The following is a 57,671-nucleotide window of genomic DNA, read 5'->3' on the forward strand; positions in this document are numbered from 1 at the left end:
GCCCGGCTCTCGTGATGACGACGATTATCATGGTGGCGACCTTTGCGGGCTTTACCACCTCGGCCGCAACGCAGATGTTCAACTTCGGTTTCGTGGTGTTCGTGGGACTTGTCTCGGCACTGCTCGCAGACCTCTTCGTGACACCGCTTTTAATCAAGAAATTCAAGATTTTTGGAAAATAGGAGAAAAATATGAATATGAAATTCGCAAAAAAAGCTGCGACAATTATTGTCGCCTTGAGCGCCATGGTAAGCGCAGAAACTTTGACCGGCCGCGACATCGTGCAAAAAGTGCATGACCGCCCCGATGGCAACACCCGCAGTTCCGAACTCTCGATGACACTCATCAACAAGAGCGGGGCCAAGCGCGAACGCAAGATTACCTCGTTTGCGATGGACGTGGGCAAAGACACCAAGCAGATTATGTTCTTCCGCTACCCCAACGACGTGAAGGGCACGGGATTCCTAACCGTCGATTACGACGACATCAACAAAGATGACGACAAGTGGCTTTATCTGCCCGCCATGAAAAAGACGCGCCGCATTAGCGGAAAGAGCTCCAAGACGGATTACTTCATGGGTTCCGACTTCACTTACGACGACGTGGGCCAGCGCAACATCGACGAAGACACCCACAAGCTCCTCCGCGAAGAAAAGGTGGACGGAATCGATTGCTGGGTTATTGAATCCGTGCCGAAAAAGGGCGACGAAATTTTCTCGAAGAAAATCTCCTGGATTCGCAAGGACTGCCTGATTGCCGCCAAGGTGGAATACTACGACAAGCTCGGCAAACTGCACCGCTCGCTGAAAGTTGAAAACGTGGTTCAGGTAGACGGATTCTGGTCTATCGCCAAGATGAGCATGGAAAACGTGCAAACCAACCACAAGACGCTCCTTGAATTCGGCGACATCAAGTTCAACATTCCGCTTGACGCAAAGACATTCACCGTGCCGCGCTTGGAACGAGGATTATAAGGAACTATCCCCACTTTTGTCATGCCCGCGAAGGCGGGCATCTCCCCTTTACAAAACATTTTTTTAGTAGAAAAGGAGATTCCCGACCAAGTCGGGAATGACAAATTAAGGAGAAATAAAGTGACGAAGCAATCTCTAGCAGCATTGTTATTGGCGGCGACGACCGCTGTTGCCCAAGAAAGCCCGTTTCAATTCAACGGCTTCGTGGACACGTATCACGCCGTCCAGACGCAGCATCCGCACGATTTTACCACGTCGCGGACGCGCCTGCGCGCAGAACTTCGCGTAGATTACGAGAACGCCTATTTGTTCACCAGCCTGAATGGCGTACAAAACAGCATTCTCGAAGACCGCACCGGAGTGCAGTTGCAAGAGGCGTATTTCAACTACCAGAATGACTTTCTTGAAATACGCGCGGGCCGCCAGATTGTGGTATGGGGCGTTGCCGACGGGCTTCGTGTTACCGACCTGATTTCGCCTGTAGATTACACCGAATTCATGTCGAGCGACTACGACGACATGCGCATGGCTGTCGACGGTTTCCGCATCAAGTACCCCGGCGAACGCGTGAATGCTGAAATCGTTTACGTGCCCGTGCCGCGATACTTCCAGATGCCCATGCAAGAAGATAACCCCTGGCGTCCTGAATTGCCCGAAAAAGCGAGCATCGATTTCCCGGAAGGTCCCGATGCCAAATTCAAGAACGGAGATTTCGGAACGCGAGTTTCGTTCTTCCTCTCGAATCTGGATTTCTCCATTTCGGCGCTTCATACGCACAACCAGTCGCCCGTTACGGTCGCAGGCTACGACCCCGTCAAGGATTCCATTGTCATCCACGGCATACACGAAACCATGACCATGATCGGTGGCGACATGTCGATGCCTATCGGCGAATTTGTGCTCCGTGGCGAAATCGCAGAATACTTCGGTGAAGCGCTCGGTTATGCCAACAGCCTTGATTATGCCCGCAAGAACACGTTCAATGCGCTCGGTGGAATCGACTGGTACGCCGGCGACAACTGGACTTTCATGGTGCAGTATTTACACAAGTACATCGCTGATTATTCGGACAAATTAGCCGCCGAAAAGAATTCCTCAGAAATGACTTTCCGCATTTCGAAGGAGCTCCTGAACAACACGCTCAAGCTTTCGCTCTACGGCATGTTCGACATTGACAACCTCGCTTATTACGCACGCGTTTCGGGCGATTACTCCGTCACCGACCAGGTAATGATTTCGCTTGGTTACGACCACTTTGGCGGCAAGCGCGGACAACTCGCAGGCTACGACAAGAACCGCGAAATCTGGGCGAAAGCGAAGTACTACTTCTAATAAAATCTAATGAACTTTGAAATTGAACCGACATCGCGCACGCGCAATCCCTATTCTGCATTCACGATGCGGCACGTGTTTTGCGTCGGCATTATCGTCGCAGTCTTGATGCACGCAGGCTTTTACGCCTGGGGATTCCTGAAGCGGACGCAGGTGGTTACCACCCGCGAAGATGCCGAGGTGATTCATGTGGAGCGCTTGCTCTTGCAACCGCCTCCGCCTCCACCCGAAGTCAAGAAAATCGTGAAGAAGGTGGTTCGCGCGAAAATTATCCCGAACATCGTGCAAGATACGGTGCCGGAACCTGAACCCGAACCAGAGCCGGAACCGATTGTGGTTACGGATGCCGAACCCGTTGTCGAAGCGCCTCCTGAACCTGTGGCACCACCGCCACCACCTCCACCGCCGCCACCTCCACCGAAACCTTCGAAGGATTCGCTGATGAAAGTGACTCGCGCTTATCTGATGGGGCTGAGCAAGGCTTTCGAAAAACAGAAGGACTACCCGGCAACAGCCCGCCGCCTAAAGCAAGAAGGCACCGTGCGCGTACAGTTCACGGTTGCAAAAGACGGAAGCATCAGCGGTGCGGTTGTGGCAAAGCCCTGTCCGTATTCTTCACTGAACGAAAGCGCGCTTGCCGCCGTGCAAGCCGTGCCAAAGTTCGACCCGATTCCAGCGGTGCTCGGCAAGGACACCTGGAAAATGGAGATTCCAATCAAGTATAACCTGCATTAGTAGAAAGGAGATGCCCGCCTTCGCGGGCATGACAAAAAGAAAAAAAACATTTTCCGCTTATGCGGATATAATAACAAGGTACAAAAAATGAACTACATCTTAGACTTTATTCAACAGGGCGGCGTTATCGCCTACGTACTCGTGGCGATGAATTTCGTCGGTTATTCCATCATCGTATGGAAAATCATCTCGCTGATTCTCTTCAACAGGAGCATCCGCAAGCGCCTCCCCTCCAAAATTCTGCACCGCGTGGTGAGCCACAACACCGATCACCACATCATCATGGAAAGCATCCGCACCGAAATCGCACTCGCTTTCTCGCCGTTGCAAAAGGGAATGACCACCATCGAAAACATCGCGAGCATTTCTCCGCTGCTGGGCCTTTTGGGCACCGTGTTCGGCATATTCAACGCCTTCAGTGTCATCGCCGTTTCGGGCCTTTCTGACGCGGGCGCATTCGCCACGGGCATCAAGCTCGCCCTCATTACGACAGTGATTGGCCTCGTGGTCGCTATTCCGCATGTCATCGCATTCAACTACTTGAACGCCAGCATGGAATCGGAGCAAGACAACGTAGAAAACGATGTGCTTTTGCAGCTGGGTCGCATTTTGAAGGAGAAAGATCACCTTCGTTCCCAAAACGAGGATGCATAGATGGCCAAGCGCACACGCCGAATTCGCCCCGACATGACGCCGCTCATTGACTGCGTTTTTTTGCTACTGGTGTTCTTTCTGGTGACATCGGTGTTCAAACAAGACGAATCGGTGCTCAAGCTGATTCTGCCCGAAACACAGACCGAAACCAAGCGCGACACGCCCGAAGGCCTGTACATTGAACTTTCCGAAACGGAACTCGCCTTTAACGGTCAGCGTGGCACGCCCGACGAACTCCGCGAAAAGGCCGCAACAGTGCAAAACAAGAAATCCCCTGTCGCCATCAAAATCGACAAGGGCACGACTTACGAGCGCATCGCCGTGATCCTCGATATTTTACAGGTGCAAAAGCTGTACAACATCCAGCTGATTAACGAGATGGAAAGTGCGGAATAAGGCCGCTTGCGGCGTCGCTACACCCTTCCCGCGAACTGGTTCGTAAACAGCAGCAGTCCCGAAATAAAGATTATAACACCGCCTGTGAGAGTCGCGACGGTGTATATTTTTGTCGCGATACGGGTATGGGCACTTCCCTTATCGATTCCCTTGCGGAATGCCACGGCCGCAATACCGAAGGCCACATTCGTAATCGTCATGCCGATGCAAATGACAAGCGCTCCCAAGAGCGAAAGCGCCACCATCGAATTCAGCAGGCAGAACAGAACAATCAACGCCACAGCCGGGCAAGGCACAATTCCCGTAACGGCGGCAACTCCGATAATTTCACGCCAGCGGGCAACCGGCGGGAGCGCACTTCCCAAGCCAGATTCCGCGCACGCACCATCTTGCGCAGCCCCTTCCGCGGCATCAAGCCGAGCGGCACATCCACAGCCCTTACGCGACTTAATCACATCGCGAATTGCAAGCACCACAAGCAACACACCCGTGAGCATAATGAGCGCATAACTCGCGCGCTCGATTCCGACGCGGCCTGTTTCAAACGCAGCAAATACCGTCGCCTTGAAAATCGCATACAGAATCAGCAACAAGAGAACAGCACTCATCGTGTGCGTTACGGTAATGCCCGCACCAAGCGCCACACCCTGCCGCCAGCGACCACGACGCGCAATAAAATATCCGACCACAATCGACTTTCCATGTCCGGGGCCAAGCGCGTGCAACATACCGTACACAAGGCAAATCGCGAGGAACTTCCAAATGGCATCCCAGTCGCCACTTTTCATCGCCGAAATCGCCGCCGTCAACGCTACTGCTTTCTTACCGCGAAATCGGAAAGACCATGGGCATGACCACATTCATCCTTTGCGCGATGTTCTTCGTGTTCATCTTCAGCCCCATGGGCGCCCTCCACAACGTGGGTCTGCTCTCCATCGTGGGCCTCGGTGCCGCACTCCTTGCCGACTACACGCTCACCACCGCACTTGTTTACCTGTGCAAGCCATATGGGAAAGGTTAACGGCTAATTCAGAGAACGAAAACAGCGTTCTCGTGACGAGTCCGACTAAATGAAAATATCGGCCTCTAGTGTCGGCCGAAACACCCCAAAAAAGGCCTCCGCAAGAATGCGGAGACCTTTTGTGTGTAGAGATGAAACTTTACCGTACCGGCTAGCGGTGCGCTATTTGACAGCGCGAATGACGTAGCGGGACTGCAATGCGGAGCCGCGCTGCATCAGGTTGCGGGCCTTGACATGAGCCTCGGCGAGCGATGTGGCAGAAACCTTCCCGAGCAGGCGGCCATTCAGGGAGAATATGCCGTAAGTCTGCACCATGCCGAAATTCACGTGGTAGTTTTGCACGAGAGTCGTCGAATCGCCCGTTCCCGAAGGCTCCGTGACGGTCGTATCGCCAGCACTGCACTTTTCGCCGGTGCAGAACTCGAGGTAGTCCACGTTCACGTAGTTGCCCACGATTTCAAGCTTGAGCACGTGCTTGCCGGCAGAAAGGTTCACCTTGCCCGCATCGAACGCGGTGTAGGTTTCCCAGTCGGCGCCCTGCGCGAATATTATGTTATCCGTAACAGCAACATCATCGACATAGAGTTTGATGCCCGCATTTTCCGAGGATGTCGCGTAGCTTGCCGTGAGGGCGTATTCACCTGCCGCCGCTACATCCACAGTGTATTCAAGCCATTCGCCTTCCTGCGTGTACCCGATGGCGTAACCCGTACCACCCTTCACGATATCGACGGCATCTTCGCGGTATTCACCGCCCTTGTTGTCATCGTCCTTATCCAGGAAGGCCTTTCCGGAGCCACCCACATCGTAGTTTTCAACTTCAATCTTGCCCGGGATGGCGGCGGCGGAACCCTTGTACGGTTCCTGCGGGATAATCGGAGTCACGTACACGCGGTAACCGTACTTCACGTTCGTGATGTTCACCGGCACCGTAATCTTGCCTCCGTTCACGTCATATTCCTTGCTCGAAACCGGAGTGGTAGAAGGCACGGCCTTGTCCTTGTTTTCCCACACGACGTATTCCACGTCGACATTCACCTTCTTGCCGAACGCCTCCGGAATGCCCGAAATGTTCACGCTGATTTCGCCCTTGGTGTTTCCGCCGAGCACGATGCTCGCAAAACCCTTCTTCTTGTCGAGGGCGGCAAAGCCGTCCACGCCATCACTCTTGTCGTTAGGGGGCGTAACCTTAGCCATGTAGCCGCTCATGTCGCCATACCACTTGTACAGCCACCAGCCGCCACCGCGCTCGTTATTGGAGGTAAGGAGACTGCCGAGACGCCCCGGAAGCGGTACGAACCACCAGGAAATCATCGCGCTCTCGACGCCATAGCGTTCGAACTTGGCGATAAACGGCACCGATACGCCCGGGCAGCCTTCCTCGGAATGTTCCTCGGAGGAATACTCGTTGATACTGAAGGGGCGCGGAGACACGCCGTACTTCTTCTCGATACTGCGGTAGCTTTCGACAGTGTTCACGAAGTTCGCGCTACCCCACTGGTGCCAGCTGATTACGTCGGGCATGCAGTTGTTCTGCGAGCAGTACTTCACGAAGGCGTCCATGCGCGAGGAATTGTAGTACGAATACGAGGGGCCGATAATCTTTGCGGTCGGGTCCAGTTGGCGGATCAAGTCGTAAGTCTGTTTCCAGAGCACTGAATTGAAGTCGCCGTTCTCGTTTTTCCAGGTACCGTCCGGTTCGTTCCAGATTTCGTAGCCGTCAAAGTTCTTGTTGTTCGATTTGAGTTTGTCGTTGATGACCGAGGTAACCTCGTTTTTCCAGTGGTTCATGTTCTGGAACCTGTAGGGCCAGCCGGGCAACACGTCGGCAAGGCGTATCTGGATTTTGGCGCCGATGCTTTCGACACGCGGGGCCACGAGGAAGGCACCGCCTATACCCTGCTGACGGCCGTTACCGCTACGCGCAGGAGAAAGGAAAACATTCGGCTTGAGCGGGGCGACATCTTTCGTGATATCGCTCGGGAGCGTTTCCGTAAGGCCGTAGAGCGAGCCCGTGGCCACATGGGTCACCGGCTTGATACTATCGCCAAGACTAACGTTGAGGTTGACAGCAGCCAGAGCGCTTGCAGGCAGGGTGAAAGCCAACAGCGCAACTGCAGGAATTTTCTTGAACATATAACCATCCCTTGTGCGTTTGCACAAATACACACATATAAATGTATGTAAAAGGGCGCCTTCCAAGAAGGCGCCCAAATCAAATACTTTTGACAAAATTACAATGGGGTTTTAGGCTATCTCACGACGATGCGGAAGGCGTTGCCGCCCCGTTCCGGGCGAACCAGGTACGAGCCCGCACGGCCAATCGCACGCTTGGTTGCAACATGCAGGTCTTCGACACCGCGGGTCATGAACCTTGCCACCTGGCGCCCCTGCATATCGAACACCCTGTAGTAGCGCATACCTTCGGGTACCAGCACGGAGGGCGTACGCAGTTTGTCCGTCGTTTCGACAGTGCCGACGTTTGCCGTCTCAGTAACATCCTTTTCCGGCTGGTTCTTGTAAATACCGGCGACTTCATCCGGGCCATACGCTGCAGGCGGGAGGTCGTTCCAACCAAAGTTCTTGAAGCCGAGCAGTGAGTATTCGGTCGGGTCGTTCAACTGCTGGCGAATCGGAGCGATGCGGAACTTATGCGAGTATTCGCGGTTCGCGTTCAGACGATATGCGTTGAGCGGTTCCGCACCCCAGCTGTTGATGCCGCCGAGCCCCATCTGGTGCAGGTCCACACGCATCGTGATATCCTTGTTGCGCTTGAGTTCCCACGGGAGCTTGGTATCGGAAAGCTGTTCCGGAGTGTAGTGCTGCGCGTTGAATTCCATACGCGGATTGCCCACGATCATCAAGCCCTTGCCGGTCTTGTCGCTGGTGAGCGTCGCCCACTTCACGTCGGTGCGCTGGCCCGTTTCGCCAATTTCCATATACATGACCGTCATGGAATCTACGAGAGTCGAGTAAATGCCCATGAAGGTGCCGCGGTTACGGCCCATGTAGTTCTCGTCGGGGCCGCGACCGAAGTAGCGCACCTTTTCGTAGCCGCCCGGCACCGTGAAGAGGGTACCCACGTTCGGGATATAGCTCTTGGAGCCATCCGGGTTGAACGTGTATTCCACAACGATATCGCCACTGCCGTACACGTAGTAAGTCATCTTCATCTTGGAACTGCCCACGTCCGGGAAGCTGAAGTTGAAGGTCACACGTGTTTCTTGCGGAGAAACCTCATTGACTTCGGAGGTCACATTGCGGCTCTTGCTCGCCTTGCGCCATTCGCCGTGGCCCCTTTCCATGTTGAAGCCCTTGTCGTTATCGGTCGGGGCACGCCAGAAGTTCGGGATACCGCCGTTCTTGATAATGGTATCGCCACCGAGAACGTAGCTGGCAAGCGTACCCGCCTTCTCGTCGAAAGTAATCTTGAAATCGGTACCTTCGATGGTGAGGCCGCTGACACGGGAAACCTTCTGGGCGCTCAGAGTACTGATATCCACTTCGGTAGACCAGGGCTGGTCATAGTTGACGCCGAACTGTTCATGAGCGACACTGTGACCCGCCTTTGCCCAGAGTTCATCCTTCTTGAGGCGGAAATCGATATCCAGATGGTATTCCGCACCGATTGTCGTCTCGATGTCCGGCAACTCGATGGTAATTTCCTTCTTCTGGAGGGGCCCGATGTTCAACTGCGAGCCGCTCAGCTTGCCGTCCTTGATAATCTTGCCGTTTTCCCTGAGCTGCCAGATACCTTCGAGGAAGTCGCCGAGGTTCTTGAACAGGTAGCGGTTCTCGATTTCAATTTTGCCCTTCGCGGCGTCGACGTTCTTCACGCGCAGCTGGCTATACTGATACTTGACTTCCCACATTTCCGGCTGAATCGCACGGTCGGGGAACACGAGGCCGTTCGCGCAGAAGTTGTCATCGTTCTGCCAGTCGCCCCACATGCCACCGAATTCCCAGTACGGAGTGCCCTTGTGGTGCAGGCCCTGGTCAATGAAATCCCAGATAAAGCCACCGAAGGCGCGCGGGTTGCTATAGAAGGCATCCATGTATTCCTTCAAATCGCCCACGGAGTTGCCCATGGCGTGTTCGTATTCGCAGAGCATCACCGGCTTGTTCGCATCCTTGTAACCGGCGATATAGTCGTAGCCCCAGTACATCTGGCTCGTCACGTCGGCATTGTTGTTATCGCCTTCGTAGTGCACGTAGCGGGTGGAGTCGATCTCGTGCGCGCGCTGGCGTTCAGAGGCAAACACGTTGCCGTTGCCGGCTTCGTTACCGAGCGACCACAGGATGATACTCGGGTGGTTCTTGTCGCGCTGCACCATGCTGTTCAGGCGGTCCACCACCGGAGCGCGCCAGTCATCGCTGCTCTTGGGCAGGTCACCGTTCGCACCGTGGCTTTCCACGTTCGCCTCGTCAATCACGTAAATACCGTACTTGTCGCAAAGATCGTACATTACCGGGTTGTTCGGGTAGTGCGACATGCGGAGAGCGTTGATATTGAACTGCTTCATCAGGATGATATCCTGTTCCATGCGGTCGTAAGTCACTGCGCGGCCATTATCCGGGTCGAGCTCGTGGCGGTTCACGCCGTGGAACTTCACCGGCATGCCATTCACCAGCAGGCGCGGGGCTCCGTTGTCCTTCTTGATTTCGACCGTGCGGAAACCAATCTTGTTGCTTTCGACCTGGATGATCTTGCCCGCGTTATCCTTGATGGTGAGCACCGCCGTGTAGAGGTACGGCGTTTCTGCAGACCAGCGATTCGGCTTGGCATACGGGATTTCGAAATGCACGCTCTTTTCGCCACCGTTCGCGCCGATACCCGAAACCTTCTGCGCCGTCGGGGCAATCACTTCGCTGCCCGCATCGTTGTAGAGCGAAAGTTCCACCGTGTATTCGCCCGAAGAGGAGCCCGTGGAGTTGTAAATCCATGCGGTTGTCTTCAGCAAACCGTCGGTATAGTTGTTCGTGAGGGTAGCGTCAATCTGGAAGTCCTGAATATGGACCTCGGGAACGGCGTAGATGTACACATCGCGCATGATGCCCGAAAGACGGATGAAGTCCTGGTCTTCGAGCCAGGAGCCGTCGCACCAGCGGAACACCTGCACCGAGATGTTGTTCTCGCCCTTACGCAAGTACTTGTTGATGTCGAACTCGTGACCCGTGAAGGAGTCTTCGGAATAGCCCACGTAGTTGCCGTTCACCCACACGTAGTAGGCGGATTCCACGCCCTCGAAATGCAGGCGGATGCGCTTGCCGGCCCACTTGTCGGGTACGGTGAAGGTGCGGCGGTAGTGGCCCACCGGGTTAAAATCGGTCGGGGCGCCCGGAGCGGACACGCGGTTGTTCTGCGCCCACGGGTAAACCACGTTGGTGTAAATCGGGTGGTCGTAGCCGAGAATCTGCCACGAGGAAGGCACCGGAATTTCATCCCACTTGGAAACGTCGTAGTTGTCCTTGTAGAAGTCGTTGTTGCGCTGGCTCGGCTTGTCCACATGGAAGAATTTCCACTTGCCGGAAAGCGTCTGGTACCATTCGGATGCATGGCGGTCGCCCTTAACAGCCTCTTCCACCGTAGTGTAGGGCATCGAGGTCACGTGCGGGTTAAGCCGGTTCACGCCGAAAACGCGCGGCTTGCCGTTCCATTCGTCGTTCGGGCCGCTCTGTGCAAAAGCGGTGCCCGTAAGTGCGGCGAAAATGGCCGCACACGATACTACCTTAGCTATCTGGAGATTCTTCATAACATCCTCGTTGTTTTACACCATAAAGAAAAATACCCCTTTTTGAGGGGTATTGAAATGGTTCTAGAAGAGGTTTCGTGGATAAGTTGTCAATGGTTCGGCTTAGGTCACTGAGCTTGCCGAAGTGCACCAACCTGGTTCGGCAGGCTTACCTCACCTGCACGCGCTGGATTTGGGCACGGTTCGTGACGCTGCGGACGATGTACATGCCGCTCGCGTAACCGGCACGCTTGAGCGATGCCGCCATATCTTGCGTGGAGGTCGCTGCGCCCAGGTCAATGCGCCCGATGTACTTACCCGTCGCACCGAACACGTTGAATTCGCCTTCGGTCATCGGGGCAAAGCGAACCTGCTTGAGAGCCGTAATTTCCGCATTCGGGTCAACGAAGTTGATCCAGTCCACGTTCAGGTAGGCGCCCGTAATCAGGAGCTTGAGCACGTGTTCGCCCTTCTTGAGCTCCACGGAACCGATTTCCACTTCCTTGTACGTAGTCCATACGCTGTCAACCTTCGGGAGCACCACAGATTCGGTAATTTCCTTGTCGTCAATGAACAACTGCATTGCAGAGGTCTCGAACGCGGTAGCCACATTCGCAACGATATTGTACTTGCCGTCGGCAGTCACGTTGATGGTGTATTCCATCCATTCGCCATCGTTCGTGTAACCGATGGCGTAGCCCGTGCAGGCGGCTTCCCCGCACTTGGAATCGCTGATATCCACCACGTCGACCTCGTCTTCGCGGTAGGCCTTGCCCTGGTTTTCACGGTCGTTGTCGTAGAAGGCCTTGTTGTGGCCGCCTTCGTCGTAGTTTTCAGCCTCGATCTTGCCCGGAACCGCAGCGGCAGTGCCCTTGTAAGGCGTCTGCGGAACAGCAGTCTTTTCGCTTTCCATGTACCAGTAGTCGAAATCGAACCCGCCCTGCTTTACCACAAAGAACAGGTCGTCGACGCCGGCAGCATCGGTCACATCGAAGGTATGTTCTTCCCAAGCAGAACTTGAAGGGATATTCATGGATGCAAGGAGAGCGCCATTTTCGGAACCGGCATGAAGTTCCAGCTTACCGCCGTTACCCCTGGTGCAAACGATAATGCGGTCGGCACCGTCGCCCATGTCAACAGAGCGCACCTTGGTGTAGAACCCGCTGTTCATCTTGGTAAGGAAAACATTGCCATATTCGGCACCGACATGCTCGATGATGGTATAGCCACCCGCCGTATTGACTGTCATGCCACCCACCCAAGACTTGGTCTCGGCTTCCACGCGCACGAACGGGTCAAGGTTCTTGATGGGCTTTACGACGCCATTGTTGGTAGCGCGGATAGTGGGAATGGTACCGTCGGCATTCCAGGTGAATTCTTCGATGGCGGTAGAACGGCTGTAGCCGCCACCCTTCACGTTCTTCTGGTTGTGATAGAAGAAGAAGCTGCGGCCCTTAAAGTCGACAATGCCGGAGTGAACGGTGAACGCGGCACCCGGTTCGCTTTTCGGCATAATGACGCCCTTGTAGGTCCAGGGACCCGTCGGGGAATCACTCCAGGAATAGTCAATGGATTCGGGAATGCCACCGGCGGCGTAAATCATGTAATACTTCTTGCCGCGCTTGTGGATCCACGGGCCTTCGGTATACTTGCCGTTAAAGGTGCTCATGTCGGAGACCTTGATTTCGCTTGCGCATTCAATCATGTTCTCCTTGAGGGGGCAATAATAGAGCTTCGGGTTACCCCAGTAGAGCCATGCCTGGCCATCGTCGTCAATAAACACGGTGGGGTCGATGTAGTCCCAGTTGGGGCCCGCCAGGTGCTTGCCGTTCAGGGCATCCTTGAAGGGGCCTTCCTTCTTGTCGGACACGGCCACGTTGACGGCGCGGCCGCCGCGGGTGGATTCCACGGTCACGTAATAATAGTACTTGTCGTTGCGGCGAATGCATTGAGATGCCCAGTCGCCGTTCTTCTTGGCTGAGCCGTTAAAGTCACCCGCTTCCAGAATGAGGGTGTTCATGTCGGTCCAGTTCACCATATCCGTAGTGCACGATACGCGCCAGCCGTGCATCGTGAAGAAGCTACCGCCCTCGTCGTTGCCGGAATAGGTGCAAAGCGTATCGCCGAACACGACAGGCGCCGGGTCGGGAGAATAATAAGTCTGGATAAGCGGGTTTTCGGCCATGGCCTGCGTGCAGAGCCCAAACCCAATCACGGCTACGGTTATTTTTGCTGTTTTGGCAAAACTCATAGAACATCCCTTTCGCCTAAAAGGCGACTTTTTTAACTCACCAATCTAAAATTATCCATAAAAAAGGCGAAAAATCCATGTGAAAGCCATGTTCGCGTGGATAAGTTGTCAATGGTTCGGCAAGAAGATCCCCGCCTTCGCGGGGATGACGTCGGGCATATGTGTGCGGTAAAGGCTTCTACGCGATGATCCCCGCCTGCGGGGATGACGATGTGCGGGGTTTTGCTCAAAGATCCCCGCCTTCGCGGGGAAGACGATGTGCGGGGTTTTGCTCAAAGATCCCCGCCTTCGCGGGGATGACAATATGGTTAAAAAGCGCGGATTTTGAGCGTTTTTTGCAGGTTTCCGCTGGTAACGACCGCAATGTAGTTCCCGCGGGCAAGGCTACCGTCTTCACCGAATTCCACGAGCGAACTGCCGAAACCTTCATGCGTGCCAACCAGCATTCCCTGCACCGTATACAGGCTGACCTTGAAGCCGGCATTGGAACGTATCATGAGCGAAACAGAGCCCTTCGAGAGCGATACGGGGCGCACATCGAGCATTGTTACCGCCTTGCGCGCCTCGGGTACGGCATCCGTGCCCTTCGCGATGCTGAACCAGTCAAAGTTCATCAGGAAGTTGCTCTCGCCGGAATACTCGAAGCGGAGTTTTTGCTCGCCCGCGGCAAGCGCGATATCCGCCGTAGTCTCGTACCAGTCGTTCCAGCCGTTCGTCTTTTCGGGGTCGACCGTGAGGGTGCCCAGCACCTTGCCGGTAGAATCGACCACCGTGATGGTAGATTTCGCTTCGGCGGCAGATGCCACACGGGCCGTAACTGCGTAGGTGCCCGCAGTCGGGACCTTCACCAGGTATTCGCTGAAATCGCCGTCGTTAATCCACCCCAGGTTCGGCTCTCCCTCAGTATCATCTTCAATCTGCACGCCATCCATCGCGATGTAGCTTTCGGCCTGAATCTTGCCCGGGACCGTTACCGGCTCAAACGGCTGGTTCGTGAGTTTGAGGTTGCCGTCAAATTCATAAATCTTGCCGGGGACCGTCGTCGTGGTGAATTTGTTGGTGCCATTCACCAAGTTGAGTGTCTGGCCGACATCGGACTTGATGGCGACATACGTGAGCTTGCCGCCCTTCCAGGCCATGGAATCAATCTCGAAGCCACCGCGGGCACGGATACCCTTGATAGAGCCGTCCTTCCACTGCGAGGGGAGTGCGGGCAGCAGGTTAATCCTGTTGTTGTGGCTCTGCATGAGCATCTCGTTCACGCCCGAAACCGCACCGAAGTTGCCATCTATCTGGAACGGCGGGTGCGCATCGAACAGGTTGTTGTACGTCTTGTTCGGGGTAAGGAGCATGCGGATCATCGTGTAGGCATGGTCGCCATCGTGCATGCGGGCCCAGAAGTTGATTTTCCATGCGAGAGACCAACCGGTCGCATCGTCACCGCGCTGTTTCAGCGTAACGCCTGCGCCCTTGATCAGGTCGGGAGTTTCTTCGGGCGTAATTTGCGCGCTCGGGAAAAGGCCGTACAGGTGCGAAATGTGGCGGTTCTTGTTGTTCGGGTCATCCCAGTCCTGCAACCATTCCGTAATCTGGCCGTACTTGCCCGTCTTTGTGGGCGGGAGCCTCTTGACGGTCGCCTCCATCTTGGCACGAACATCCTCGTCGACGCCCAGAATCTTGGAAGCCTCGATCGTGTAATTCAACACGTCGCGAATAATCTGATTATCCATCGTGGGGCCAAAGCAGACGTTGTAACCGCCGTGGTCGTTTTCCGGGGAATCGCTCGGGGCAGTCACCAGGTACTTGTGGCCGGTTTCAGGTTCTTCCACAAGGCTGTTCACGAAGAAGAGCGCCGCCCCCTTCATGGTGGAGTAAACGTCCTGGAGGTAAGCCTTGTCCGTCGGGTTGAACAGGAAATGTTCCCAGAGGTGCGTGCTGAGCCAGCCTGCGCCCGAGGGCCACAGGCCCCATGCGCCATCAATCGGGGCGGTACGGTTCCAGAGGTCGGTATTGTGGTGTTCCACCCAGCCCTCGTCTACGCCCCAATGCACCTTCGCGGTCTTTTCGCCCTGCGGGACCATGCTCTTGATCTTGTCGATGAGCGGCCACACGCATTCGCCGAGGTTCGCCGTCTCTACCGGCCAGTAGTTCATTTCGAGGTTGATGTTGGTCGTGTACTTGCTGCCCCAAACCGGGTTCGTGTCCTTGTTCCAGATGCCCTGCAGGTTTGCAGGCTGGCCACCCTTGCGCGAGCTCGCAATCAGCAGGTAACGACCATACTGGTAATGCAGTTCTACGAGCGAGGGGTCGTTCGTGGAATTAAAATTCTTCACGCGGGTGCTGGTAATGTCGCCCGCACTCTTGTCGGCAGCGCCCAGGTCGATACTCACGCGGTTGAAAATCGTCTGGTAGTCCTTCAGGTGCGCCGCAAGCAGGTCGTCGTAAGACTTGCCCTTCACCTTGCTCATGATATCGGCCGCAATGGCGCCCGGGTCGCCGCTCACGTCATTATACGATTTGAAGTTTGTCGCAATCGTGAGCACGAGCATTGCGGAATTCGCGCCCTGCACATTGATGTTCCCGTTCGAGACAGAGACCGTACCGCCATCGGCCACCACGTTCAGGCGGTTCTGGAACTTGATGGAATTGACGGTCACGTCGTAGATAAGCGTGTTCCCGCTATTCGACATCTTGTTGTTGCGATGTGGGGTTGTCATGGTGGCCCCGAAACTCACCGAGCCGCTTTTATCGGCGGAGAGGCGCACCACAATCACGTGGTCCGGGTAGCTCGCAAAATATTCGCGGGTGTACTTGACTCCCCCGCTCGTATAGGTCGTTTTCGCGATGGCCGTCTTGAGGTCCAGTTCGCGGCGGTAATTGGAGGAACCGTTGTGCGACGTGGTAATCACGAGGTCGCCCACCGGCTGGAAACTCGCGGGGCCAGGGCCAATCATGTAGTTGGAGACGATGGATTCCGCCGTGCGGTAGTCCCCGCGGAACATGGCGTCGCGAGCATCCTTCAGGTGGCTCGCCGCGCCCTGCTTGTTGTTGTCGCCCGGGCCGCCCGACCAGACAGTGCTCTCGTTCAGGCCGATAATATCCTTCGTGACGCCACCGTAAATGATGCCGCCCATGTAGCCGTTGCCGATGGGGAGGGCGTTCGTGAATTCGCCCGCCGCATCGCTGTTGTACCAGAGGGTAAGCGGGTTGTCCGTCGACGCGAAAGACAAGGTCGCCGCGCAAAAGGCTGCCGCGATTTTTACGCCAAACATCAGACCAAGTTTCATACGTTCTCCTGGTTTTACATACACTCAAATCCAAAGATATATGCCGAAAACGCCAAAATTACGAACCGCAACCCAGTTTGCATTGATTTTTTATCAAGAAACGCCCATTTTGCATAAAAAAACCGGCCCGCCTATCCAGCGGAACCGGTAATCACTAGAGAGAGATGTCTAAAAAAATAACCGAGCGGCAATTAGGCACGCTTGGCATACTTCTTGTAGCTCTTGACCAGGAGGGCGGCGAGAATGCAGTACATATTGACTTTTTATCCTTTATTTTTGCGTTTTATCGTCGTTTTTATGTGATTTTCGTAACGACGGGCCAAAATTAACAAAAATTTACTAACGCGTCAAGGGAAAAAATTATATAAGAAAAACTTTTTTCTCCGATTTCCGGCAAAAAACGGCTCGCCTGCCCCTATACCCCGCATCCGGCACCCTCATTTTGGTTTTCTACCCGAAAAATTGGTATTTTTGGCGGTATGAAACGAATTATACTCATATGCCTTGCCCTCGCCCTCGGAGCGACCGCGCGGCCTTCCCTGCAACTCGACAGGGAGCGCGTAGAAGCGGGCAAGACCTTTGGACTGCAGCTTGTATACCCGTTAAGCGATTTGCCCGAAAACAGGAGCGGTTTTTCCATCGACACGCAGAACGGATTCACGTTCCTGGGCATGGACAGTACAGACCAGGTAATTCGCCCCAGCATGGAAGAAATGTTCAATTCCTTTTTCGGGGGCGGTAGCCGCGGCGGCTACAAGGCACGCGTCTATACCTTCAAGCTAAGGGCTCCCAAGAAGACTGGGCGCCTGAACATCGGCAAGGTCCTAATCGAATTTGAAGGGCAAAAACAACCCATCTCGGGCGAAATCCCCGTCAACATCCAGCGCGCCTATACCGACGATGCACTCGGCGTATCGCTTACCGCAAGCAAGAAGACCATCTATGAAGGCGAACAGTTCTACGTAACGCTCGGGCTCCACACCTACGAGCATTTCGAGGGCAACCTGCAGGCGACAGACATGAATACGGGCAACGACTTCATCGTGCACCGCAGCGACCTCTCGAACCTAAAATTTGAACCCGTGGAAGGCAGCCGCCGCGAAATGCAGGCAAGCGCCAAGTTTGCATGGCTTAGCCCCACCAAGAGTGGCAACCTGCAGATTCCGCCGTTCAAGTTCAAGTACACCAAACGCGGCGAGCCGAAGATTGTCGAAGAGAACAAGCAGATGGGCGGCATGTCGTTCCATTCGCAGAGCATCAGGCAGGAATCCGTCGAGGCCGAGGCCCAGTCCCCCACGATTAACATCATGGTGAAACCTCTCCCCACCGAAGGCAAGCCCGCGGACTTCAGCGGCATGGTGGGCAACTACAGCTTCAGCGCCAACTTCGACCGCACCGACGTAAAGGTGGGCGAAGCGCTCACGCTCTCCGTAGACATCAAGGGCGACGGAACTCCCGGCACCATTACCGACCCGAAATTCCCCGACTTCAGCGATTTCCGCTCCGTACCTCCCGAAAACAACATCAACAAGAAGGTCGTAGGCAGCAAGGTCATTACCAGCAAGAGCATCAAGGTGTTCCTCTACCCCAAAAAGAAGGGCGACTTTACCATACCCGAGATTACCTACAGCTGGTTCAACCCCGCAAAGAAAAAGTACGAGACGGCAAAGGCCGGCCCGTGGAATATCCACGTGGAGAAGGGTGAAAACGCTCCCGAGGCTGTTTTCCAGAACCCCGTCACCGCAAGCGGCCCCGCAGCCGTGCAGAAGCAGGAGATCGAATCGCTCGGAAACGACATACGGTTCATCCATGCTATCGGCAAGAGCGCAGGTTCATCGCACCCGCACAGGAACGCCATTTTCTGGACCATATTCTTCGCGGCAATCCCGTTCTACGTACTCGTGACATTTGCAATCCGCAGGCGCCGCAAGCACAACAGCGATGCAGCCCTCGTGCGCAAGGGCAAGGCAAACAAGATGCTCAAGGCCCGGTTCGCAAATGCACGCGCAGCCCTCCAGAAGGGAGACGCGAAGGCTCTCTATGCGGCGCTCGAAAACGGGCTTATCGACTACCTGAGCGACAAGACGAACCTGGAATTCAAGGGCATGACCCGCCCGCAGATGAAGGAAGAACTCGCAAAGCTCGGCTTGAACGCAGAGACGATTGCGGCAATTGACAGCTGGCTCGAAAAATGCGCGTTTGCACGGTTCGCCCCGGTGAACCCCTCCGCCGAAGAGCAGAAGCAGATGCTCGACGACGTCGAAAAACTTTGCGAAGAACTGAAAGTTTAACTGATGATTGATAATGGATGATGGATTTATGAAAAAAGTTTTGTTTATCTTATTTGCAATCGCAGTGGCTTTCGGCCCGGCTCTTGCCGCCGAAAAATGCGCGGGCATCGAAGCCGGCGCCAAGGCGTACAACGAGAGCGATTTCGAACGTGCCATCGACGAATGGCGCACCTGCGTCGATAACGGCATGGAAGACGCCGACCTCTTCTACAACCTGGGCAACGCCTACTTCCGGAGCGGTAAACTCGGGTTCTCGATTTACTACTACAAGATGGCGCTCCGGCTCCGCGCCACCGATGACGACATAATGCACAACCTCAAGTTCGCGCAGGCCATGACCCGCGACAAGGTGGAAGAAGACGAGGAAGAAAATCCCATCCTCACCGGGCTATTCAAGGCGCACCACGCTCTTTCCCTCAAGGCGCAACTTTTCACGCTGCTCGCCCTCTTCTGGATTATCACGCTTGTGCTTATCGCCCGCAAGCTCGTTATCGGAGAGACCCGCAAGAACATCTGCACGGGAATCGTATTCGCGCTCACGACAGTCTTCTGCGTCATCGGGGCGAGTGCCGCCTACAAGGTAATTGTCCTCGAGACAGAAATTACCGGCGTGGTGACTGCCGCCGATGCCGACGTGACAAGCGCCCCGAGCGACAAGTCGCAGACGCTCAACACGCTCTCCGAAGGGACATCTTTCGAGGTTATTTCTGTGCAGGGCAACTTTGCCGAAATTCGCCTCGGCGAAAAGATCAAGGGCTTCGTAAAGCTCAGCGAAGTGGGGATTATAAAGTAAGTCCTTCAGCTAACTGCGTTAGCCTCGCGCATACGCTCAGCGTATGCAATTTAGATGCAGGGAGTTAAAAGCAAATCCTTCGGCTAACTGTTCAAGTTAATTGAATCTCAGGAGGAGTGCGATTTCGAACTGCAGGATCTGGCGCAGGTGCGGGGTCTCGTCGTCGAGTTTCTCGTGAATCTGCCTGTACTCGATGTAGCTGCTCATCGACGCCATCTTGTTGAACTGGTAGCTTGCACTCGGGCGAATGAACCACTCGTGCGTACGTGAAGGCACCGTGCGGTCAGTCAGTTTCAGTTCGGGGTTATATGCGGTCGGGTTGTCCGTCATGTTGTACGCCGAGAGGTCTTCAGAATCAAACTTCCATTCCCTAAACACGCCGTCCGTACCGCTCTCCTTGTTCCACATGTTGTAATCCTTGTTTGCAGGCGTGTATTCCTTACGGATGGTCTTGTTGTAGTCGTAGCCCGCAGTGAGTTTCAGGTCCACGTTGTTGTCGAGCTTGAAGTACCATTTCCACAGCTGGAACCCGCGCTTTAGCTTGAGCGGGTACGAAATCGTGAAGTCATCGCCGATATTGAACGCAAAGTCGTTGTAAAGCGCCGTGTATATCCAGGGCGTATTCCAGAAGTAGTCCGTAGTGTCGGCGATGTTGCCAAGCGAGTCGGGCCAGCACGGGAGCCCGATAACCTCTTCCTTCGGGCGCCTATCCGTAGTCTCTATCTTCATGCGCACGCTGTTCTCAATCTTCAGGTTGTTCTGCAACAGGAACGTAGCACGCACCAACGGGTTGAAGTTAATCTGGTACGACCAGGAATCTTCCGCGCTCTGGAAGGGCTTCACGCTCGTTGTCTTCGTGAAATCGAACCTGTGGATTGTGCTCACGCTCTTGAAAGTATTCAGGAACGATACGCGCTGGGCAAAGTTCGGGATTGTCACACCCACGCCAATCTTGGGCCACACCGTTGTGGTGTCGATATACAGCGGGTATTCACGGGACTGCGCGAAATCTTCCTTCCACTGCAGGTCACCCGTAAGGCCAATATCCCAGATGGGGAGCGTGATGCCCGTACCTATCTGGAAACTGCGCGATACCGCATGGCGGAAGTTGCCCTGGTAAACAAGCGTATCGACATCCCTGTTGCGGTACTGCCCGAACTTCTCGAAATCTCCGCGGGATGTTAGCCCCATATCGCCCGAGACGATGTTCCAGAGCCCGCGATTGCGGTAGCCGTTGCCGATACCGAGACCGTAGAGGTAGTACTGGAAGGGAGTCACGCCCTGCTGCTCGTACAGTTGCGCCAGCGTGAAGTTTTCGCCCAGCGTGTTGGTACTCGCAGTCCAGTTGAACCGTATTTCACGCCACTTGATTTTTTCCACCGCGCTCACGGCCTTCGATTCCTTGCCGAAGAGTTTCAGGAAGTCGACAATCTTGAAGGTCGGGCTGAACTCGAAGCGGTTCGTCTGCGATATGGTCCAGTAGTTCTTCTCGAGATTGTTCTGGTCCATAAAGTCAAAGTTGTCGGGAATGGTCTTCTGCTGGTTAAAGTCAGAGGTGTACCCCATGTTGAACGGCAAGAATGAAATCAGTCGCGGGTTAAAGTTTATCTTGAACTGCTGCGTGCGGGAACGTTCGTTCCTCAATATGCCATAGGACTTGCCGTACTCGCGGGTACCCACGCTATCCACCTTGTAGAACGTGGTGGAGTCGTAGCGGATTTCGTAGGAATCCGGGTTAGACATGTCGATTGCCATCGGCTTGCCGTTCGCATCCATCTTCGCGATAGTATCGGTCGGGATAATCACGAGACTGTCGCGGGAAACATACACCTTCCTGTCGGTATGGTCGTAGTCAAACACGTAGCCGCTCGCAAAGAGCCCGCCCTCGTCGGGGCTGAAGAAGTTTTCCTTCACGAACCCTTCGCGGTCACCGCCACCGTACATGTCGCGCTTGATGTTCAGGGAGTAGCTCGTAGACAGGAACGAAAGGATGTTCCAGCGCATGTTCAGCTTGTGGTTCAAGTCCGCCGTGTAGGTCACCACCTTGTCCACCTGCGGTTCCACGTAGTCGGGGTCGCGCACCTGGTTCACATAGCGCACGTAGTTGAAGTCGAACAATGTCACATCGAACGTCTGCGGCCACGGTTCGAATTCCGTCTTCGCGAGAGCCTTCAGGAAGCTGTTTTCGGACTTGGCGAGGGATTCGAACGGCTTGAACTTGAAGAGGCTGAACGTACCCAGCTTGTACTCGAGCACCGTGTGGTAAGAATACGTGGAATCCGATGCGGTCGTCGCGCGGCCCTCGGACTGCCGGTAAGAATAGCTCGCCGCCGGGCGTTCCAGGAATATCTGCGAAAGCGCCTCGCCCACCTTGGAATCGGCCGCCTTGTAACTCTTGCTATAGCTGATGCTGAAGTTCTTTTCGCGGGTGTAGGACTGGTAGCCCTTCGACTGAGCGTCGTCACGGAGTTCCTGTTCCTTCTTGTCCTTCGTCACGGCGAGCTCGTTCTGGAACATGTCCTTCGTGAGTTCGCCAAAGCTGCTACGGTCCAGCGTCAAATCATCGGAAGGTTTCATGTAGGGGCGCTTGGTCGTGCTCCTGTAACCGAAGCTCATCGGGATATGGAACCCGAGACTATCGGCAAGGAACTTGTTCAGGCTAAGCGTAATATCGCCCGAAACATCGAGCTGCGATGCGGCCTGAGAAAGCTTGGGCTTCGGAGAACCGCCCGAAGTAGAAAGTGTCGCGAAGGCTCCGTCCTGGTAGCGCACCGCACCCGAAACAGAAAGGAAGTCAGCGAAGTTCACCTGCGCAGATGTACGGGCCGCATAGCCCCATTCGGTATCCATGTCCGAAAGGCGCAGGTCGTCAATCCAGAAGGTTCCCTCGAGATCTTCCGCCGAAGCGTTCGAATCCGCGATAATCACGAAGCGCATCCAGTCGACGCTCGTCACGGCAGGGTTACCCACCAGCCTGAGCCGTTCTTCGCGGTCGCCACCAAGTTCCTTCACGACGGGTTCCACGAACGGCGGGCGGCGTCCCTGCTTCAAATCCGAGAAGTCGGAAACATTCATCGCGAAGGCGTTCGCAAGCCAGTTCTGCTCGTGGCAATCCTGCTCGCGTTCGCACGAAGTGCTATCGTACATTACCGGACGGAAGCTCCATTCATAGTAATCGCTCGAGCCCTCAAGCGAGCCGGAACCGAACTGCAGCGCGAAACGCACCGGAGCCTTCGACGTCTTCGCCTTCGTCACGTAATGGATTTCCATCTTGAGCGACTTGTACGACGACAGGTCCTTCTTGTCGGTCTCGAATATGCGCGTCACGCCCACTTCCTGGCCGGGGTTCATGTTCTGGTAGTCAAGTACCAGCGCAGTTTCCTTCAGGGGGGCATTCGTCTCGGAATCGCGTTCCGTCTTGGTGTTCGGGCTCTTGAAATACGTATTCGCGTTTTCGCGGCTATTGATGGTAGAAACCTTCACGTAGGTGGTATCGGTCGTACCCACCGATTCCGAAACGGAAGTTTCAATTCCGTTCACGCTAACAATCTGCGAGTTCTCGTTAGAAGACGTCTTGTAGAAGTCGGCAACCGTCGTTTCTTCCCAGGCATTCCCCACCACGGCAAGGCTCACCACCTGCACCTTCGCTTCGGCAACACCCGGATTCAGCCGGCCCATCCAGAGCCTCGTATACAGCGACTGCGCAAGGATAGACTTGTAGTCGCTCCCTGTCGACGAGACAAGCGTGTCGTACTGGTTCAGCGGAATGCGCCACTTGCGCCAGCCGTTGCGGAGCACCTCGAAGTTCGCCGCGTTCGTATCGGAAAGGTCGATGCGGTAACGCACGAAGTTGATGTCGGTATCGAGCGAGCCGTTCTTGTTGATGTCCTCGGTATCGTAGGTGCGTTCACCGGCATTGTTCTCGGTACCGTTGATAATCCTCGGCGGGTCGCTGTCGTCGTCCAGGTCGTCGTCAAAGTTATCGAGCGCAATATCGGTCGTCGGGCCGGAGTTCGTCGAATTCCTCACCGAGGAGATACACCCGGCAATGCGACAATCCCAGACCTGGCGTTCTTCCTCGTCGCCCGTCTTGCCGTCCAGGCCCCTGTCATGGAGCGCAGTCGTCGAGCCCAGGTCATTTTCACCATCGTACTCGCCGTTCGGGGCAAAGCCGTTTATGGAAATATCTTCGCTTACCTGGCCCAAATCGAGGAACAGCGAACCCACGTTACCGCGCGCCACCACCTCGATATACTTCATCTCGCTCAGGTCCTGGTAGTAGGCGCTGTTCGGGCGCATGATGCCGCCCCAGGAGTTGCCCACCAGGTTATCGTTTGCACGGAGAGTCATCTTGAGGACGGTCAGGTGCTGGTTATCTACATCGGAGTTGCCGACATTCGGGTAGATGTACTTGTACAGTTCCGTATTGTTGCTATGCCAAATGAATTCACCCTGATGCTTGTAATCCAGGTTCTCAATGTAAGTCGAAAGGCTCGAATCCGTTCCGCCCGGAGGCGAAGCCTGGTACCACGAAAGCCTCGACAGCGGGTAAGTGAGGCCGTTTGTCGTCGTCTCGAAATCTTCCACGAGAGCCTCGACATCGTCACTCGTGTTCGCATTGTGCCTGCTCGCCGCAAATTCGGCCTCAAACCGCCAGCTGGACTTTGCGTCCGTGTTTATTCCCGGAATTTTGTTCACGAGGTCGGTCAGGGCCTGCACCGTATCTTGCAAGCGGAGGTTCATGCCCCACAGCACGCTGGAGAACGGTTCGTTACCGAGCGTCGGGGTCTTCGCCGTAGTGCTCTGGCTCTTGTAGAGCGCGGTAACGCCAAAGAGCGAACCCGTTCCGAACCCGTAGCGTTCCAGCGGGAGTTCCGCGCGGGCGCCAAGCAACAGCTTGTTGTCTATCTCGAACAGCGGTTCACATTCGAAGGTGACCTTGATTTCCTTGTTCGGGTCGAGGGCGCGCTCGCTCAAAAGCTCAATCTGGCCGAGCTCGTAGTTCACCTCGTAGTCCGTCCCGCGGGTAAGCACGGTAGAACCCGCAGTAAGCTTTTCCGTGCCCGGTGAAATGTCCATACAGCTGGAGCCGCTCACGGAGTAGCTCGAGTTCGGGTCGCGCACGCTAATCGTGGAACTGCGGCGTTTGCCCACCGATTCAAAGTAGAACTGGCTCGTGTAGCGGCTCAGGTTGTAGACCGGGAGCGAGTAAAGCTGCGCCACCACGTTCGTAGAATCCAGGTTGCGCAAGGGTTCCAAGCAGTTCGCACGCGCGCGCTCCGTAGCGTTCGGGCCGGAATATTCCGAGAGCGGCTTACACGGGAGCCACATCTCGCCGGTGTAGTTGCCGCTCGCATCCTTCTTGAAAATCGTAGCATCGCTCACGAGGGGCGTACCCGTCGTCGTATCCGCGACGCCGAGCGTCTTGAGGAACGTTCCCGCCACGCCCGACTTGTTCTTCATGCGGAGCACAAAATTCGAAGCGCTCGCATCCGTAATGCCAATAGCGTACACGTTTCGGAGCATGAGTTTCCCGATGTCCGTAAGTTCGGCAAGTTCCGCATCCCACTGGATAAGCACGATTTTAGCCCCATGGCTCATGGTCGTACCCGTACGCCCGGTGCCGTCGTTACTCCACAGGGCGGCAAGAAGCGTAGAGCGGGTCACGCCGTTCACCTTCACGATACCCGTCTTGGGGTCGTAGGAGTACTCGCTCGCCGGGATTTCCACCATGCGTTCGACAGTCTTCTCGATAGGCTTGCCACTAGGCGTCGTGTACAATACCTTGACATCGCGCCACACGTCGTTCTTGTTATTGAGGGCACTCCTCTTGAACAGCTTGAGGCCCGTTGCCGGGTAACTCGACGTGGTGCGGCCCGCAATGGCTGCGTTCACGTACTTGTCACGGGCATCGTGGTTCAAGAAGTAGTAGCGGTAAGACACGAACTGCTTGTCGAGCACCTGGAATTCGGTCGTCGTCTCCGAGGCATTGATGGTGTATTCCTCCTGGCTGCCGCCATCCTGCGACGCGATGGTCGTAAGCCGCCAGTCACCCAGTTTCCAGTCCGCCTTGATACCGAACAGGCCCTGGTGGTTCTCGGAATAACCCGTAAGTTCCGTACCCGAAAGCGACAAGGACGTAGTACCCGCTTCCACGCGCTGCAGTATGTAGTCCTCGAACTCGTCCTTGAACGATTCCTCGTACACCACGCGCACCTGGTTCTGTACGCCGAGCCCGCTTTCCACGTTGTTGATTTCGACCGTCACGTAAGGGCCAATCTTGCCCTTCACCATGAAGCTCGGTTCGTAATCGAGCGAAGGCGAAGGCCAGAGGCTCGTCTTGGTACTGCCTTCAGCATCGTCAATCTCGCCATAGCCCTTCAGGCGCACGTTCATGGTACCCTGGAGCATCAGCTTGGGCTTGTCGAACCCGAAGGTCTTCATCCACGCGGGCATGTTCACCGGAATCGTGATGTCAAACATCGAGCCCGTCTCGGGCGCCTCGTACCCGCCATCGCGCTGGCCGATAAGGCTATTGAGCCACAGGTTCTTGCGGCCCACGTCGTACATGTCTGCCACGTAGTCGGTAAGTTCGGGGTAGTGCGCCGTCCAGAGCGTAGTCGTATCTCGCGACACGCTGTTCACTCGCTTCTCGCTCACGTCGAGCTCGCGGGTCGCCATATTGATTTCGTGGTCGAACACCTGGCCCTTCGTTTCCTTCATCAGGCGGGGCGATGCGCCCACGCCCCCGAACGGAAGCAGGCTATTCAGCGGGTTCGAAGATGCCGGCAGCGGGAAGTACTGGAGGGTCGGCTGCCACTCGGTCTCTGCCGGGTCAGGGGCCTCTTCCGCCTCTGCATTTTCGGGTTCGCCCGCAGACGCGGAAACGCTCACGGAAGAATCTTCCTGAGACCAAGCGATGCCGAATGCCGTAAGGCACAGGGCCAGAAAACCCGAGCGGGTTCTATGTAAGAACCTTTTCAAAAGCAACAATCACAAAATACAGAATTCAGCCGAGCCAAATTCAGTTAAAAAGTGAATTTTCTGCCAAATTAGCAATTTTTCACTTTGCAATTTCAAAGTTGCAAAAAATTAAGGATTAAAAGTCATGCGGGAGGGGCCCCAGCTCAGAGTGGACGTCTACTCCCCAAAGAGGATAACTCAACTAAGCCACTAAAGTGGCAAGTTTCGTATAGGCGTCCGTGGCTGCACTCGGTCATGTCGGCCTGCAAGCAGTCCGCCGCGACACTCGCTTGCTCACTACTGCGAAGGCCTTGGGGGCATAAGAAGCAAAAGGGAGATCCCCGCCTTCGCGGGGATGACAGCTGAGAACGCAAAAAAAAGAAAATCCTCGGAGGGCCGAGGATTTCCTAAGAGTTGTTGTCTAGCGACTAGATGAACATCTCGATGCCGCCGCGGCACTTTTCCCAAGAGCGGTTCTTCTTGCACAGGAGATCCATCATCTTGTCGTAAGTGGCGGTGTTCGCGAAGCCCTTCCACAGGCGGCGTTCCACGGATTCGCCGCTATCCTTGTCGATAGTGGTGATCGTGTCGTAGTAGGCCGGATTGTCCTTGAACTCGTTGATGAGAATGCCCTTCAGGTCTTCGGTGTAGATCTTCGAAGCGTACCTGAGGATAGACTCGTTGAAGTTGAGTTCGTTGTCGACAAGCCATTCGAAATCCTGAATCGGGTCGCCGTACACAAGCCAGTGCTTGAGCGCGAGAGCCACCACCAGGTCCTTCACGGCGCTACGGAAGATGAACTTGTCTTCCAGGCGGCCATTCCAGGTAATCTTGGTCAGCGGGTTATCGTCGTTGGCCTCGATAGACACGCCCTTGCCCGGGGTAACCTTGCGGATCTTAATCGGGAGGCGGCTAAGGATCTGCCATGCCTTCGTGAAGGCGATAGTCTTGCGGACGAAATCCTTTTCCTTGTCCGGGGCGACACGCACGAACGCACCGAAGCAGCGCTGGTAAAGCGTTTCCTTGTCGAAGATGCAGTCGCTACTGCGGCATTCGCTGAGCTTGCCATCCATCATGAACAGGGTCTTTGCAAGTTCGGGGCGCATGCGGACTTCGAGCTTACGGGTACGTGCCTTGAGGCGCACGCCATCCTTGTAAACGTAGGTGAAGCCTTCTTCCTGGTAGCGCTGCCATATGAAGAACTGCAGGTCGTCTGCGGCGCGCAGGTGGTAGCTGAACACCGGGTTCTGGCGGTTGTTGGCCATGGTCACCTGGTTCAGGAAGTTGTCGGCACCGGGGTACGGCACCACGACCTTCACGAGCACCTGCGGGTTCACGGGCTTCTTGCTCTTCTTCGCGTAGGTTTCGTAGGTGAACAGGGACTGGGCACCGTTAATGATTTTCGGGCGCTCAATGACGAGCACCTTCTTGCCGTCGCGTTCCTTGGCGCGCAGGTCATCACCCGTGAGGGTCATACCGTTGTGCAGGAACGGGAAGTCGTCGATATTCACGTTCTCGTCGTCGTTACGTTCCATAGTCTGGAAGGCGTCGATGAGGGCCGCGTTCGTGTGCGTGAGGTTACCGAGGTAGGTACGGATATTGCTCGAGACGATGGCCATGTTGTGCTTTGTCTTGAGGCGCTTGCCGAGGGCTACGTGGTAATCGAAAATCGTGCGGATGGGGCAGAAACCGAGGAAAAGTTCGCCATGGTCGCTCGTGAGGTGGAGCGGTTCGGATTCCATCACAATTTCAAGTTTGTCGTCGGCGCTGCGGAGGTCGCGGGTAAGGTCGTCGTGCTCGGCGATAATCTCGAGCTTGGCCTTCACCTCGTTCTTCCAGATACCGAGCTTGCGGCGCATATCCTTGAGGGTGCGTTCCAGTTCAGAGTCGGTGAGGTCGCGGCTCGCCTTGGTGCGGAGCACCGTAATCTGGAGCGTTTCCATGTACGGGCGGCTTGCCGGAGTATCTTCGTCTTCCTCCTCGTCGCCGTCAGAAATCTTCTTCACGTCCCACGGGTCTGCCTCTTCACGCAGGGAGAGGAAGAACGGGTTTGTGGGGTCGCTTGTGCGGAAAACGGCAATCTGGAGCAGTTTGAGGTCGGAATTCAGGTGCGCGACAACCTTCTCGAGCGGGGTATCCTCGTCCAGGAATATGAAGAACTCCATGAAGCCCTGAGAATACTGGAAGCCGTGGAAACAGCCGTTTTCGTCCAGGTTCAGGTGCCGGAGAGCCTTTATTCGGTCGTTGGGATCGTTAGGGTTCAAGCTTAGGAGGCTAGCGACAAATGCCAGACGGCGTTCCTGCGATTTTGTTAGTTCCATTTTTTCCTCAACTATTATACCGGCGGCATACCATATAAAAACATTACATAATATGCCAGTATCGTAATTCGCACACTAAAAATAGTTTCAAAACTACAATTTGAGTAAAAAAATAACAAATCTTTTGTAAAAACACCACTACAAACGTCAAAAAATAGTGAACAAATGTACAGAAAATCGTTTTTTTTCTTTTTTTTCGGTGCCGCTTCCGCAAAATCGGGTAAAAATACTATGATTTAGGGGAGAGAAACTATCGACAAGGAGTGACGTATGAATCTGCTTGATATTATTGCCAAGGCAAAGGCCGAGAAGGCCAAATCGCTCGACCTGTCCCAGAAGGAGCTCAGGCTCCTCCCGCCCGAGCTTTTCGAAATCGACTCCCTCGAAGAACTGAACCTCGACCGCAACAAGCTGGTCGAAATACCCGACGAAATCGGGAAACTCAAGAACCTGAAGAGCCTCTCGGTGAGCGAGAACGACCTGATGGAACTCCCCGAGACCATCGGCGAGCTCAAGAACCTGAACCACCTCTACCTGGGCTACAACAGCCTGTCCGAACTGCCGGCTAGCGTCGGGAACCTCGTGAACCTGAATACGGTGAACATCGCGAAGAACCAGCTCCTGGACCTCCCGAAAGAGATTGGCAAGTGGACAAAGGTCACCAAGCTCAGCCTCCACGACAACATGCTTTCCGATATTCCCGCGACCATCGGCGACATGAAGAGCCTCGTGAAGCTCTACCTCGACAACAACGAACTCGCCTCCATCCCGGCATCCCTCGAGAAGCTTGCGAACCTCGAGATTCTCATGGTTTCGGGCAACAGCCTGAGCAGCGTGCCCTCCGAACTCGGAAACCTCAAGAAGCTCCGCGAACTCGTGCTCGACGCGAACCAGCTGTCGACGCTCCCCGAATCGCTCAGCCAGTGCGACAAGCTCGAGACCATCTCCGTCGTGGAAAACCCGATGGAAGAAGGCGTACCGCACGCACTCCTGAACAAGAAGGGCCTGAAGGTAGATCAGTAGCGCCCGGGGCGCAATGTGGAGTGAGGAGTGTGAAATGAGAAATTACACGTCCTGCATTACACATAAAAAGAGTATCCACAGATGTATTGTCCTTGCATGTGTACTGTCTGCACTAGCGTTCCTTGCTGCGTGCAGCGACTTTTTGTCGCCTGTAGAGAGCATTCCTGCGCCAAGCGAGTACGAATACAACTACTGGCTGTTGCAAAAGACCTACCTCTACGGGGAAGAACTGGCGGCGATACCCGAAGAGGGCGATTCCGTGCAGGCGCTCTTCAGTGTGCTTACCGACAGGTACACCCGCTATACGGAACCTTCGCACAGCGAGGCAGTCATTGAGTCGCGCAACACGAGCATCATCACCGGCGACATCGGTGTGGAGTTCTTGCGCGACGTGAGCCTCGAGCATCCGCTGTTCATCAACCGCGTGTATCCCGAAAGCCCCGCCGACCGTGCGGGCGTCCCCAGGTACGGCAACGTATTCTCGATAAACGGGGTCGAACTTACCGGCGACGACGCCTACTCCACCTACAGGAACGTTTTCAACGATACCGCGGACATCTCGCTTGTCATTGAACACGACGGCAGCGTCAAGACCTACGACATGAAGCGCGAGACCATCTACGCCCCGACGGTATTCGTGGACACGGTCGGCGGACATGCGGTCATCAACATCCGCGAGTTCAAGCCCGACACGTACGACCGCGAAAACGGCACCTACGGGGAACTCAAGAAATACCTGGAATCCTCTACGGGCGACAAGTCACCGCGCATTCTCGACCTCCGGAACAACCCCGGCGGGCACGTGGACCAGTGCATCCGCATGGCAGACCTGTTCGTAAGGCAGGGGACGCTTTCTTCCCGGAAATGGTACGCGTTCTCGCCCGACGGGAAGCGCACCGAGTACAACACGAAAAACGACGCCACCGCGGGCGACCCCGGAGAAGGCGGGAAGTTCGTGTTGCTCGCCAATAACGGGAGCGCATCGTGCGCGGAGATTTTTGCAGCCGCGGTCACCGAACTCGAAGATATCCCGCTCGTGGGCATTACCACCTACGGCAAGGGAATCGGGCAATCGTCCTGGAGCACGCCCGCAGGGGGGCTTGCCACCATAACGACGCTCGAGTTCTTGACCCCGAAGGGGAATTCGTACCACAAGAAGGGGCTCGTGCCCCAGTACCGCTGTGAAGGCGGCGCGAGCATCGCGTGTGCCATCGAGGCGGCGGAGGTTCACTTCGGCGGGGTCCCGAAAAAGACCGGCTATGCGCCCGCAAAGGCGGCAGGCTCCATGTCTAGAAATGTTGTCAACGAACCGGAAATCATCGTGCCCGAAAGGCCCCGATACGAGATTCCCGGCGGCGCACTTGTCGAAAATTTTGTAGTTTGGTAAAGAAAAAACTTCAGCAAGCAAAGCTAGCCTCGCGCATACGTAAACGTATGCGATAAAAAGGGAGAAGGTATGAAATTCACGCATCTGTTTATAGCTGGACTTAGTGCAGCGGCATTGCTGTTCCAGGCCTGCACGACATCCGCTTCTGACGAAGAAATTCTATCGCCTTACATGGACGAGGAATCCTTTAGCCGTCTACCCAAGGCCCAGCAGGAATTACTCTTCACGAATTTCTTTCTCCAGGCGATGTACGTCAATGCCGAAACGGAAGTCAAGGACGTCAACAAGTACCTCGATGAAGGCGCAAAGAATGGATTTACCGAGGACGACTACGAATTCCCTGACGTATCGTACATGTACTCGACCCTGAGCGACAACTTCACGAACTACTTCAGCCCGTATATCGCAGAAAGGATTCTCAAGCAGTTGGTCTATTCCGAAGCGACGGCGGGCATCGGCGCGGACTTCCAGGAAATTATCGAGACCAACTGCACAACGGACGGCTTATGCACCAATTCTGGCACGCTCGTATTCAAGCACGTGTATAAGAACGGCCCTGCAGACAAGGCGGGCGTGCTGAAGGGAGACACTCTGCTTACGATTGACGGAACGGGACCCCGCAACGAGCAACACTTCAGGAGGCTCGAAGCCGTATTCGATGCCGGAGAAACCGTCCCCTTCGCCATCAAGCGTGGCGAGGACACCCTCAATATTTCAATCACGTTCGACCAATACTTTTCCCCCACAGTCTTTGTCGACATGGTCGACTCCATCCCGGTAATTACCGTCACCGAATTTACGGACACGACCGTACTTGTCACCGGCACGTACGGAGAATTCCTCGACGCCCTGGAAGAAACTGCCGGCGCGAAATCCACCATCATCGACCTTCGCGGAAACCCGGGCGGCACCGTGGAGCACTGCGTCAACATGGCGGCAGAAATGCTCCCCAAGAACGACACCATCATCACGATTATCAGCCACACCATTGACTCCCTCACCGAGGAGCCCTATATCGACACGACAACCTATATTACCGAAGAGGACGGTATCGGAGCCGAGCGCTACTACGTGATTCTCGCAGACAGCAATAGCGCCAGCTGTGCGGAACTCATGACCGCAGGCGTCGTGAGCAACACGAAATCACCCGTAGTGGGGCAAACCACCTACGGCAAGGCCATCGGGCAGTCGTACCTGGAAACCATCGCGGGCGGCCTCACCGGCATTACCAGCATGAGGCTCCTGGACAAGAACTGGGGAACCTACCAGAAGTACGGAATTGTCCCGGATTTCGAAGAAGGTGATGCCGACAAGGCGATGCAGAAGGCGGTTGAGCTCGCGAAGGAGGGCACGGCACAGCGTACGCAGGGCTACGGCACCGTCGACAAGGGACACTTCACGCTCGCGAAGAAGCACAGCAACAAGGAACTCGACCGCGGGTTGTTCAGGATAATCCGCAGGTAGTTTTTTTAGACTAGGGAGGGCGAGCCCTCCCTAAGACCCTCCCGACACTTAATAATTCGTTTCGTTCTAGTCACAAGATTATGGTAAGCACGAATTATTTACGTGCGCACCTGCGGTGCAAATAAAAACACCTCCGCATTGAGCGGAGGTGTTTTTACTGATTTTCTAAACCGCCTTATTCAGCCTTCGGGGCTTCGGCGGGCTTGGCCTCTGCCTTCGGGGCTTCAGCAGGCTTGGCTTCGGCCTTCGGGGCAACGGGCTTTGCAGCCTTCACAGCCTTGGCGGGCTTGGCAGCAGGTTCAGCCTTCGGGGCTTCCGGAGCCTTGGTGTCGATGAGTTCCATTTCGAACACGAGCAGGCTGTAGCCCGGAATCTGAGGAGGACGGCCGTACGGGCCATAAGCGAGGTCGAACGGAATCCATGCGGTAACCTTCTCGCCCACCTTCATGAGCTTGAGCATTTCGGTCCAGCCCGGAATCACGGCGTTAATCGGGAATTCGAGCGGCTGGCCACGGTCGATGGAGCTATCGAACTTGGTTCCGTCGAGGAGCGTTCCGGTGTAGTGCACCTTGACCACGTCGGAATCACCCGGAGTAGCGCCCGTACCTTCGGTAAGCACCTTGTACTGGAGGCCCGAAGCAGTCGTCACAACGCCTTCGGCAGTCTTGTTCGTCTCAAGGAAGGCGGCGCCTTCGCTCTTGCGCTTTTCAGAAGCGATGCTGTCCTTCTTCTGAGCTTCAAGCTGCTTCTGCTGCTGGATGTTCATGAGGGTAGCAAACACGGTGGAATCGTTCATCAGGTACTTGCTGGAATCCTGGTTGAAACGGTCCTTGAAAGCCTGGATAAAGAGGTCAAGATCCAGTTCGATGGAATCGCGGGCCACGAGCTGGGCGTACACCTGGTTGGCAAAGTGCGCACCGAAGGCGTAGCTGGTCGTATCCTTCTGGGTAACCAGGGAGGTCTTGGCCGGAGCACTCTTGCTCGGGCACAGCTGGTCACAGCCGGTCATGAGCATGGCGAGAGCGCCAGCGGCAATAATCAATTTTGTTTTCATAGTGTCCTCTTTTGAGTTTATTTTAGACGCTATTTAAAATAGCAAATCAAACGTGATTTTTCTCACATAAAAGTATTTTTTACACTTTCTTTTCGTATATTTTGCCGTATAGTTCTTTTTTACCCCATTCAAGGAATTTTTATGTGCGGAATTGTCGGATACATCGGTCAAAGCGAAGCGTTACCCATCCTGGTCGGCGGGCTCAAGAAGCTCGAGTACCGCGGCTACGATAGCTCGGGCATCGCTGTCATCGAGAACGGCAGCATCCACGTGGTGAAGGCTTCGGGCAAGATTAGCGCACTCGAAGACAAGCTGAAAACGCAGAAAGTTACCGGAAAGACCGGCATCGCGCACACCCGCTGGGCCACCCACGGCGCCCCCACCGTCGAAAACGCCCACCCGCACACAAGCTACGACGGGAAAATTTCGATTGTCCACAACGGCATCATCGAGAACTACGCAAGCCTCAAGGCAAAACTCATTTCGGAAGGCATCAAGTTCCAGTCCGAAACCGATACCGAAGTCCTAGCACACCTCATCGCCCGCTTCTACAAGGGCGACCTGAAGGCGGCCGTGCTCAAGGCGCTCGACAAGGTGGAAGGCACGTTCGGCCTTGCCGTCATCTGCAGCGAGGAACCGGGCACGCTCATCGGGGCACGCCGCGGCAGCCCGCTCATCCTCGGCATCGGGAGCAATTCCGACTTTTTCCTCGCGAGTGACGTCTCTGCAATCATCAACCACACGCAGAAGGTTGTCTACCTCGACGATAACGACATCGTGCAGATTACGGGCAACAACTACTCCATCGTGAACATGAACAGCCACGAGGTGCAGCGCGAAGTCAAGGACGTGGAATTCGACGCGGACGCCGTCGCGAAGGGCGGGTTCGCGCACTTCATGCTCAAGGAAATCTTCGAGCAGCCCGAAGTGTTGCGCAACACCATGCGCGGGCGCCTGCTCAGCGCAGAAGGCAACGCGAAACTCGCGGGCCTCGACACGAACATCAAGGAACTGAGAAACATCAACCGCATTATCATTACCGCATGCGGCACAAGCTACTACGCGGGCATGGTCGGCGAATACATGATCGAAGACCTGGCGGGCGTCCCGGTGGAAGTCGAGTACGCCTCCGAGTTCCGGTACCGCAACCCCATCATCAAGCCGGGCACGCTCGTGCTCGCCATCAGCCAGTCCGGCGAAACGGCCGACACGCTTGCGGCCCTCAAGGAGGCTCAGCAGAAGGGTGCGACCGCGCTCGCGATATGCAACGGCGTGGGCTCCACCATCGCCCGCACGAGCGACGGCGGCGTATACCTGCACGCGGGTCCCGAAATTGGCGTGGCTAGCACCAAGGCGTTCACAAGCCAGGTGACCGTGCTCGCCATGATCGCCCTCTTGCTCGGGCGCCAGCGCAGGCTCAGTTTCGAAAGCGGCGCGGACATCGTGAAGGCCATGCAGGAACTCCCCACTCTCGTGGAACAGACCTTGCAACTTTCGGACCAGATTGCAGGCATTGCGCAGAAGTACGCGAAGGCGAACAACTTCCTGTACCTGGGCCGCCACTTCAACTACCCCGTGGCCATGGAAGGCGCGCTGAAACTCAAGGAAATCAGCTACATTCATGCCGAAGGCTACCCCGCCGCCGAAATGAAGCACGGCCCCATCGCCCTTATCGACGAGAACATGCCGGTGGTCGTGATTGCCCCGAAGGATGCATTGTTCGACAAGGTCATCAGCAACGTGCGCGAAATCAAGGCACGTGGCGGCCGCGTCATTGCAGTCACCACCGAAGACTGCAAGCCGCTCGACGAGTTTGCGGACCACCTCATCAAGGTGCCGAAGACTATCCCGATGCTCATGCCTATCGTGACATGCGTCCCGCTGCAGCTCCTCGCCTACCACATCGCCGTACTCCGCGGAAACGACGTGGACCAGCCGCGCAACCTCGCGAAGAGCGTGACGGTGGAATAAAGTCCATCGGACAGTTTAATAAAAAAAATTAGCGGCTCCCGGAAGGGAGCCGTTTGCGTTTTTTTGAGACTACTGCTAGGCTCGTCAATTCTTGAGACAACGAACAGAAAAACTGTTATACCTGTAATTGTTGTAATACCTAGCGCTTTCAACTTTTTCAAATAAAATATGGTCTGCATTATAGCGGCCACGCGGGTGAGACGTCCAAAGATAACCGATAGCATCCTTATTGACATAATTTCCACTATTATTTCGCATTCCAGCCATCATAAAATTAAAACCATAGCCGTCCGTACCTCCTTGCGATACAGACCTTAACGTACCCCCCGCAACAGAATAATTTCCAACCGCCTTTATCAATTTTACCATATCTGTTGAATCAGGCAAAATCCAGCCTTCCGGACACACCCCTCGAACAGGGTAAGACAAAGAGCAATCAACCAGATACCCGCATCCAGCGGCACTGTTCGAAAACGCAGCAGAACTATCCATTGCGGCAGCCCATGTATAAAGCCTTCCATATTTGTCACAATTCAATTCCGACTGATCATAGCAGTAACTCTTCGCCGAGCCAACATTATAATCAAAGTTCAAATTCTCCGCCATCCACTCCTGGTCGCCAATCTTAACTGTCTTATAGGTATGACCATCACGTTCATCAGTAAAGGTGCCATATTCACAATCATCGCTATCAGCAGTCTTGCACGGAGACAAAACAGATATCGCAGAAGAAGAACTCGAAGGCTGTTCAGTATCCATTAGGCAACGGACAGAATACCCGTAACGTTTTTCAGCGTAACTCAAATACGGTGCACCGCCATCGTAGAACAAGGACACAATATATGCGTCTTTGTCCTCGAACTCAGTAGAACTCCAAAAGATTGCGGATTTGCCCTCGTTGGAGTAATTGCCACTGCCGTACCTGCCGCCGGCAGGGAGCACCGTAAATTCGAAAGCATCCGTACCATTGCCACTATTATTCCAACCAGAGGCAGACTTAAGAACCTTGCCAGCCGTCGAATTTCCGCCAACAGTCGTGAACAAGGTTTCCCATTCAGTCTTACTAGGCAGGTGCCAGCCACTGGGACATGCTCCCTGAATGTCACCCGATGGCAAGGAGCATTCATTACCATAGCCACATTCACTCTCCGACTTGCCAACCGCCGCGGCCCACTTATAATGCCTTCCGTACTTGGTGCAGTTGGCTTCCTCGTCGTTGTAGCAGAAACTAGAGTCCGTTTTGAAGTTCAGGTTTTGCGCCATCCATACCTGGTCACCAATCTTTACCGTCTTGTAGGTTTGTTCATCACGTTCATCGGTAAACGTACCTAGTTCAACACTGACTTTCCCACTTGAACTGCTATTCACACCAGACTGCGACGAAGAACTCAAAGACTGCCCAGCATCCTTCAGGCAACGCACAGACAAGCCCCTCCCTCGGTTATTAGGGGCGATATAAAGAGGCAAATTATTTACTACGAATCGGAAAGCCTCCTCAGAGGCAAGCCAGAAGGAGCCCTGTTCACCCAAAAGCACATATTCCCCATCCTCATTCCTTGCTCCGCCAGGAAGCGCCGCAAAGGAATACGTATCATATCCTCCGCCATTGCTGTTCCAACCATCCTTTGCCATTAGCGGCTTGCCGGCCTTGCTACTTCCACCAGCAATATTAGCCAATATCACAAATTCATCCTTCGAAGGCAAATGCCACCCCGTAGGGCAACTTTCCATCGCGTCGGCCCAAGTATAAAGGCGACCATATTCAGAACAGTATTTGGCAGAATCGTTATAGCAATAACTATTATCGCTCTTGTAGTTCAGGTTTTGCGCCATCCAGACCTGGTCGCCAATCTTTACCGTCTTGTAGGTTTGGCCGTCGCGGGAGTCGGTCATGGTTCCGGTGGACACACTTGTCTCGCTATCGCTCGACTTCGGTGTGACGCTGGATGACGAACCCTTCGAAGAAGAACTATTCGACGAAATACCGTTCGATGAAGAAGAGCCCTTTCCATCGTCACCTTCACCACCATCGCCCGGTTCATCACCGCCACCGTTTCCATCGCCAGAAACGAGACTTGCATCAAAGTTATCGGCACCCGGATCTGTCGGGTTATCGCGGTCACCCATATCGGAACAACCCCACAAGGAGGCAATCAAGGCAAGCATCACGTAAGCAAGATACTTTTTCATATTCGTCAAGCCTCCTAGAACACAAAGAACACGGTAACGCCTGCGGCAAGGAGACCCGCACCGACACCATAAAATACGTTGCGCAATGTACTAGCCTTTTTCACCTTGTCCCACTGGTCGTCAGCTTCGCTTTCGGATGTAAACGTAGCGTCATCGTACTTTCCGCGTTCGTCTTTCATCACGGAATTCTCGTAGATGCCTATTCCAAAAGCGGCAGCGCCGAGAACGGCAAGTCCTATACCAATAGGCTTCGCGATGCTCATTCCCTTTTCCTTGTTCGCTACATCTGCAGCGGCCTCACTTGCCTGGGCCTGCTTTTCGTCAACATTCGCCTGTGCTGGCTGCTGTTCCTTTTCAGGTTCGGCTTTTTCCTCGGCCACCACGGGCTGGCCAGACTTTACAAGTTCGTGAGTTACCTCTACGTTCGCATTCACCTTCAATTCCGCAGCAACTACGCCACGAAATTCTCCGTCACCGGCCTCGATCTTCGAGCAGAGCGGAACCTCGCCCACAAAGGGAGTCTCGCCAACCTTTGCACCATCGACCCACACAGGGACTTTCTGTTCTGAGCCGTCCTTCACCGCCTTGAGCGTAAGCCATCCCTTGCCACGCTTGAGTTCCTGGTCAAACTTTTCTGTCTTAGCCACAGTTATGCCCACATTGAAAGAAGCAGTCTCGTAACAGGGGTGCGAAATCTGCACGGAATGCGGGCCTGCTGGCAGGTTGTTAATCCCCTTTTTGAAAGCGACATCGTTACGGCTAGTCTTGCCATCAATTGTCACGACAATCGGGCTTCCGTCACCCAGATACTCATCGTACTTCGGGTCTACATTCAGTTGCCCAAAGTTCGGTTCGAGGTTCATCATCAACGCCATCTCGGCACCCTCGACCATCAGCAGGGAATCCTTGTCCTGGTAGTCATCGCGGGCGGCTAGAACACGGTGTTCTCCCTCGGGGATATTCACAGTACAGGGGGTACTCATGCACTTTGTGGGCCTGCCGTCAATTGCGATGGACGCACCCATCGGAACACTCTGTATCTTGAGGGCGACCATCTGCGGGCCGGCAGAGATTCCCGAAGCAAATGCAGGCTGCGCATAGGCGTTGCCACGCGCCTTCATAAACAGGGGCTTGGCCTGCTTGCGGATTTCAACCTCAAGTTTCTCGATGTCAGAACTCTTCGCCGTAAAGGACCCCATGAGCTTATTGCCCGCAGTTTCGTACATCTCGACCGTGATGGTGAGGTTCGAACCAAAGCGCCCCACACGGCCCTGCGCAATGTAGTCGGCAGCAATGTTCTTCCCCGTCTCTACAAGGCAACTGCCCTCGCATTCCTCGATTCCCTTGCCCGGCGGGAGCATCATCTGGATGTTGTCTCGCGTCATGATGGTAAAGTTCATCTCGGCAGGGAGAGCCTTCACCGCCTCGGAACGGAGTACGTCGGTCAAGTACTGCTTTTCTTCGAGCGAAAGCACGTCTTTCGGTGCCATCGTCTCGAGAACGGCAACGTATGTTGCCGATGCCGGAATCGCAAGCAGCGCAAACACCGCTATACATTTCTTCAGAGTTTCAAAAACCTTCATGGATCCGTCCCTTTGCACCCTATGGCAAAAAAAGGCCACAGGTACCTGTTTGAAAATATACGTTTTCATTATTCTACGGTCAATAGGGAATGCGCCACACAAAGAAAAAAGCCCTTCCACGTCTAAATTATTACTACATTTCGTGAATAATGACCGAAATCGAGGAACAGGAAGACTACGAAGTCCGCATAGGTTCGTTCAACGGGCCCATGGACCTGCTCGTATACCTTGTCCAGAAGAAGGAAATGTCGCTGGACCAGATCCCGATTGCAGAAATCGCGGACGACTTCCTCGCATGGGTCAACAAGATTGGGGTGACCGACCTCTCGAAGGCGGGCGACTTCTTGTACATGGCGAGCCGTCTGATGGCCCTCAAGGTGCAGGAACTGCTCCCGGCAGAAGAACGCGACCCGGAACTTGTCGAGGAATACAACGCCGACCGCGAAAAGCTCATGCAGGAGATGCTCGAGTACCAGCGCTACAAGCAGGTCGCGGGCGGGCTCCAGGACATGGAAGGCAAGAACTTCGGCACGTACAGCCGTGGCCGCCTCGAAAAGACGCAGAGCGACGAGGACACGCTCGCCGACGCGAACATCTGGCAGCTTTTCCGCGCGTACCAAAAGAGCCTCAAGACAAAGATTTCGGATACGGTCCACCACATCGAACTCGACTACGTGACCATCCAGGACCGGCAACAGGCGATAAACAACTACCTCTCGGTAAACGGGCGCGCACTCTTCGAGGAACTGCTCGACAACGACAGCCACCCGATTGTAGCCGCAGTGACCTTCATGGCACTCCTCGAGATGATAAAGACCGACGAGGTGGTGTTCCGCCAGAGCGAACTCTTTGGTCCCATCTGGATTTACCGCAAGAAGAACAACCCGGACTATGCCGACGAGATGGCGCGCGAGACCGTGTTCTACTCGAAGGACCCGGACGTGAAACCCGGCCTGGTGGAAGAAATCCGCAACATGGCGCTGGCCCGCTCGCAGGCAGGCAGCGTGGGCGATATCGCCGCCGTAATGAAGGAGGCCGTACTCTGGACGACCCGCGGGCGCGAGGTAACCGAGGAAAACCTGCAGGCCATGCTCGAAGGGCGCGAAGACCTGAGCGAAGTGCAGGAAAACCCGTTCGCCGAAATGATGAAAGAAGATGATGCGGCGGAAAATGCCATGGCTCCGGCAGAAGGCGTTCCGACAGGTAACGAAACTGCGCAGGCCCCTGTTGAAAATACTCCTGCAGATGGTTCGACGGGCTCACCAACCGACGCTCCGGTTGAAAACGTGCCGCCGACAACTGAAACGGTATCGCCGGTTGAAGAAACCGCAAGCGCAGACAAAGTAATTTCTTCACAGTCCGAACCTCCCGCAGAAACGGAAAAGCCGGCGGCTCCTGCAACATCGCAGATGAGCGACGAGGAATTCGAGGCATTCATGAAAAAGGCCCAGGCATTCTACGACACCCAGGCCGAGGAAACCACCTCAAGCGAAAACATCGCCGAAGAATCCGACGATGATGATGACGATTTTCCGTCGCTAGAAGTACATTCCGGCGACGACTAATGCGACTAGGGAGGGTTTCGCACGGGCACCTTCGGTGCAAAAATTTAATCCCAGTTGATGCTCGGGGGCGGGTCCTTCAGGTCCTTGTTCTGCTTGGCCGCCTCGAACTTCTTTTCCAGGAGTTCGGCGCGGTTCTTCTGCGCCTCCTTCGCGGCGGCAAATTTCGCTTCCAAATCAGAACTGCGCGACTTCTGCTCCTTCAAGAAGTCATCGAAGGACTTGACCTCCTTCTTGAACTCCTTGTGGCTCAGCACCTCGCCCGTATCGGCATCCACTACGATTTCGCCCTTGCACATGGGGCATTCGATGGTAAGCGTCCTTACGGCCATAACGCCCCCTAGTCCCTGCGCCCGCCGATGAGACCTGCGCGGTACGCCCAGTAGAGCAGTTGGAGAATCGAACTGACTGCTGCAGCCACGTAGGTCAGGCCTGCGGCAAACAGCACGCCCGAAACCGTATTGTACTCACGACCCGGCGCCACCACGTCCATGCGGGCGAGCGCCTTTTTAGCGCGGCTAGAGGCATCGAATTCCACCGGAACGGTCACCAGCGTAAAGAGCGTCGTTGCGGCAAACAGGAGCACTCCCACGATAGATATCGGCTGGCCTATCGCCTTCCCGAATCCCATGAGCATGATGCCGATAATCACGAGCCACGGCCCGAGATTGTTCCCGATGTTAGCGACCGGCACGATGGCAGAGCGCAACCACATAGGGAAATACCCCTGCGCATGCTGGATGGCGTGCCCCACCTCGTGGGCGGCGACACCCGCGGCACTTGCATTGCGGCCGTTGTATACCTCCGGAGAAAGGTTAAGCGTCTTGTTAAGCGGGTTGTAGTGGTCCGAAAGGAACCCGTGATGCTGCAGCACCTTCACGTCGGTAATGCCTGCATCCATGAGGATTGCCTTCGCCACGTCGGCGCCGGTAAGCCCGCTAGAAATATTCACCTTCTGCCCCGCATTGAAGCGCGACTTGACCATCAGCGAAACACCGCCCGAAAGAGCGAGCGTCACCACGAGAATCATCATGTAAAGCGGATCAAAATACATCTGTGTTTCCTCAATGAAATATTTACACTCTAAATGTATAAAAACAAAGCCGGAAAAGGTAACACCCTGTCCGGCGTATTCGCATTTCATCAAAAAAAAGCAGGCTACATGTCGCCGATGTCAATCTTCGCCTTGTCGCGGGCGCGGGTCAGGACAAGCCCCAAAACCAGGTACACGACCGCCTGGATTGCAAGCTGGTACAACTTGGGCGCAACCTCGTATATATCGGCCCCCATCTGCTCGATGGAGAGCCACGCCGGTATGGCAAAAGTGCTCGGCAGTATGTACGATATCGAGACCATCCACTGGGGCATCAGGTAACTGGGCCAACTGAAATTCGCAAGGAAGAGAATCGGGATGGAAAGGTACAGGAACAGCTGCATGCTGGATTCGCGGCGCAAGAATACCTGCGAGACGACCATGCCCAAATTGATGACCGAAGCAAGGAACACGAGGGAGAACACCATCATGGGCAAAAGTTCACCACGTCGCGGGAAATCGAACAGGTTGTAGATGATGCAGTGATAGAAGAGGATAAACGAGCAGTAGTGCAAAAAATAAGCAAGCGCACGGCCAAAGTAGCGGTATTCGGCAGTCTCGTTCTCGACGGGACTGTCACGGAATTTTTTGCGGAACCGCCTGTGGGCGCGCGAACCGCCCAAGACGCAGATACCGATAATGAGCGACTGTTGCAGAATCACCACGAGCACGCTCGGCACCACGTAGTTGGAATAGCTGCCCGAACTGTTGAACATTGTCTGGATGCTGATGGGAATCGGGTCGCGCATGGCAATCGCCTTCGCGGAAGGCACTTTTTTGCCCAGGGCAATTTGTTTTACTTTGTTTGTAGCACCGACGGTAAGCGCGCATGTCGAGAACGCCGTACCTATGGCACCATGCAGCATCACGTAGGCACCGTGCGTAAAGATGTTCACCGAAACGGGGCGCTTGGCGCGGATGTCCTTCTCCATGTTCTCGGGGATAACCATAAACCCGAATATCTCCTCGCGGGCCATGGCCGCCTCGGCCTCGTTCATTTCGGCATAGATAGACTTGACCTCTATCTGCTGGGCAGCAGATGCCATGCGGATAAGGTCGCGCGACATCGCAGTATTGTCGAGGTCGACAACTGCAACCGGCACCTTCGATACCGTCTGGTATATGTAGGGGGTCGGGTAATAGAACGCATACAGGACCCCTGCCACCACAAGGAGGAGAATTGCGGCAGGGTCCGTGTAGAAGAGCTTCCACTCCGCAAAGGCAACTTTCCAAAGGCGACGAATCACGATACCGCCTCCGTCTTTACATCCATACCAGTGACATCCATGCCGGAGGACTGCCCGCAGGCCGCTTCACGGCGCAGGTGCTGTTTCCAGCGCATCGACATGAGGAGCGCTCCGAGTATATTCCAGAATATCGCCATCCCGATAAGAATTTTTATGGAATCCCAGGCGGGGGCCGTACTCACGTCACCCAAGAGCATCATGGACTGCACCTTGAGTGCGTGTGTGAGCGGGAGAACAAACGCAAAGCAGCGCACGGCAAAGGGCATCGCCATCACCGGGAAGGTCTGGCCCGCAAAGGCGAACGCGGGGCTCCCGATAACGCCCGCCGCACCTGTCGCTATGCGCATCACGCCCACCACGCCTATAAAAACGATCCCTGCACCCGAGCAGGCGCATATCATGAACAACTGCGCGGCAGCAGTCATGACAAATTCATCGAACGTGAGCGGGGCGAGCATCCTGTGGCAATAGGCGTAGCAGCCCATCAGTTCGAGCCAGAGAGCGATGTTCATCGGGAATACACTCGCCACCCACAGGGTAAGGCGCGAACCGCCCGCATAGCGGATCATCTCGGTAACGCGATGGTCACGAAGCGGGAACGAGAGTACATACACGCCCACAATCATCGCCGCGAGGTGGAAAATCGCCGTCACGAGCCCGAGCGCTAAAAACCCCTGGTAGTTGCCCTCCACGTTCCCCACGGAATGGATTTCGGTCTTTACCGGGTCGGCGATTTCGGGCACGAACATCTCGCTACCCACAGAAGAAATTACAGAGCGAATTTCCTTGGTCGCGAACATGTTCGTGAGGTAATTTTGCCCGCTGGAATACACGGGGATCACGGGAGTCTCGAGCCGGAGCGCACGGCGTTCCAGTTCGTTCGGGAGCACCAGGAACCCCTGCAAATCCCCGCGGACTACCGCACGTTCGCATTCATTCATGCTGCCGCATTCAAGCTTCACATCCAGAACGGGGCTCGAACGCAACCGGGCGTTTATCTTGTCCGCAAGCCTGCTGTCGTCTTGCATCACGATGCCTATAGGCACGTGCTGCACAATCTGCGACGTGAACATGCCCATGGTAAACAGCGATACGCCCACGGGCAACACCAGGAGAATCATCCACAACACGATATTGTGGCTGAAATAGATTTTCCTGATGGTATTCAGCAGGCCACTCAAAATCATGGCAAATCCCTGCTACTGGATTGCATCTACAGAAAGGAGCACGCTCATGCCGGGGCGCAAGTTTTCGACCTTCTGCGTGGGGCGCAGGCGCACCTCGAACGTCTTGAGGTCGAACCCGCCACTTTCCTTGCTGCTGCGCCAGGTGGCATAGTCACCCACGGAAGCGATGTAGCTCACTTCCATTTCGACCTGCCTGTCGAGCGCCGGAATGCTGAGGGTAAACTTCCTGCCCTTGTACACGTTCTTGAGCATGTCCTCGCGCAGGTGGAATACCGCCCAGGCATCGTCCAAGTCGGTCACCGCGATTACGGGCATGCCCGAGCCCACGACCTCGCCCTCTTCGACAAGCTTGAGCGAGACTTCGCCACTGATGGGGCTACGAATCTTGGTTTCTTCGAGGTAGGCGTCCACCTCGGCGGTGGCGCCGCGGGCCTGCATCACGAGGGCGTTCGCGGCAGCCTTGTCTTCGCTGCGGGCGCCGGCCACTGCCTGGTTGTACTGCGCCTTCGCGGCGTCGGCAGCGGACTGGCTCGCCTTCATCTGCGTTTCGGCTTCGTCGCGCTTCTGCAGCGGGAGCACGCCCTCGTTGTAGAGTTTCTGCACGCGGTCGTAGGTGTTCTTCGCGAGCGTCGCCGCATCCTGGGCGCGGTCGGCCATCGCCTTGAGGGCGGTGATATCTTCACTGCGGGCACCATTGCGGGCCTTGCTCGCCTGGGCGCGTGCGGCACCGAGGGCGCCCTGCGCCTGCATCTTCTTCGCCTCGATTTCGGGGCTGCTGATTAACGCCACAAGGGAATCCTTGATGACGATGTCGCCCTCGTGCACGAACAAGCGTTCGATGCGGCCGGGGACCTTCCCGGCCACAAGCACGCGCCTAGCCTCCATTTGCCCCTGCAGGAACTGCTCGCGGGGAGCGGTCGCAAACTTCTGCAACTGCATGATTCCAAGCACCACGAGGACAATCAACGCGGCGACAACTATAACCTTTCCGAGAGTTTTCAGCACGTTCATTATTTCTTCTCCGTATTTTCATTTGCAGGCAAGGGTTCGGCGGGATTTGCGGCAGTTCCGACCGCGGCAGGCGGTTCACCCGCAGTGTTTTCTGCGGGCTGCACGGCGGCAGGTTCAGCGGGGGCCGGCGCGGCAGCCGCATCGGCGGCAGGCTGCGTTTCGGGTGCAGCCGGTTCGACAGGCGTTTCTGCCGGCGCGGATTCCTCCGGCTTTTCCACCGGGCGTGTCGCATTCAGCATCGTGCCCGCATCGGCAACCTCGCCAGATGCTTCCAGCAGGCCGAGCCATGCAATCACAGCATCGAAATGCGCCTTCAGGTCGGCCACCTGCAAGCGCGAAAGCGCAAGCTCCGCATCCACCACGTCAAGCCCGGTTGCAAGACCCGCCTCGTAGGCACGCGTCTGGCTGCGGAGCGCCTCGTCGGCAAGCTCGCGCGTCTTGACGAGGCTCTGCAGGCGGCCCCGCGCATGTTCCAGTTCACGCCAGCGTTTTTCTACCAGCAGGCTTATATTGTCGAGAGTCTGTTCCTCCATGTTCGAGAGCGAGCGTTCCATCGACTTCGCGGAACTGACCTTCGCGCGGGATTCCTTCCCGCCCAGAATCGGCAAGTCCCACTGGGCCTTCGCGCCCACAGCCCACTCGGGCTCCAGAATCGTCAAATCCTTCGTGTAGAGTTCCCTGTAACCGAACAGGGCAATTGTCGGGAACCAGTCGGCGCGTGCGGCCCGCACGGCATCCTGGCTGCGCTTGCGTTCCGTACGGAGCTGCCTGAGCCCCGGGTGCTTTTCGCGCGCAAGCTGCTTGAATTCCTCCATGCCGTGCACCACGTCCGGCGCTTCCACCGGGGTCGTCGCCGTAATGCTCGTGTCCGTGTGCAGCAAGCTCGCAAGCGCCATTCGGGCAAGCGACTGGTCACGCAGAGCATCCTCGTATGCATTCTGCGCCTCTGCAAGCGCGACTTCTGCACGCAGGCGTTCCGCCTTGCTTATCTGGCCGCCTTCCTCGAGCTTCTTGGAGCGTTCCAGGTGGCCTTCGAGGTTCTTCATCGTGGATTCGCGCATCACGGAAAGTTCCTCGGTGAGGCGGAGCGTAAAGTACTTGGTCGCCACATCCATCAGGATGGTGTTCTGCGCCATGTCGAATTCCGCCTTGCGGGCAGCCACGTTCTCTTTCGCGGCATCGTATGCCGAATAAATCTTGAGGCCGGTAAAGATGGGCCACACCACGGTCACGCGGGCGTTGAAGAACACGTCGTCCTGTACCTTCATGCCAAAGTCGGTATCGTTTATCTTATTCGACGCATCGGCGCCGTAATTTTCTGCAGCCTGCTGGGCAAGCGTATTTACCTTGTTGCTCCCCATGACACCGCTGCGGATTTCGTCCACCCTCTGGTCCACCATGCTCTTGGCAGTCGCCTCGTCCAGCCCGGCGGCCATCGCCTGCTTCACGGCATCGTTGTAGGCCTGCGTGTACGCCATGTTGTATGCCGAAAGGTACGCCTTCGAATACGCGGCGGCACCGGCCACCTCGCTCAGGGGCCCCTGGAGGCGGCTCAAGTCAATCGTAATCGGGTCGTTAATCTTCGTGACACCCGCCGAAAGGGAAACCTTCGGCAAGAACCGGGAGAAGGCTTCGCTCTGCCCGCTTTCGGCCATTTCGACCTTTGCCTTTTCGGCCTTAATCTGCGAGTTGTTAGACTTCGCCATTTCCAAGGCTTCCTGCAGCGTAAGCGGGGCTGCCATGGCGGCAACGCTCAGGGAAGCGATATAGACCAAACTCTTTCTCATATAATGAAAAATACATATTTAAATAAGCAGGGGCAACTCCGCCCATCCTACTAATTGTGTAAAACATCCGGCCTTATGAAAACAAAAAGAATCCCGTTTTTCGCGGGATTCCTTCAAAGTTTACCTTATTGTTCTATTGAACTGATTTAAATCTTACCGGGGGTCGGAACGTCCACCTTCCACGCCTTCGCCTCGTAACCCATGGTAGTCACATCGACGCGGTGCAAGCTGTAACCGTAACCATCCGCTTCGGCAAGGCCATCCCACCCATCAGAGTAAAGGGTCGCATCGTGCCAGATGTAGAAGTACTTCGTTACGCCATCAACTGTTTCCTTGGAATACGGCTCCTTCACGGCAATGGTTTCACCGCGGTTGGAAAGTTTGCCCTTGTAGGCAACAATCTGCACGTCCGCAGGAATCTGGTAGGTCTCACGGACAAAATCCGCATTCCATGCAGTAATGCCGAACGAAGCCATGTCGACATCCTCAAGCGTTTCCGGAATCAGGAGTATCAAGCCCTTCGCCGGGACAACCATGCTCGGGAACTCGAGATTGATACCTTCGACCTTCCAACCCTTCGAGACGGAAGAACTGTAAAGAGTGACAGGGGTTTCCGAGCCATTCACGACTTCCATGAATTCGAACGGAACCGTGGTGTTGGCAGAAGCCGGATGGTAATGGATTTCGTTTATATAGAGAGAACCGACAGCGAGGGTGGAATTCTTTTCGCCGGGGGTTGCCGCGGCAAGCGGGCCCTGCGCCGTAGAACCATCGGAAAGGTCAACAACGCCACTCGTTGCAGTAGTCGCCGGCACCCAGATGCTCGATTCGTCGCCTTCCTGCGGGCCACGCAGGTAGAACTCGCCACCATCGGGAGCGACAACCAGTTCCTTGTCAAAGGCGGTTTCTGCATCAAGAACGAGGTAACCCTTCGCAGGGACCACGCCCGCACTGATTGTGAGAGTTTCTCCGCGGCGTTTCGCCTCGAGAGTCCAGCCCGTGATATCTACCGGCTGGTCGCCCGCATTGTACACTTCAATCCAGGACTTTTCGCCAAGCTTGAACGGCATGATTTCGTTGATGCGCACCTGCGTCGGGGCAACCCATTCATCGCCACCTACACCCGGATTGCCCTTATCCACCTTGCTTGCCGCCCAGGAATTGGGCTGGGCAGCGTTGCCGCCCACGTACACGAGGGTACGGCCCTTGCCATCGGCAATGCTCGGCCAGGGAGGTTCGTTACTGAAGGCGCAGCTCACGTCACCTTCACCCTGAACCTTCACGTTCACCACGTCACCTTCATTGGTTAGCTTCACCGTAGTTCCGCCAACCCACGGGCCAAAGAGCCTTCCCGCAAAGGTCGGGTACATCTTCCTGAATTCGGCAGTGTCGTTCGCGACCACCACGTACTCGCCCTTCTTGAGGGGTTCTTCCGGGAAGGTGTAGTCCACAGCACCGCTCAGGTGAAGGAAGAAATTCTGCATGTTGTCCATGTCCATGCCGCCAGCGATGTAGACTTCCACCCACTCAAGAGGAGATTCACCGGGCGCATTGTACATGATTTCGGAACAGGCCATCTGCGGTTCGGCATTGTCCGCAATAGAGGAACTGGACTTCGCCGTAGGCTGACCGTCACTACTGCCGGGAACATCCCCGCTGCTATCGGGAACGAGACTGCCGCTAGAATCTACCGGCCCCACCGGGTCGCTGCTCGGGTCTTCGGAGCATGCCGAAAAAGCACCGAGGGTAGAAATCAGGGTTCCTGTCAAAAGCCACTTTTTCATATCCATAAGGGCCATCCTTTTTGAGGTTTTCGCTCTTTAAAAAAATCCTAGAAATTGCCCGCCAGCTTTGTCCAGTACGGGGACTTGAACCGGCGAGGGTTCTCGTAGACACGTTTCCATTCGGCTGCCGCATTACCGAATTTAGAAAATGCGGCGTGCTTGAGGTTCAAAAATCTTATCAGGTCGAACATCCAGTAAGGAACCTGTGAGCAAGGACACTTCAATTCGAGCACTGCATCGGCACCGGGCTGGAAAAACCTCGGGAGCCCCGTCGAATGCATGTAGTGCGGGTCCACCGTATAGTCAAATCCGTTCTCTTCGCGGAAGCGCATGCCCGTGTCGATGGTGACGCGGGAATATTCCTCGCGGAGCCCGAACCAGGCGCGGCGCTTGTACTGCGTCAAAAGGCGCGGGTGTGCCCCGTGAAGTTCCGTCTTGTACAGGAAATCCTTGAGGTACATGCGGTCCTTCTCGCCCTTGCAGGGCCATTCATCGGGTTTCATGTGCCAGACTTCGCCCGGGTTGATTCCCTTGATGGTCGCGCGGCTCTTGTAGCAGATACTCCTGATCTTGCGCTTGACCTCGAAATGGAACGTGCCGTCCTGTGCGGGGTGTTCGCCGTAGGTACGGATACGCATGTTGAAACGGTCCAGCAACTGCTTCTTTTTCCAGCCAAGGAACGTCCACTTCGGGGTATCCAGGTAAAGGTTCGTAATCCAGTAGAAGCCACCCGGCGTAATCTTCGAGTAGTAATCCTCCTCGCAGTACGGCGCAAGGAAGGCGCCAATCCGGTCCGCCCATTCGACGGGGATGTGGTACTTGAGCTCGAAACGCTCGAGGAGGCTAAAACCGCGGGCTTCTGCCATACTACTTCAGAGCCTCGCGCAGGTGGTTTGCGCTGTTTTCGCGGGCAAGGATGCCTGCGTAGTTGAGCAGTTCAAGATAACGGGCAAAGATATCGTATTCGAGCTTGACCGCCTTCATGTCGCTTTCGAGCGCGCTTTCCTTTGCACGCAGGAGCAATAGCGGGTCAGAACCGGCATTGCGGGCGAACTGTTCCATAAACCCGCTCGCGCCCACCTGTTCCACAAATTCCTTCTGCACCTTCCACTGGCCAATCAGCGCGAGCACTTCTTCGGTGAGGCGAGCCACCTTCTGATTGATATCGCGCACGTCGGCGAGGTAGTCGCTCTCGGCATCGAGCTTTGCCACCTGGAGCTTGAGGTCAGAATCCTTACCGCTGTCAAAGAACGGCAGGCGGAATGCCAGATTCACGAAGAACTTGTCGGCAGTCTTCCTGTTATCCTTATCCGGGACGAGGATGCTGGCCGTGGCGCTGCAGTTGAGCGCGCTCGTGCAACCCGTCTTGGACTGGAACTCGTCCTTGTAGTCGGCATACGCGCCTGTACCGTAAATGTCGGAGGCGTCCAGGTCCTTGTACTTTTCCAGCAGGGATTCAATCTGCAGGGAGTACCCGATACCGATATGCGAGATGTAGTCGCGGCCCTTGCTCACGTCCTGCTTGGCCTGCGCCACTTCGCTATCGCGCTTGCCGCGGGCCATCGCCACCAGCGGGAAGTTCTCGTTCACTTCCACGCCGTTCGAGAGATTCTGCGCAAGTTCGTCCATCGTGGGGAGGAACGACGAATCCAGATCGACGCCTTCGAAATCGGGCACCCAGATTTTCATCTTGAGTTCCGCATCGCGGAGCGCCGTGCTGTCCGAAAGCAAATCCGCCTTGATGGTAGCACCCTTCTCGAGCGTGGACATCAGATCTTCGGCACTGAACGAGGCAGAACCCGACTTCATGTGCAGCACTTCCACGCGGTCTGCGTTTACCTGCAGCAACTGCTTGTTGATTTCGTTAATCTTCTTGCGCATCACGTAACGCACGCCACGTTCATAACGGTCAAAGAGCAACAGCGAACGCTCGACGCCGAACCTCGCCTTCTCGTAATTCCTTACGGCATCGGCCCTTTCCTTGTCGGCACTGCTTTCGCCGAAACTCTTCGGGGTCATGCGCAGTTCAAAATCGTGCTTTGCAAAGCTGAAACCGTCAAGCTGGTAACGGAGTTCCAACTTGTCCCAGAGTTTCGTATTCCGTTCGCCCGAGGTGGCCTCGGAACGCTTCTGCGCCGCCTCGTAGCGGGGGTCGTTCTTGGCCGATTCTACAAGCTTATCCCATGTGAGCGGTTCCGCGAATACGGCTGCCGCAAGCATGGCGGGGAGGACTGCAATGCGTTTCATTACTTGTTCTCGTTCTTCTTGAGTTTCTTTCCGCTAGTTTCAGAAATGGTCACCATCTCGCCCAGCAGGAACGGATTGTTTTCGGGAATCTTGATGGTCACTTCACGGCCGTAGACCGGCATCTCGGGCATCTTCCACATGCGTTCCGGGAATGCGACAATACGGCTCGAAAGGCCAACGACCTCGCCCACCACGGCCTTGCCCGAACCGGCAAGCGTAGTGACCTTCACGGCCTCGCCCAGGTCCATGTTCTGGTAAATCTGTTCGTTGATGTAGCCGCGCACGAGCGTCGGGGACTTGTGGGCCAATGTCACGATAGGAGCAAAGCTGGATACCTTCTCGCCGTCGCGCACGTTCACGTCGCCCACGACCCAGTCTTCCTTCGCAATCTGGATAAGTTCTTCCTGCTGCTTCTGCATTTCCTCAAGTTCCTTCTTGAGGTTCTCGGCTTCGCTCTTGCCGCTCGCCTTCTGGAGCTTGCTGCTACCGCGGAGGAGGGCAATCTGCTCGTTCGCGCTCTTGGTAGCAAGGGCGAGCTCGTTCTTGAGGCTCTTGATGCGCATCGCCATCGCGTCGTTGCCGTCGCTCTGGGATTTGGAGTTCGAGAGGCTCTTGAGCTTTGCAGAAATAGCCTTGTTGCTGTTGTATTCGGCTTCAAGGTTGCGGATTTCTGCGGTGAGGGTCAGGCGGCGGGTCTCTAGGTTCGCCTTCACGTCGGCCACCTTCTGGTCGATTTCGGCAGAACTCAGGTTGCTGCGGCCTTCGAGCGCATCAATCTCGCGGGTAAGTTCGGCAATGCGGAGAGTCAGGTCGGGGCGGTTGATTTCGACAATCGTATCGCCCGCATGGATTTCCTGGCCGGGAACCACGTGCACCTTCACAATCTCGGTAGCACTGGGCACGCTGATGATTGTTTCACTCGCCTCGGCAATACCCCTGAACATGGCGACCTTGCCCTGGTAGACAAACCCGACCACGATTGCCAAAATAACGCAGATAACCCATGCTATGGAGAGCTTGTGGCCGTAGACGTAGGCCACGCCCGCATTGTTCTTGTGGGTATTCCAGAATGTATCGAGCCAATCTTCAAGCTTGTTCATCGTTGCCTCCCTACATTTCCGTCGTTGCGTCTTGCATCATGAACTGCACGTCCGAGATGCCTTCCAGCTTGGAAAGTTCATTCAGGATTTCCGCCGCAGGCTTCGTCGCCCTCAGGCGCACTTGGTAGGCGACATCAAGGCGGGCACCGCCATCGACTTCGCGCATGGTGATAAGGATGAACGTCTTGAGGCTCGTCTTCATGATATGTTCGACCTGCTCGCGGACCGGGCCTTCGTTCGGGAGGGCGAAGCGGAGCATGCCGTCAAAGAAGTGCTTGGTGCCGAGGCCCGTACGCGAAAGCAGGAAGGCGACACAGCAGAAGGCAATCGTACCGCCGGCAGCGGCACCCCAGGCATACACGCCACATCCGATACCCGCACCCAGCGAGGCGAATATGAACATGATATCGCGAGGGTCCTTGAAACTCGTACGGAAGCGGACCACCGAGAGAGCGCCCATCATACCGAGGCCACGCCCGACGTTATCGCCGATGGCCTGCATAATCATCGCAGCCGCAACCGAACTCAGGACAATGCCCTGGACGAAGTTGCGGGAATAGGAAAGGCCGAGGAACGTCTTTTCGTACGTCCAGCCGATGATGGAAGAAAGGATAAAAGCCAGCGTAAGGGTATAAACCAGCGTGATGAGAGTCGCGTTGGTCGTGCTGGACTGGACCGCAAGAAGGTCGAGCATGTTTTACTCCATATAGGTTTGCTTTTTGTTTCCATAATCTACTTAAATAACGCCGTTTTTAGGGCATTTTCTTGTAAAAATGGGTCAACAAAGAGCCATTATAATAACGTTTCATCCGAAAAATAGATAAAAACTCCCGAAATTCCTTGTAAAGATGCGTTAATAAAGCATTCTCCGTTGTAAAAGAGAACATCAAAAAGCGGTATTTTTTCGGAACAGTTCGTTCCAAGAAAAGAAAGCACGCACAAAAAAAAGATGGCGCAAAGCCATCCTCTTATAATGCTTTAGGTCTTGAAAAAGAAGCGAGCAGGACCAGGAGCCGAGCCCCCGTAGCGTATTGTAATACGTGAGGGGGCGAGCGACGCCGTAATGCGAAGCTTATTTTTTCAAGAACTCGTTGATGCCTGCGGCAGCGCGACGTCCCTCACCCATGGCGAGAATCACGGTTGCGGCACCCAGCACGATGTCACCACCGGCATAAACCTTCTCCATGAAGGTCTTGTTGGCGGCAGCATCTTCGAGAAGGATGTGCCCCTTCTTGTCGACAGAGAGTTCCGGCGTGGTGTTGCTGATAAGCGGGTTAGAACCGTTACCGATAGCAACGAGCACGGTGTCGCATTCGATTTCGAAGCTTGCGCCTTCGACCTTGACCGGACGCGGACGGCCCTTTTCGTCGGGCTCGCCGAGTTCGTACTTGTCGACGAGCATGCCGCGCACGTGACCGGCTTCGTCGCCAAGGATCTTGGCCGGGTTCTGCAAGACGCAGAATTCGACACCCTCTTCCTGGGCATGGAGAACTTCTTCCTTACGGGCCGGAAGTTCGTTCATGCTGCGGCGGTAAACGATGCGGACCTTTTCGGCACCGAGACGGAGAGCCATACGGGCAGCGTCCATAGCGACGTTACCACCACCGAGAACGACCACGTTCTTGCCGGGCCACATCGGGGTATCGGCATGTTCCTTGTCGTAGGCGCGCATGAGGTTAGCGCGGGTCAGGTATTCGTTAGCGGCGAACACACCGACGAGGTTTTCGCCTTCGATGTTCATGAAGAGCGGGAGGCCAGCACCGGTACCGACGAACACGGCATCGAAGCCATCCTTTTCAATCAAGTCCTTGAGCTTGCGGGTACGACCGATGACAAAATTTGTCTCAAACTTCACGCCCATGGCTGCGAGAGATTCGATTTCGTTGTCAACAATCTTCTTGGGCAGACGGAATTCAGGAATGCCGTAGCGGACCACACCACCGAGCTTGTGGAAAGCTTCGAAGATGGTCACGTCGTGGCCTTCGCGACGCACGTCGGCAGCGACAACCAGACCGGCAGGACCGGAACCGATCACAGCCACCTTCTTGCCGGTAGCAGGCTTCACGGCCGGCACGGAAGCACCACCGTTGTTGCGTTCGTAGTCGGCAGCAAAGCGTTCCAGGCGACCGATAGCCACAGCCTGGTTCACGTCCTTGTGCATCTTGCCCATGGTGCAGTTCATCTGGCACTGGCGTTCCTGCGGGCAAACACGGCCGCAGATTGCCGGGAGCAAGCTGGTTTCCTTAATCTTCGCGATAGCGGCCTTGAAGTCACCTTCGGCAATCTTCGCGATGAAGGCCGGAATGTCGATGTGCACCGGGCAGCTTTCGACGCAAGGCTGGTTCTTACAAGCGAGGCAGCGGTTAGCTTCCACGATAGCCTGAGCTTCGGTGTAACCCTGAGCCACTTCTTCCATCACGCGGGCACGATAGCTCGGTTCGAGCTGCGGCATCGGCTGGGCCGGAATGGCAGTCTTGTCCTTCGGCTTGAGCGGCTTCGGGAGGGCGTTAATCTTTTCAAGTTCCACCTTGGCGGCGGCGTCCAACTGTTCACGAGTCAAATGTTCAGACATTACTTGCTCTCCTTGGCCTTTGCGTCAGCCATCTTATCAATGTTGCACTTGTGGCCGTCATTGGCACCGAAGCGGTGCAAGGCTTCCTGTTCCTGGGGCTTGAAGGCGCCCATACGCTGGAGCATGTTGTTCCAGTCGACTTCGTGGCCGTCGAATTCCGGGCCATCGACGCAGACGAACTTCGTCTTGCCGCCGATAGTCACGCGGCAGCCACCGCACATGCCGGTCCCGTCCACCATGATGCTGTTGAGGCTCACGACGGTCTTCACGCCGTAGGGCTTGGTGGTGAGGGCGCAGAACTTCATCATAACCGGAGGACCGATGGCGAGCACCATATCCGGCTTGCCCTTCGTGTCTTCGCAGAGTTCCTTCAGCGGTTCGGTCACGAGACCCTTGCGGCCGTAGGAGCCGTCGTCGGTCATGAAAATGATTTCGTCGGCGAGAGCGGTCATTTCTTCCTTCATGAGGAAGAGGCTCTCGTTACGGGCACCCATGATGATGGTGACCTTGTTGCCGGCCTTCTTCATGGCCTGGACGATCGGATGCATCGGGGCAATGCCCACGCCACCGCACACGCAAACCACGTGGCCAAAATTCTCGATGTGGGTCGGGGAACCCAGCGGGCCCACGAGCACCGGGATATCGTCACCGACTTCGAACTTGGAGAGTTCGGTGGTGGTCTTACCGACGGTCTGGAAAATCAGGGTGATGGAGCCTTCAGTCGTGTCGGCATCGGCGATGGTGAGGGGCACGCGTTCGCCGTTGTCCTTGTTCGTCTGGAGGATGATGAACTGGCCGGCCTTACGCTCTTGGGCGATCAGCGGGGCCTCGACGCGGAATTGGAATACCGCAGGAGATAACTGTTTTTTAAAGAGAATTTTTGCCATAGTGGGAACAAATTTAGATAAAAGGGTTGCCGCCCGAAAGCGAAATTTTTGTAAAAACACGCTCCAAAAAGGCACTGAAGGCCCCAGATCGGGGGTGCGAAGGCCGCACGGGCCCCGTTGTACATTTTTTGAAATATTTTTGGAAGATTGAGGCGGGTCAGGCCTTCTGCAGGAATTCGTAGATGCGGTCTTTGTATTCCTTGATTTCGTCGAAGGCGGCGTGGCCGTAGCCCTCGAAAATCTCGTACTCGCAGGGGACATTCGCGGTCCTTAACTTTTCCACGATCTTGTCGGATGCGATGGGCAAAACAACGCGGTCTTCGCTTGCGGCAAGCACTAGCACAGGACACTTGATGCTTGCGAGCATGTCGCCGGTATCCACGTTATCGCACTCGCGGGCGAATATGGCGAAACGGTCCATTTCAGCTTCGGAAACGTCCTTGTACATGGCACGGAGTGCGCGGCTGTAGCGTTCGGCAAACTTCGACGAGAAGCAGTCGCGGATGAAGGCTTCCACTAGGCCTTCACGGTCGTGCGCGCGGGCAAGGCGGGCCCAGTTCCCGATGACTTCAAGCTGTTGCGGCTCCGGCTTGGAAGTCGAACAGCCGAGCACGAGCTTCCACACGAGTTCCGGGTGCGTCGCCGCGATATGCTGGGCCACCATGCCACCCTGCGAAACGCCATAGAGCGCCACGTCCTTGAGGCCGAGCGCCTGCATGGCAAGCACCTGGTCGCGAGCCATCTCCTCGAGGGAGTAACCCGGGTCCACGTCCTTGCGACGGTCAAAAAAGTAGAGCGTATAGCCCTCGGTGAACATCTTGTAGGGCACCTGCAGGGAGGCTGCGGATTTCATCACGCTCTTGATGGCAAGCCCGGGAATAATCACGAGGGCGCGCGAGCCGTTCCCGAACTTCGCGTATTCCATTTCGAATCCGGCGGTGCGGACATTGTGAACAAGTTTATCACTCATACCCTAAAAGATAGATACATCTTTCACAAAAGGGGATGCTATTTCTTATTTTTTTGTCATCCCCGTGAACACTTTCGTCGTCATCCTCGCGAAGGCGAGGATCTTGTAAATAAGGAGTCTATATGAACAAGTTCTTTGCCATCCTCGGAACCATCTCGCTTTCGATGCTTGCCGCCTGCAGCGATACCAAGATCGCCAAGGAAACGGCTGAAACTGCCGCACCGGCAAATACTGCTGTCGCGGGTTCCGAGACGCCCGCTGCCGATGCTTCGGCTGGCTCAGCAACCGCCCCACAGGTCGAGGGCACCAAGACGATTACGCTTTCAAACGGGGCGAGCGTCACCTGGATTCAGGATAACACGGGCAACAAGCTGAACCCGCGCTCGCTCTTCAGCGACGCCAGCGACTCGCTCTACAACAGTCTGAACATGCCCGACGGCATCCCGGCCAGCGTGAGCACGTTCCTCGTAAAGGTCGACGGCAAGTACATCTTGTTCGACGCAGGCCTCGGGGCATTCGGCGGACAGCTCCAGAAGCGCCTCGCCGCTCTCGGCGTGAATCCCGACAGCATCAGGCTTATCTACCTTACGCATTTCCATGTGGACCACATCGCGGGCCTTGTCGCAAAGGACGAAGCAGGCAACGATGCAAAGGCATTCAAGAACGCCGCCGTCTATGCGGGTAAGGTGGAATACGACGCCTGGATGAACGACATCCCGAAAAACGACTTGCAGAAGAACATCATGGCGCTCTACAAGGATAGCCTGCATTTGTTCGCCTTCGGTGACACGCTCCCCCACGG

39 protein-coding genes (2 of these 39 cut by a window edge) are annotated in these 57,671 nt (G+C 55.5%); 15 read left to right on the top strand and 24 right to left on the bottom strand.

Features of this window, described 5'->3' with window-relative positions; genetic code table 11:
• From BUA44_RS04335 to BUA44_RS04360, 6 genes are all read left to right on the top strand, one after another.
• Positions 1-182, top strand: partial view of an efflux RND transporter permease subunit gene (locus tag BUA44_RS04335; protein WP_083579473.1) — the final stretch only. Its footprint begins 2,194 nt before the window's first position; 182 of the gene's 2,376 nt are visible here — the last part of the coding sequence; its start codon lies beyond the left edge, outside the window; it ends in the stop codon at positions 180-182.
• A 9-nt stretch (positions 183-191) separates the two neighbouring features.
• The gene (locus tag BUA44_RS04340) at positions 192-974 is read left to right on the top strand and encodes an outer membrane lipoprotein-sorting protein (protein ID WP_255370455.1); all 783 of its coding nucleotides are present in this window, start codon (positions 192-194) and stop codon (positions 972-974) included.
• A 120-nt stretch (positions 975-1,094) separates the two neighbouring features.
• Entirely contained in the window at positions 1,095-2,306 is a 1,212-nt protein-coding gene (locus BUA44_RS04345; RefSeq protein ID WP_072809015.1) for a DUF1302 family protein, read from the top strand.
• 9 nt (positions 2,307-2,315) lie between these two features.
• Positions 2,316-3,041 (top strand): energy transducer TonB, encoded by a 726-nt coding sequence (locus BUA44_RS04350; protein ID WP_072809018.1) that lies wholly within the window; start codon positions 2,316-2,318, stop codon positions 3,039-3,041.
• An 87-nt stretch (positions 3,042-3,128) separates the two neighbouring features.
• Positions 3,129-3,695 (top strand): MotA/TolQ/ExbB proton channel family protein, encoded by a 567-nt coding sequence (locus BUA44_RS04355; RefSeq protein ID WP_072809021.1) that lies wholly within the window; start codon positions 3,129-3,131, stop codon positions 3,693-3,695.
• Complete coding sequence (locus BUA44_RS04360; protein WP_072809024.1) at positions 3,696-4,091, top strand: ExbD/TolR family protein; 396 nt, start codon at positions 3,696-3,698, stop codon at positions 4,089-4,091.
• A 17-nt stretch (positions 4,092-4,108) separates the two neighbouring features.
• Here the strand turns inward: BUA44_RS04360 and BUA44_RS04365 are convergent, their stop codons facing one another.
• Entirely contained in the window at positions 4,109-4,900 is a 792-nt protein-coding gene (locus BUA44_RS04365) for a nickel/cobalt transporter (protein ID WP_072809026.1), read from the bottom strand.
• A 41-nt stretch (positions 4,901-4,941) separates the two neighbouring features.
• Here BUA44_RS04365 and BUA44_RS04370 point away from each other — a divergent pair, with 41 nt between their 5' ends.
• Positions 4,942-5,112, top strand: coding sequence for a hypothetical protein (locus BUA44_RS04370; RefSeq protein ID WP_255370456.1), 171 nt, complete (start codon positions 4,942-4,944; stop codon positions 5,110-5,112).
• 162 nt (positions 5,113-5,274) lie between these two features.
• Here the strand turns inward: BUA44_RS04370 and BUA44_RS04375 are convergent, their stop codons facing one another.
• From BUA44_RS04375 to BUA44_RS04390, 4 genes are all read right to left on the bottom strand, one after another.
• A complete protein-coding gene (locus BUA44_RS04375) occupies positions 5,275-7,248 on the bottom strand; it encodes a carbohydrate-binding protein (RefSeq protein WP_255370457.1) in 1,974 nt (657 codons plus the stop codon).
• 116 nt (positions 7,249-7,364) lie between these two features.
• The gene (locus tag BUA44_RS04380) at positions 7,365-10,865 is read right to left on the bottom strand and encodes a beta-galactosidase, LacZ type (protein WP_072809028.1); all 3,501 of its coding nucleotides are present in this window, start codon (positions 10,863-10,865) and stop codon (positions 7,365-7,367) included.
• Between the two features lie 148 nt (positions 10,866-11,013).
• Positions 11,014-13,095, bottom strand: a complete 2,082-nt coding sequence (locus BUA44_RS04385; protein WP_072809030.1) for a family 43 glycosylhydrolase — start codon at positions 13,093-13,095, stop codon at positions 11,014-11,016.
• Between the two features lie 308 nt (positions 13,096-13,403).
• Positions 13,404-16,382, bottom strand: a complete 2,979-nt coding sequence (locus BUA44_RS04390; RefSeq protein WP_072809033.1) for a glycosyl hydrolase family 95 catalytic domain-containing protein — start codon at positions 16,380-16,382, stop codon at positions 13,404-13,406.
• A gap of 479 nt (positions 16,383-16,861) precedes the next feature.
• Between BUA44_RS04390 and BUA44_RS04395 the strand changes: the two genes are divergently transcribed.
• Entirely contained in the window at positions 16,862-18,673 is a 1,812-nt protein-coding gene (locus tag BUA44_RS04395) for a BatD family protein (RefSeq protein ID WP_072809036.1), read from the top strand.
• Between the two features lie 28 nt (positions 18,674-18,701).
• A complete protein-coding gene (locus BUA44_RS04400; protein WP_072809624.1) occupies positions 18,702-19,466 on the top strand; it encodes an SH3 domain-containing protein in 765 nt (254 codons plus the stop codon).
• A 96-nt stretch (positions 19,467-19,562) separates the two neighbouring features.
• Here the strand turns inward: BUA44_RS04400 and sprA are convergent, their stop codons facing one another.
• Together sprA and BUA44_RS04410 are read right to left on the bottom strand one after the other, a co-directional pair.
• Positions 19,563-26,456: a T9SS outer membrane translocon Sov/SprA gene (sprA, locus tag BUA44_RS04405; protein WP_255370458.1), complete on the bottom strand. Its 6,894-nt coding sequence runs from the start codon at positions 26,454-26,456 to the stop codon at positions 19,563-19,565.
• Positions 26,457-26,857: 401 nt separating this feature from the next.
• Positions 26,858-28,750 carry an AIPR family protein gene (locus tag BUA44_RS04410; RefSeq protein WP_072809038.1) on the bottom strand — a complete coding sequence of 631 codons (1,893 nt, stop codon included), beginning with the start codon at positions 28,748-28,750 and terminating at the stop codon, positions 26,858-26,860.
• A gap of 270 nt (positions 28,751-29,020) precedes the next feature.
• Here BUA44_RS04410 and BUA44_RS04415 point away from each other — a divergent pair, with 270 nt between their 5' ends.
• From BUA44_RS04415 to BUA44_RS04425, 3 genes are all read left to right on the top strand, one after another.
• Entirely contained in the window at positions 29,021-29,773 is a 753-nt protein-coding gene (locus BUA44_RS04415) for a leucine-rich repeat domain-containing protein (RefSeq protein ID WP_072809040.1), read from the top strand.
• Between the two features lie 34 nt (positions 29,774-29,807).
• Positions 29,808-31,160: a S41 family peptidase gene (locus BUA44_RS04420; protein WP_178348738.1), complete on the top strand. Its 1,353-nt coding sequence runs from the start codon at positions 29,808-29,810 to the stop codon at positions 31,158-31,160.
• A 69-nt stretch (positions 31,161-31,229) separates the two neighbouring features.
• Positions 31,230-32,624, top strand: a complete 1,395-nt coding sequence (locus BUA44_RS04425; RefSeq protein ID WP_083579477.1) for a S41 family peptidase — start codon at positions 31,230-31,232, stop codon at positions 32,622-32,624.
• A gap of 175 nt (positions 32,625-32,799) precedes the next feature.
• On the opposite strand, the gene BUA44_RS04430 is transcribed toward BUA44_RS04425, so the two are convergent.
• Positions 32,800-33,678: an FKBP-type peptidyl-prolyl cis-trans isomerase gene (locus BUA44_RS04430; RefSeq protein ID WP_083579478.1), complete on the bottom strand. Its 879-nt coding sequence runs from the start codon at positions 33,676-33,678 to the stop codon at positions 32,800-32,802.
• A gap of 141 nt (positions 33,679-33,819) precedes the next feature.
• Between BUA44_RS04430 and glmS the strand changes: the two genes are divergently transcribed.
• Positions 33,820-35,649, top strand: coding sequence for a glutamine--fructose-6-phosphate transaminase (isomerizing) (gene glmS, locus BUA44_RS04435; protein ID WP_072809049.1), 1,830 nt, complete (start codon positions 33,820-33,822; stop codon positions 35,647-35,649).
• An 84-nt stretch (positions 35,650-35,733) separates the two neighbouring features.
• On the opposite strand, the gene BUA44_RS04440 is transcribed toward glmS, so the two are convergent.
• On the bottom strand, positions 35,734-37,839 hold the full coding sequence (locus BUA44_RS04440; protein WP_083579479.1) for an FISUMP domain-containing protein: 2,106 nt from the start codon (positions 37,837-37,839) through the stop codon (positions 35,734-35,736).
• A gap of 14 nt (positions 37,840-37,853) precedes the next feature.
• A complete protein-coding gene (locus tag BUA44_RS04445) occupies positions 37,854-39,422 on the bottom strand; it encodes a PEGA domain-containing protein (protein WP_072809054.1) in 1,569 nt (522 codons plus the stop codon).
• Between the two features lie 149 nt (positions 39,423-39,571).
• Between BUA44_RS04445 and BUA44_RS04450 the strand changes: the two genes are divergently transcribed.
• Entirely contained in the window at positions 39,572-40,987 is a 1,416-nt protein-coding gene (locus BUA44_RS04450) for a segregation/condensation protein A (RefSeq protein ID WP_072809057.1), read from the top strand.
• A gap of 44 nt (positions 40,988-41,031) precedes the next feature.
• Here BUA44_RS04450 and BUA44_RS04455 read toward each other — a convergent pair whose 3' ends face one another.
• From BUA44_RS04455 to BUA44_RS04520, 14 genes are all read right to left on the bottom strand, one after another.
• Positions 41,032-41,316, bottom strand: a complete 285-nt coding sequence (locus BUA44_RS04455) for a hypothetical protein (RefSeq protein ID WP_072809059.1) — start codon at positions 41,314-41,316, stop codon at positions 41,032-41,034.
• An 8-nt stretch (positions 41,317-41,324) separates the two neighbouring features.
• Complete coding sequence (locus tag BUA44_RS04460; protein WP_072809061.1) at positions 41,325-42,038, bottom strand: zinc metallopeptidase; 714 nt, start codon at positions 42,036-42,038, stop codon at positions 41,325-41,327.
• A 104-nt stretch (positions 42,039-42,142) separates the two neighbouring features.
• Positions 42,143-43,324, bottom strand: coding sequence for an ABC transporter permease (locus tag BUA44_RS04465; RefSeq protein WP_072809063.1), 1,182 nt, complete (start codon positions 43,322-43,324; stop codon positions 42,143-42,145).
• Positions 43,321-44,511 carry an ABC transporter permease gene (locus tag BUA44_RS04470; protein WP_072809065.1) on the bottom strand — a complete coding sequence of 397 codons (1,191 nt, stop codon included), beginning with the start codon at positions 44,509-44,511 and terminating at the stop codon, positions 43,321-43,323. Before BUA44_RS04470 ends, BUA44_RS04465 begins: the two co-directional genes overlap by 4 nt.
• A gap of 12 nt (positions 44,512-44,523) precedes the next feature.
• The gene (locus BUA44_RS04475) at positions 44,524-45,522 is read right to left on the bottom strand and encodes an HlyD family secretion protein (protein WP_072809068.1); all 999 of its coding nucleotides are present in this window, start codon (positions 45,520-45,522) and stop codon (positions 44,524-44,526) included.
• Positions 45,522-47,309: a TolC family protein gene (locus BUA44_RS04480; protein ID WP_083579480.1), complete on the bottom strand. Its 1,788-nt coding sequence runs from the start codon at positions 47,307-47,309 to the stop codon at positions 45,522-45,524. The genes BUA44_RS04475 and BUA44_RS04480 overlap by 1 nt, the downstream gene beginning before the upstream one ends.
• Positions 47,310-47,455: 146 nt before the next feature.
• Positions 47,456-49,099 (bottom strand): lamin tail domain-containing protein, encoded by a 1,644-nt coding sequence (locus BUA44_RS04485; protein ID WP_072809626.1) that lies wholly within the window; start codon positions 49,097-49,099, stop codon positions 47,456-47,458.
• 41 nt (positions 49,100-49,140) lie between these two features.
• A complete protein-coding gene (locus BUA44_RS04490; RefSeq protein ID WP_072809070.1) occupies positions 49,141-49,959 on the bottom strand; it encodes a polyphosphate polymerase domain-containing protein in 819 nt (272 codons plus the stop codon).
• A gap of 1 nt (position 49,960) precedes the next feature.
• Positions 49,961-51,340, bottom strand: a complete 1,380-nt coding sequence (locus BUA44_RS04495; protein WP_072809072.1) for a TolC family protein — start codon at positions 51,338-51,340, stop codon at positions 49,961-49,963.
• Positions 51,340-52,440, bottom strand: coding sequence for an HlyD family secretion protein (locus tag BUA44_RS04500; RefSeq protein WP_072809074.1), 1,101 nt, complete (start codon positions 52,438-52,440; stop codon positions 51,340-51,342). The genes BUA44_RS04495 and BUA44_RS04500 overlap by 1 nt, the downstream gene beginning before the upstream one ends.
• Positions 52,441-52,450: 10 nt before the next feature.
• Complete coding sequence (locus BUA44_RS04505) at positions 52,451-53,134, bottom strand: DUF4956 domain-containing protein (RefSeq protein WP_072809076.1); 684 nt, start codon at positions 53,132-53,134, stop codon at positions 52,451-52,453.
• 378 nt (positions 53,135-53,512) lie between these two features.
• Entirely contained in the window at positions 53,513-55,012 is a 1,500-nt protein-coding gene (gltA, locus tag BUA44_RS04510) for an NADPH-dependent glutamate synthase (protein ID WP_072809078.1), read from the bottom strand.
• Positions 55,012-55,899, bottom strand: a complete 888-nt coding sequence (locus BUA44_RS04515; protein ID WP_072809080.1) for a sulfide/dihydroorotate dehydrogenase-like FAD/NAD-binding protein — start codon at positions 55,897-55,899, stop codon at positions 55,012-55,014. The genes gltA and BUA44_RS04515 overlap by 1 nt, the downstream gene beginning before the upstream one ends.
• 157 nt (positions 55,900-56,056) lie before the next feature.
• Positions 56,057-56,869: an alpha/beta fold hydrolase gene (locus BUA44_RS04520; RefSeq protein ID WP_072809083.1), complete on the bottom strand. Its 813-nt coding sequence runs from the start codon at positions 56,867-56,869 to the stop codon at positions 56,057-56,059.
• A gap of 122 nt (positions 56,870-56,991) precedes the next feature.
• Between BUA44_RS04520 and BUA44_RS04525 the strand changes: the two genes are divergently transcribed.
• Positions 56,992-57,671, top strand: the 5' portion of a protein-coding gene (locus BUA44_RS04525; protein ID WP_072809085.1) for an MBL fold metallo-hydrolase. Its footprint extends 247 nt past the window's final position; the window shows 680 of its 927 coding nt (coding positions 1-680); its start codon is at positions 56,992-56,994; its stop codon lies beyond the right edge, outside the window.

Source organism: Fibrobacter sp. UWR3 (genome assembly GCF_900143055.1).
Taxonomy (GTDB): domain Bacteria; phylum Fibrobacterota; class Fibrobacteria; order Fibrobacterales; family Fibrobacteraceae; genus Fibrobacter.

What these genes read in the sequence shown, in the direction of transcription:
- BUA44_RS04430 (WP_083579478.1), bottom strand. Translation starts at nt 33,678, where the DNA reads ATGAAAACAAAATTGATTATTGCCGCTGGCGCTCTCGCCATGCTCATG.
- BUA44_RS04485 (WP_072809626.1), bottom strand. Translation starts at nt 49,099, where the DNA reads ATGGATATGAAAAAGTGGCTTTTGACAGGAACCCTGATTTCTACCCTC.
- BUA44_RS04395 (WP_072809036.1), top strand. Translation starts at nt 16,862, where the DNA reads ATGAAACGAATTATACTCATATGCCTTGCCCTCGCCCTCGGAGCGACC.
- BUA44_RS04480 (WP_083579480.1), bottom strand. Translation starts at nt 47,309, where the DNA reads ATGAGAAAGAGTTTGGTCTATATCGCTTCCCTGAGCGTTGCCGCCATG.
- BUA44_RS04495 (WP_072809072.1), bottom strand. Translation starts at nt 51,340, where the DNA reads ATGAAACGCATTGCAGTCCTCCCCGCCATGCTTGCGGCAGCCGTATTC.
- BUA44_RS04475 (WP_072809068.1), bottom strand. Translation starts at nt 45,522, where the DNA reads ATGAACGTGCTGAAAACTCTCGGAAAGGTTATAGTTGTCGCCGCGTTG.
- BUA44_RS04440 (WP_083579479.1), bottom strand. Translation starts at nt 37,839, where the DNA reads ATGAAAAAGTATCTTGCTTACGTGATGCTTGCCTTGATTGCCTCCTTG.
- BUA44_RS04340 (WP_255370455.1), top strand. Translation starts at nt 192, where the DNA reads ATGAATATGAAATTCGCAAAAAAAGCTGCGACAATTATTGTCGCCTTG.
- BUA44_RS04370 (WP_255370456.1), top strand. Translation starts at nt 4,942, where the DNA reads ATGACCACATTCATCCTTTGCGCGATGTTCTTCGTGTTCATCTTCAGC.
- BUA44_RS04515 (WP_072809080.1), bottom strand. Translation starts at nt 55,899, where the DNA reads ATGGCAAAAATTCTCTTTAAAAAACAGTTATCTCCTGCGGTATTCCAA.
- BUA44_RS04350 (WP_072809018.1), top strand. Translation starts at nt 2,316, where the DNA reads ATGAACTTTGAAATTGAACCGACATCGCGCACGCGCAATCCCTATTCT.
- BUA44_RS04500 (WP_072809074.1), bottom strand. Translation starts at nt 52,440, where the DNA reads ATGAACAAGCTTGAAGATTGGCTCGATACATTCTGGAATACCCACAAG.
- BUA44_RS04415 (WP_072809040.1), top strand. Translation starts at nt 29,021, where the DNA reads ATGAATCTGCTTGATATTATTGCCAAGGCAAAGGCCGAGAAGGCCAAA.
- BUA44_RS04520 (WP_072809083.1), bottom strand. Translation starts at nt 56,869, where the DNA reads ATGAGTGATAAACTTGTTCACAATGTCCGCACCGCCGGATTCGAAATG.
- BUA44_RS04355 (WP_072809021.1), top strand. Translation starts at nt 3,129, where the DNA reads ATGAACTACATCTTAGACTTTATTCAACAGGGCGGCGTTATCGCCTAC.
- BUA44_RS04380 (WP_072809028.1), bottom strand. Translation starts at nt 10,865, where the DNA reads ATGAAGAATCTCCAGATAGCTAAGGTAGTATCGTGTGCGGCCATTTTC.
- glmS (WP_072809049.1), top strand. Translation starts at nt 33,820, where the DNA reads ATGTGCGGAATTGTCGGATACATCGGTCAAAGCGAAGCGTTACCCATC.
- BUA44_RS04470 (WP_072809065.1), bottom strand. Translation starts at nt 44,511, where the DNA reads ATGATTTTGAGTGGCCTGCTGAATACCATCAGGAAAATCTATTTCAGC.
- BUA44_RS04460 (WP_072809061.1), bottom strand. Translation starts at nt 42,038, where the DNA reads ATGTATTTTGATCCGCTTTACATGATGATTCTCGTGGTGACGCTCGCT.
- BUA44_RS04410 (WP_072809038.1), bottom strand. Translation starts at nt 28,750, where the DNA reads ATGGAACTAACAAAATCGCAGGAACGCCGTCTGGCATTTGTCGCTAGC.
- BUA44_RS04420 (WP_178348738.1), top strand. Translation starts at nt 29,808, where the DNA reads ATGAGAAATTACACGTCCTGCATTACACATAAAAAGAGTATCCACAGA.
- BUA44_RS04385 (WP_072809030.1), bottom strand. Translation starts at nt 13,095, where the DNA reads ATGAGTTTTGCCAAAACAGCAAAAATAACCGTAGCCGTGATTGGGTTT.
- BUA44_RS04505 (WP_072809076.1), bottom strand. Translation starts at nt 53,134, where the DNA reads ATGCTCGACCTTCTTGCGGTCCAGTCCAGCACGACCAACGCGACTCTC.
- BUA44_RS04450 (WP_072809057.1), top strand. Translation starts at nt 39,572, where the DNA reads ATGACCGAAATCGAGGAACAGGAAGACTACGAAGTCCGCATAGGTTCG.
- BUA44_RS04425 (WP_083579477.1), top strand. Translation starts at nt 31,230, where the DNA reads ATGAAATTCACGCATCTGTTTATAGCTGGACTTAGTGCAGCGGCATTG.
- BUA44_RS04490 (WP_072809070.1), bottom strand. Translation starts at nt 49,959, where the DNA reads ATGGCAGAAGCCCGCGGTTTTAGCCTCCTCGAGCGTTTCGAGCTCAAG.
- BUA44_RS04445 (WP_072809054.1), bottom strand. Translation starts at nt 39,422, where the DNA reads ATGAAGGTTTTTGAAACTCTGAAGAAATGTATAGCGGTGTTTGCGCTG.
- BUA44_RS04400 (WP_072809624.1), top strand. Translation starts at nt 18,702, where the DNA reads ATGAAAAAAGTTTTGTTTATCTTATTTGCAATCGCAGTGGCTTTCGGC.
- BUA44_RS04390 (WP_072809033.1), bottom strand. Translation starts at nt 16,382, where the DNA reads ATGAAACTTGGTCTGATGTTTGGCGTAAAAATCGCGGCAGCCTTTTGC.
- gltA (WP_072809078.1), bottom strand. Translation starts at nt 55,012, where the DNA reads ATGTCTGAACATTTGACTCGTGAACAGTTGGACGCCGCCGCCAAGGTG.
- BUA44_RS04455 (WP_072809059.1), bottom strand. Translation starts at nt 41,316, where the DNA reads ATGGCCGTAAGGACGCTTACCATCGAATGCCCCATGTGCAAGGGCGAA.
- BUA44_RS04360 (WP_072809024.1), top strand. Translation starts at nt 3,696, where the DNA reads ATGGCCAAGCGCACACGCCGAATTCGCCCCGACATGACGCCGCTCATT.
- BUA44_RS04375 (WP_255370457.1), bottom strand. Translation starts at nt 7,248, where the DNA reads ATGTTCAAGAAAATTCCTGCAGTTGCGCTGTTGGCTTTCACCCTGCCT.